Here is a 56687-nt window from a genome sequence, read left to right as displayed (position 1 = left end):
CAACGCGCTGCTGGCCAAGGGCGCGAAGGTGATCATCGCCGCGCACCTGGGCCGTCCCAAGGGCGAGCCGGAACCCAAGTACAGCCTGGCCCCGGTGGCCCAGCGGCTCGGCGAGCTGCTGGAGGTCCCGGTGACCTTCGCCGCCGACACCGTGGGCGAGTCGGCGCAGGCCGCCGTCGCCGCGATGCCCGAGCGGTCCGTGGTGCTGCTGGAGAACGTCCGCTTCAACGCCGGCGAGACCAGCAAGGACGCCACCGAGCGCGGCGCGTTCGCCGACCAGCTCGCGGCCCTGGCCGACGTGTACGTCTCCGACGGCTTCGGCGCCGTGCACCGCAAGCACGCCTCGGTCTACGACATCGCCACCCGGCTCCCGGCCGGCGCCGGCCTGCTGATCCAGGCCGAGGTCGAGGTGCTCAAGAAGCTCACCGAGGACGTGGAGCGCCCCTACGCGGTGGTGCTCGGCGGCTCGAAGGTCTCCGACAAGCTCGCAGTCATCGCGAACCTGCTGGAGAAGGCCGACAGCATCCTGGTCGGCGGCGGCATGCTGTTCACCTTCCTGAAGGCCCAGGGCCACGAGGTCGGCAAGTCGCTGCTGGAGGAGGACCAGATCGACACGGTCCGCGGCTACCTGCAGCGGGCTGCCGAGCGCGGCGTGGAGTTCGTGCTGCCGATCGACATCGTCGCGGCCACCGCGTTCTCGGCCGACGCCGACCACCAGGTGGTCCCGGCCTCGCAGATCCCGGCCGACCGGCTCGGCCTGGACATCGGCCCGGAGTCCGGCAAGCTGTTCGCGAACAAGCTCTCCTCGGCCCGGACCGTGTTCTGGAACGGCCCGATGGGCGTGTTCGAGATGGAGCCGTACGCCGGCGGCACCCGGGCCGTGGCCCAGGGCCTGATCGACTCCGGCGCGTTCACCGTGGTCGGCGGCGGCGACTCGGCCGCGGCGGTCCGCACGCTCGGCTTCGACGAGTCCGCGTTCGGCCACATCTCCACCGGCGGCGGAGCCTCGCTGGAGTACCTGGAGGGCAAGACCCTGCCGGGCCTGGCCGTGCTTGAGGAAGGGAACTGAGCGTCATGACTGAGCGCAAGCCGCTGATGGCCGGCAACTGGAAGATGAACCTCAACCACCTGGAGGCCATGAAGCACGTCCAGGAGCTGGCGTTCTCGCTGAACGACAAGGACTTCGACGCCGTCGACGTCGCGGTGCTGGTGCCGTTCACCGACCTCCGCTCGGTGCAGACCCTGGTGCAGGGCGACAAGCTGCGGCTCAAGTACGGCGCGCAGGACGTCTCCGAGCACCCCTCGGGCGCCTACACCGGCGACATCTCCGCGGCGATGCTGGCCAAGCTGGACTGCGGCTACGTGGTCGTCGGCCACTCCGAGCGCCGCCAGTACCACGGCGAGACCGACGCCCTGGTGGCCGCCAAGGCGCTGATCGCGCTGAAGCACGGCGTCACGCCGATCGTCTGCGTCGGGGAGCACCTGGACGTCCGCAAGGCCGGGGAGCACGTCCCGCACTGCGTAGAGCAGACCCGCAACTCGCTGGCCGGCCTGTCCGCCGACCAGGTCAAGGCCTCGGTCATCGCCTACGAGCCGGTCTGGGCGATCGGCACCGGCGAGGTCGCCACGCCGGAGGACGCGCAGGAGGTCTGCGCCGCGATCCGCGCCGAGCTGGCCGCCACCTACGACGAGAGTGTGGCCGCCGCCACGAAGATCCTCTACGGCGGTTCGGTGAAGGGCGCCAACGCCGCCGAGCTGATGGCGCAGGCCGATGTCGACGGCGCGCTGGTCGGCGGCGCCTCGCTGGACGCGGCGGACTTCACCCGCATCATCCGTTATCGGGATTCCGCGGTCGCGGCTAGCTGACCACGCGCTTGTTTGCGTAAGGTATGGGGCGGGGTGCTCTGGCACGCTGGAGCTTCCCGCCCCTGTCGTTTCCCGATCAAGCGAGTGGACCGCCGAAGTGACTCTTTACCAGTGGATCGTCGCGGGCATCCTGGTCGTGACCAGCCTGCTCCTCATCATGTCCGTGCTGCTGCACAAGGGCAAGGGCGGCGGTTTGTCCGACATGTTCGGCGGCGGCGTCTCCGGCGGCCTGTCCGGCTCGTCGGTGGTCGAGCGGAACCTGGACCGGATCAGCATCATCCTGTCGCTCATCTGGATCTCGTGCATCGTGGCGCTGAGCCTGATGTACAAGCACTCGATCTGAGCTGCTGCGCGCGACGAACGTCGAAAGCGCCCCGCCGGAGTCCTCCGGCGGGGCGCTTCCGTTGTTCTCCGGTGCCCCGGCCGCGTAGGGGATGGCTGGGACGCGATGGGGCCGCCGTCTCCCCATCCCGAGGGAGACGGCGGCCGGGGCCGGGCCGGGGGGAGTGGCCCGGAGCTGGTGACCACAGCTGGTACCCGGATCCCCGCGCCGCATTCACCATTTACCGCGAATCCTTGCGAAATCGCACGGCGCGTCCCGGGCGGTCCCGGCGCCGTCCCGGCGCTGTCTCAGCCGCCTGATGGGCAAGATCCCTTACGGGTCAAGGGCTTGCGGCGCTCGCCCGCTGACGCTGGTCGCGGTGGCACAAGGGTGGCGAGTTGCGGGCGCGGGGACTCGCTTCGATAACGAAACCCTGACGTCCGGTCCCTTTTGTCCGTTTATCACGGCGCCAGGACGGCGATTTCCGGCTGGTCCTGCTGAATCGTGCATCAGCACATGCCTACACTGTCTGCACCGCATCTCCACAGGCGCTCGGGCACCTGCGGGGGCGCGGGGCGTGTAGATCGGAATCCAAGGGAGACCAGACAGTGGCAAGTGGAAACGCGATCCGAGGCAGCCGCGTCGGGGCGGGACCGATGGGGGAGGCCGAGCGCGGCGAGAGCGCCCCTCGGGTTTTCGTCTCCTTCTGGTGCGTGAACAAGCACGAGACCAAGCCCTCGTTCGCCAGCGACGCCCAGATCCCCGACACCTGGGACTGCCCGCGCTGCGGCTTCCCGGCCGGCCCGGACAAGGACAACCCGCCGGCCCGCTCCCGGACCGAGCCCTACAAGACCCACTTGGCCTATGTCCGCGAGCGTCGCTCGGCCGAGGACGGCGACCAGATCCTCGCCGAGGCCCTGGCCAAGCTGCGGGGCCAGATCTAGCCCGAAACGCGACGCTGTCCGGCCGAGCCCCACTCGGCCCTCGGGCGGCGGCGGCCGTACGCCCCGACTCCCCCGGGAGGCGGGGCTTCACTCATGGGGCCGCGTCCCCGCCCTCCGGGTTCCGCTCCTCCGGCCGCCGGTTCCGGATCACCGCGATCCCCTCGGCGACCCGGCCCTCGCGGATGAGCAGCTCGGCCAGGTCGATCGCGACCCGGTACTGGTCGTCGCACGCCCTCAGCACCGCGATCGCCTCCTCGGCACGCCCGGCGTCGGCCAGCAGCCCCGCCGCGCGCGCCGTCTGCTGCCACCGCGGCCGCCCGGGGAACGCCAGCAGCTCCGCGACCGCCAGATCCACCTCCCCGCTCCAGGCCAGGACGTCCGCCCGCGCCGACACCAGGCTGAGCGTGGTGTTCCCGGCCCGCCGCTCGACGATGCCGGCGACGACCTCCAACGCCTCGTCCAGCCGATCGTGCGCCCTCAGCAGCCGGCACAGCGCCGGCAACGCCGAATACGCCTGGCCGCCCTCGGCCCGGGCCGCCGCGCGCAGGATCTCGACCGCCTCCTCCAGCCGCCCGGCCCGCTCCAGCAGCCCGGCGCATTCGGTGACGTTCTCCGCCGGATCCGCGGTCGCGAACGGCAGCAGCATCTCGATCGCCGCGTCCCGGTCGCCACGCTCCTCCAGGTGGGCGGCGAAGGCCGGTGCTACCCAATGGCCGTACGGCTCGGCGATCAGGGCTCGGGCTTCGTCCTCGCGGCCCTGGGCGAGCAGGAGCTTCAGCAGCCGCTGGATCCGATTGAGGTGCACGGCCTCCTCGCACGCCAGATGCGACCGCAGCACCGCCTCAGCCTCGTCCGCACGGCCGCCGCGCTCCAACGCGTCGACCAGCACGATCGTCGCCGGCGTCGCGTGCGGCGTCTCGGCGACCGGCGCCGTCAACGTCTCGACGACCTCCGGGTCCCGCCCGAGCCGCTCGGCCAGCGCCGCCCACGGCCGGCTCACCCGCCAGTCGACCGCGTACGGCCGCAGCAATTCGAACGCCTCGGCCGCGCCGGCCTCTCCCTGCGCGGCCTTCAACTCCGCCAGCAGCACCGCGGCGCTCACCTCGGGCAGCCCGCAGTCCGGAACAAGGTCGACCGCCTCCGCGAACCGCCCGGCCGTCGCCAACACCTGCACGTACTTCCGGACCGCCGTGAACCAGCCCGTGGCCCGGAACGGCGCCAGCATCGCCAACGCGGCACTGGTCCCGCCCTGCTCGGCCGACCACGACGCCCACGCCGAGGCGCAGTACCAGTCGCCGTCCGCCCCCAGGCGCCGCAGCTCGTCGAACAACCCGAGACGGATCAGCACCTTGACCGTGACCGGAGGGACCCAGCCGTCGAAGGACTCCAGACGGCGGGAAAGCTCGGCAGCGTCCATGGGCCAGAACCCTAATCCGGATACTGAATCGCCACGCCGCCGCCCCGGCCGCCGCTCCCTCGCGCCCGTCCGCTACCCTGCCGCTTCTGCCGCTTCTGCCGCTTCCAGCCGCACCACGATCGCCTTCGACGTCGGCGTGTTCGAGACGTCCGCGGTCGAGTCCAGCGGCACCAGCACGTTCGTCTCCGGGAAGTACGCCGCCGCGCAGCCCCGCGCGGTGTCGTAGGCGACCACGCGGAAACCCTCCGCACGCCGCTCGGTGCCGTCGGTCCACTCCGACACCAGGTCCACCATCGCCGCGTCCTCGAACCCCAGCGCCTTCAGGTCGTCCGGGTGCACGAACACCACGCGGCGCCCGGCGTGGATCCCGCGATAGCGGTCGTCGAGGCCGTAGATGGTGGTGTTGTACTGGTCGTGCGACCGCACCGTCTGCAACAGCAGCCGGCCCTCGGGGATCACCGGCGCCTCGAAGGCGTTGGCGGTGAAGTTCGCCTTGCCGGTCGCGGTCGGGAACGTGCGCGAGTCCCGCGGGGCGTGGGGGAGCGCGAACCCCGAACCGCGGCGGACCCGGGCGTTGAAGTCGTCGAAGCCCGGGATGACACGTTCGATGCGCTCCCGGATCCGGTCGTAGTCGGCGGACAGCTCCTCCCACGGCAGCGGATGCTCCGGGCCCAGGACGGCGCGCGCCAGCCGGGCCACGATCGCCACCTCCGACAGCAGCGCCTCACTGGCCGGGGCCAGCCGCCCGCGCGAGGCGTGCACCAGGCCCATGGAGTCCTCGACCGTCACGAACTGCTCGCCGCCGGGCTGGGTGTCGACCTCGGTGCGGCCCAGCGTCGGCAGGATCAGCGCGCGGCGGCCCGGCACCGCGTGCGAGCGGTTCAGCTTGGTGGAGACCTGCACTGTCAGCGCGGTCTTGCGCAGCGCGGCCTCGGTGACATCGGTGTCCGGGGTGGCCGCGACGAAGTTCCCGCCCATCGCGAAGAACACCTTGGCGCGGCCGTCGCGCATGGCGCGGATCGTGTCGACGGTGTCCAGGCCGTGCTCGCGCGGCATCGGCAGGCCGAACTCGGCCTCCATGGCGTCCAGGAACGCGGCCTTGGGCTTCTCGTAGATGCCCATGGTGCGGTCGCCCTGGACGTTGGAGTGCCCGCGCACCGGGCAGACGCCGGCGCCGGGCCGCCCGACATGCCCGCCGAGCAGCAGCACGTTCACGATCTCGCGGATCGTCGGCACCGCGTGCTTGTGCTGCGTCAGCCCCATGGCCCAGCAGACGATCAGCCGCTTCGCGTCGCGCACCTCCTGGAACGCGGCCTGGATCTCCTCCCGGGTCAGGCCGGTCGCGGCCACGATCTCCGGCCAGTCGGCGGCGCGGGCTTCCTTGGCGTAGTCCTCGAAGCCGTGCGTGTGGGTGTCGATGAACGCCTGGTCCAGCACGGTGCCCGGGGCCGCGTCCTCGGCCTCCAGCAGCAGCTTGCCGAAGGCCCGGAACAGCGCCAGGTCGCCGCCGACCTTGATCTGCAGGAACCGGTCGGCCAGCGGCGTGCCCCGGCCCACCAGCCCCGAGGGGTTCTGCGGGTTCTTGAACCGCAGCAGCCCGGCCTCCGGCAGCGGGTTCACCGCCGTGATCCGCGCGCCGCCGCGCTTGGCCTTCTCCAGCGCCGACAGCATCCGCGGGTGGTTGGTGCCCGGGTTCTGCCCGACCACCAGGATCAGGTCGGCCTTGCCCAGGTCGGCCAGCGACACCGAGCCCTTGCCGACGCCGAGGGTCTCGGTCAGCGCCGAACCGGACGACTCGTGGCACATGTTCGAGCAGTCCGGCAGGTTGTTGGTGCCGAAGGCGCGCACGAACGTCTGATACAGGAACGCCGCCTCGTTGGAGGTGCGGCCCGAGGTGTAGAACACGGCCTCGTCGGGGGAGTCCAGGCCGCGCAGCTCGGCCGCGACGATGCCGAACGCCTCGTCCCAGTCCACCGGCCGGTAGTGCGTCGCGCCCTCGTCCAGCAGCATCGGCGTCGTCAGCCGGCCCTGCTGGCCCAGCCAGTAGCCGCTGCGCCCGCCCAGCTCGGCCACCGAGTGCTCGGCGAAGAATTCCGGCGTGATCCGCCGCAGCGTCGCCTCCTCGGCCACCGCCTTCGCGCCGTTCTCACAGAACTCGGCGATGTGCCGCTTGTCCTCTTCCGGCCACGCGCAGCCCGGGCAGTCGAAGCCCTTCTTCTGATTCAGCCGCAGCAGCGTCCGCGCCGAGCGCGTGACGCCCATCTGGTCCACCGAGTCCCGCATCGCCACCACGACCGCCGGAACCCCCGCCGCCCAGTCCTTGGCGTGGCCGACGCGCAGATTCTCGTCGCCCGGATCAGTGGTCGGCGCCTTGCGGGCCATGATGCGGCTCCTTTGCCTCGGGTGTTCCACCCGCCATTGTCCCGCCACGGACGCCCGCCTGGGAACCGGCGGCCCGGCCACTATGGTGGGCGTCACGTACGGGGCCGTCGGGGGCCGTGTGGCGGGCCTTACCAGGGCGGGCCTTACTAGTGGGAGGGAAGTGCTCGTGACGGAGCCGGCGACCAGTCTTGAGACCGGTCTTCAGGAGCGGGCGGCGCGAAGTGTGCCCGCCGAGTCCATCGACCGCGTCGGCGGCTGGTGGCTGCGGCACGCGCCGGGCTGCTCGTGGTGGGTGGCGTCGGTGCTGCCGCACGGCGACGGCACCCGGGCCGAGCTGGCCGAGCGCGTCGACGCGGCGGAGGCGTACTGCGCCGCGCGCGGCGTGCCGACCCTGGTCCAGATGACGCCGGGCGCCATGCCGGACCAGCTCGACGCGCTGCTGGCCGAGCGCGGCTACGAGCGCAAGGCTTCTGTGTCGCTCCAGATCGCGTCCACCGCCGAAGTCCTGGCCCGGACGCCGCGCGGGGAGTTGCGGGTCCGGTTGCAGGAGCAGCCGACCCGGGAGTGGTTCGACGTCCTGCACCAGGTCGTCGGCGGCGACGCCGAAGCACAGTGGAAGCTGATGCGGCGCATCGCCGAGCCCGCCGCCTACGCCGGCGTGCAGCTCGGCGACCAGACGGTGGCGGTCGGCCGCGCGGTGGCCGAGACCGGATGGGCCGGAGTGTTCAGCATGGCGACGCTGCCCGCCGCGCGGGGGAAGGGCGCGGCCGCGGCCGTGATCGGCGCCCTGGCCGACTGGGCGTCGGTCAACGACGCGGACCGGATGTATCTCCAGGTCGAGCACGAGAACGTGGGGGCCGTGCGGATCTACGGACGGTTCGGATTCAGCGAGCTGCGACCGTTCTACTTCCGGATGAAGGACACCGGGGGAGTTGGAGGAGCTGGAGGAGCTGGAGGAACTGCCGCCGGCTAGGAACCGATGGGCGCGAACTCACCCGATCGGCGGCTTGACCGACCGGCGGTTCCCGCTGTCGGCGACCCACCCGAGCGGCGCCTCACGCGATCCGCAGCCCCACATGCCCGGCCAGCGCCGGCGCCAGCTCCACCAACTGCCCGCCGTCGATCGTCGCGCCGCGCAGCGCGTCGAACCCGGCCTTGAAATGCAGGCGCGCGCCGCGCAGATCGACGTCGGACAGTTTGGCGCGGCTGAAGTCGGCGTCCTCGAACGTGCAGCCCGGGAACCGCACCCGCGTCATCTTCGTGCCGCCGAAGTCGGCCTCCCGCAGCAGGCAGTCGGTGAACACCACATCCGTGAGCGCCGCGCCCCGGAAGTTCACCGCGTCCAGCTTCACCTGGTCGAAATGGACGCGGCGCACGTCGGCGTCGTGCCACTGCACGCCCGAGGCGATGCCGCGCACCAGTTCGGTGTCGCGCCAGTGCGAGGCCGACAGGTCGGGGCCGAGCAGGCGGGAGTCGGCGACGCGCACGTCGGCGAACGTGGTCTTGGACCACTCGCCGCCGGTCACCGTCACGTCGGACAGCAGACACTGGCTGAAGCGGGCGTGGCTGGCGAACACGTCCTCCCAGCTCGCGCCGTCGACTCGCTGGCATTCGTAGTGGCCTTCGTCGCGGACCGGCAGGTCCAGCACGGACAATTCGGTCTCGGGCGGCAGATCGGGACGGGGCGGGTGGTTCGGCGTGGCGCTGCGCATGCCGATTATTCTGTACCCTCGGCGGCCACGGGCCCGATGAATAACTTCTCGCCGCCGGTGCGAGAGAATCAGAGGCGTGACGAACATGGACCAGGAAGACGCGGACCAGGAAGACGCGGACCAGGAACGAGTCAGTGCCACCCTGACCATCGCCGCCTCCGCCGAACAGGTGTTCGCGGTGCTCGCCGATCCGGTGCGGCACGCCGCGATCGACGGCACGGGATGGGTGGAGGAACCCGTCGACCGCGAGCCGCTGACCGCGCCCGGGCAGGTGTTCCGGATGGCCATGTATTTGGCCAGCAGGGGTGTGAACTACCAGACGGCGAACGTCGTCCAGCACTTCGATCCGCCGCGGACCATCAGCTGGTGGACCGGGACGGAGCACGACGACGGTGCGCTGGAGCTCGGCGGCTGGGTCTGGCGCTACGACCTGGTGCCGGTCGGGCCGTCCGAGACCGAGGTCACGCTCAGCTACGACTGGTCGGAGGTGCCGCAGCTGGTCCGGGACCGGGGCATCCCGTTCCCGCCGTTCGGTCCCGACCACCTGCCGCGCTCGCTCGCCCACCTCGCCGAGCTCGCGACCAAGGACTGACCGGGAACCGGCCGGTCCTCGATCGCGAACCGGCCGGTCCCGGCCTGCTCCGGCGCGGGGCGGAACCGGCCGGCCTGGAACACGTGAGCCTGCCCGAGTCTGCCCCGGGTCTGCCCCGCGTCAGCTGCCGCTCACGAACCCCAAGTTCTCGTAGACGAAGTCCTGAACCCCCGGCGCCCCGTAGTTCGCCAGCTTCGAGTTCGTCGCCACGATCTGCGGACGCTGATACAGCGGCACGATCGTGTCCAGCTTCCAGATCGCCGCGTCGGCCTCGTTCGCGAACTTGATCGCCTGATCGCGGTCCAGCGTGCTCAGCGCCTGCGTGAACAGGTCGTCGATCTCCTTGCTCCCCAACCGGCCGTAGTTCTGCTGGATGTTCAGCTTGCCGTCCGTCCCGACCACCGGGTTCACGAACACCGGTTCGGCCGTGGTGATCGGGTAGGCGTTGCCGCCGAGGGTGACCGGCGCGATGTCGAAGTCGCCGGTGTCGACGTACTTGCTGTAGAGGTCGCCGCCGGGCACCGGGACGATGTCGATCTTCACACCGATGTCCCCGAGCTGGCTCTGGACGATCTCCGCCAGCTGCTTGGAGGTGTCGTTGCTGGAGGAGATGGTGATCCGCAGATCCAGCGTCTTTCCGGCCTTCTTGCGGGTCTTGCCGCCGTCGTCGCTGGTCCAGCCCGCCTGGTCCAGCAGGGACTTGGCCCGCGCCGGGTCGGCCTTGCCGAGGTCGCCGGAGTTGTCCTGGTAGCCCTTCTGGTTGGTGAGCAGCACGTGGTTGTTCAACGGCTCGGTGCTCACCCCGAGCGGCCCGACCAGCGCGGTGTCGATCTGCTTGCGGTTGATGCCGATCGTCAGGGCGTTGCGGACCAGGACGTCGGACAGCGGGCCGGTGCCGGCGGCGTTGAACGTCAGGTTCGCCCACACCGGGCCCGCCGCCTTGTGCACCGTCACGTCCGGCAGGGTCTTCACCCGCGCGTAGTACGACACGTGCGAGCCGATGCCGTACTGCAGATCGACCTCCTTGTTCGCCAGGGAGTCGGTCTGCGCGTCGACGTCGATGGCCCGAAAGATGATCTTGTCGAGCTTGGCCTTGTCGCCCCACCACTTCTCGTTGCGCACCAGGGTCAACGTCTTCGCCGTCTGGTCGATGGAGTCCAGCCGGAACGGGCCGTCACTGGTCGGGATGGCGTTCTTGAAGTCGTTCTCGAACTTCTTCGGATCACTGTCGGTCGCCGCCGGATACAGCGGCGAGAACAGCCCCTGCCACTCGCTGTAGGCGCTCTTGAAGGTGATCACCACCTCCTTGGCATCCTTGCCCGCCTTGACGTCCGTGATCTGGTCGTACCCGGCGGTGCCGGCGATCTGGAACGCCGGATCAGTACCGTTCAACGCCTTCCACTGCGCCTCGAAGTCCGGCTCGGCCACCGCCGTGCCGTCGCTCCACACCGCCTGCGGATTCAGCTCCAGCGTCACGACCTGCTGCGGCCCGGAACTCACCTGATAGGAGGCGACCAGATTCTTGTTGTTGTGCGGGATGCCCTGCACATCGGCATAGAACGGCTGCTCCAGCACCCCGGCCATGATGTCCGACACCGAACCGTCGGCACCGTCCACCTCGTTGTAGTTCATCTGCTCCGGAATCTGCGTCTCCGGCCACTTCAGCGTGCCGCCGTCCGCGACCTTCTCCCGGGGCTGCGGGTTGATGTCATTGCCGACCTGGGTGTTGATGTTCTTCGACGACGAGCCCGGAGCGCCGGGGGCGGCCGCACCGCCACTCTTCGACGCCCCGCAGGCGCTCAGACCGAGTGCCAGCGCGGCCACGGCGGCCAGGGCCGCGATCCGGGATCGGGGACTGTGTATCACAGTGCTGATCTCCTTCTGGTGGAGTGAGGGGCGAGGGGAGGTGTGGGAGTTCGGGGGCCGGGGCTTTGGGAGCCGGCGTCGCGGGGGTCGGGGCCGGGGCCGGAGTCACCAGGGCCGGAACCAGAACCAGAACCAGAACCAGAACCAGAACCAGAACCAGAACCAGAGCCGAAGCCGGAATCAGAGCCAGGGCCGGAGCTCGGGTCAGGGCCGGAACCAGAGCCGAAGCCGGAATCAGCGCCAGGGCCTGAATCAGAGCCGGAGCCAGAGCCGGAGCCCGGGTCAGGGCCAGAGCCGGAATCAGGGCCAGGGCCAGAACCAGAGCCGGGGCCATGGCCGCGGAAGCCGAGATCCCCGGACCCGGCCTCCGCGCCGCCCAAGTGATGGCACGCCGCCGTCCGCCCGCCCGCGCCGACCGGCACCAGCGCCGGATCGCGGTCCTCGCAGGCCAGCCGGTCCTCCGGCGCCGCCAGCGCCGCGTACAGCGGACATCGGCCGCGGAACCGGCAGCCGCGCAGCGCCTCGGCGTCACCGTCCAGCACCACCGGGCTCGGCGGGTCGCCCAGCAGCACGATCCGCTCCCGCCGCCGCTCCACCACCGGATCCGGCACCGGCACCGCCGACAGCAACGCCCGGGTGTACGGATGCCGGGGATCGGCGAACACCGGGTCGGCGTCCCCGTACTCCACCACCCGTCCCAGGTTCAGCACCGCCACCCGGTCGGCCACGTGCCGCACCACCGCCAGATCGTGCGACACGAACAAATACGCCAGCCCCAACTCCCGCTGGAGCTCGGCCAGCAGGTTCAGGATCCCGGCGCGCACCGACACGTCCAGCGCCGACACCGGCTCGTCCAGCACCACCAGCCGCGGCTCCAGCGCCAGCGCCCGGGCGATCGCCACCCGCTGCCGCTGCCCGCCGGAGAACTCGCGCGGGAACCGGTTCGCGTGCGACGCCTCCAGCCCGACCATCTCCAACAGCTCCCGCACCCGCCGGCCCCCGCGCCCCCGACCATGCGCGCGCAACGGCTCGGCCAACACCTCACCCACCGGCAGCCGCGGATCCAACGACGCCAACGGATCCTGGAACACCGCCGCGATCCCGGCCCGCACCGGCGCCGCCCGCCGCCGCACCCCCCGCCCCCGGTTCAGCTCCGCGAGATCCTGACCCAGCACCCTGATGCTCCCGCCCTGCGGGGCGCGCAGCCGCAGCACCTCCATCACAGTGGTGGTCTTACCGCACCCCGACTCGCCGACCAACGCCAACGTGGTGCCCGGCGCGATGTCCAGGCTGACACCGTCGACGGCCCGCACCGTGCCGATCGACCGCCGGAAGATCGAACCCTTGGTCAGCGCATGGTGCTTCACCAGATCACGGACGACGAGCACCGGCTCCGGAACATCCTCAGCACCCTCATTCCCCACCGCGCGCGACGCGGAGGCCCCAGGACGATCGGCGCTCGCCGAATCCACTCCCGAGCCCGAGCCCGAAGCCGAGCCCGAGCCCGAAGCCGAGCCCGAGCCCGAGTCCGCAGCAGAACCCGAACCCGAGCCCGAGTCCGCAGCGGAACCCGAAGTCGAACCCGAACCCGAAGCTGCCCCTGAACCAGAACCCGAAGCCCCCGTCGAACCCGCGTCCCACCCGGTCCCCAGCAGATCCAACCCCTCCAGCGTCCGATGGCACGCCGCCGCCCGCCCGCGCCCGATCTCCAGCAGCTCCGGCTCCGCCTCCCGGCACCGATCCACCGTGAAATCGCAGCGCGGCGCGAACGGGCAGCCCGGCCCCAGCTCCGTCGGCGACGGCGGCGCGCCCGGGATCGCGCGCAGCCGGGTCCCGCGTCCGGCGTCCAGCCGGGGCAGCGAGGCGAGTAGGCCGGCGGTGTAGGGCATCCTCGGCGCCGCGAACAGCTCCTCCACTGTTGCCGTCTCCACCGGCCGCCCCGCGTACATCACCGTCGCGCGGTCGGCGAACCCGGCGACCACGCCGAGGTCGTGGGTGATCAGCACGATCGCCGCGCCGGTGGCCTGCTTCGCGGTGGCCAGCACCTCCAGGATCTGCGCCTGCACGGTCACGTCCAGGGCGGTGGTGGGCTCGTCGGCGATGATCACGTCCGGGTCGTTGGCGATCGCCATCGCGATCATCACGCGCTGCCGCATGCCGCCGGAGAACTCGTGCGGGAACGCCTGGGCCCGCCGCGCCGGATCCGGGATTCCGACCAGCTCCAGCAGCTCCACCGCGCGCCGCGTCGCAGTCTGCTGCGACACGCCGCGGCGGTGCACCCGGACCGCGGCCGCGATCGCCTCGCCGACCCGGTACACCGGCGTCAGCGCCGACAGCGGGTCCTGGAACACCATCGCGATGCCGGCGCCGCGGATCCGGGACATCGCCTTGTCGTCCAGGCCCAGCAGCTCCCGGCCGCCGAACCGCACCGAGCCGGACACGCGCGCGTCGGTCGGCAGCAGTCCGATCACCGCCAGCGACGACACCGACTTGCCCGACCCGGACTCGCCCACGATCGCGAGGGTCTCCCCGCGCCGCACCTGGTAACTCAGGCCTCGAACGGCCGCCAGCCGCGTCCCCTTCTCCGCCGGGAACGACACGCGCAGATCCGAGACCTCCAGCACCACGTCGCTCATGCTGTCGCCTCCGACCCCGCCGCGCCGAACTCTGCTTCGACGTCTGCTTCGACGTCTGCTTCGTCTCCTGCTTCCACCCCTGCTTCGTCCCCCGCGCCGACCCTCCCATCAGCTCCCGCGCCCGACGCCGACGTCGTCCCGGCGGCGTCGTCCATCGCGTCCCGGAGCCCGTCGCCGACGAACGCCACCGCCATCACCGTCAGGATCAGCAGCAGCCCGGCCGGGTAGAACAGCCACGGGAACGTCAGCGCCGAGTCCGTGCCGTCGGCGATGACCGTGCCCAGCGACACGTCCGGCGGCTGCACCCCGAACCCGAAGTAGCTCAGCGACGTCTCGGCGATGATCGTCCCGCCGACGTTCAGCGTGGCGTCGATGATCAGCAGCGAGGCCATGTTCGGCAGCAGGTGCCGGGTGATGATCCGCAGCGGATGCACCCCCATCACCTCGGCCGCCGTCACGAACTCCCGCTCCCGCAGCGACCGCGCCAGCCCCCGCACCATCCGCGCCGTCACCATCCAGTTGAAGGCCGCCAGCAGCACCACGAACAACAGCCAGGTACGGCCGTGGAACAACGGCGAGGTGATCGCCAGGATCAGGAACGACGGCAGCACCAGCAGCAGGTCCACGAACCACATCAGCACCCTGTCGGTCCACCCGCCGAAGTACCCGGCGGCCGCGCCCACCACCGCGGCCACCCCGGTCGACAGCACCGCCGCCAGCAACCCGATGATCAGCGATTTCTGGAGCCCGCGCAACGTCTGCGCGTACACGTCCGACCCGATCTGCGTGGTGCCGAACCAGTGCGAGGCCGACGGACCGGTCAGGAAGTTCTCGTAGTCCTTGTCCTTGTAGTCCCACGAGTCCAGATACGGCCCCAGGAACGCCAGCAGGAACATCAGGACCAGCACCACCAGCCCGGCCACGGCCAACCGCCGCCGCAGGAACCGGCGCAGCACGATCCGGCCCCGGCTCAGCGCCACTGGCTCCTTCTCCCGCCCCTGTTCCCGCCCCCGCTCGCGTCTCCGCTCCCGCCCCGGTTTCCACTCCGGTTCCCGCCCCGCCCGCCCCGGCTCGGGTTCGACGACGGCGAACTCGGCCCCCGACGCCGCCATCACACCCGCACCCGCGGATCCAGCAGCGCGTGCGCCAGGTCCGAGACCAGCCCCGCGATCAGCACCAGCACCGCCGTGAACAGGACGATCGCCGCCACCGCGTTCACATCGGCCCGGTTGATCGCGTCCACGAGCCATTCGCCCATCCCGTGCCAGCCGAAGATCTTCTCGGTGAACGTCACCCCCGTCAGCAACAACCCCATCTGGTAGGCGAACAGCGTCGCCATCGGTATCAGGGCCGTGCGAAGGCCGTGCTTCACCAGCGCCGGCCCGCGCCGCATCCCGGTGGCGCGCGCGGTGCGGATGTAGTCGGCGCCGAGCACGTCGAGCATCGCCGAGCGCTGATAACGGCTGAACAGCGCGGCCTGCCCGAGCATCAGCGACAGGGTCGGCACGACCAGGTGCTGCGCACGGTCGGTGAGGTGGTGGAACCAGCCGCCGCCCAGGCCCGGCGTGGTCTCGTTGGTGTAGGGGAGCAGCGTGGTGCCCGCGGCCTGGTTGACCTTCACCGCGCCGATCTTCAACAGCACGGCCAGCAGGAACACCGGCGTGGACAGCACCAGGAACGACAGGAACGTGACCGCGTGGTCCGAGGGCCGGTACTGCCGGATCGCGGAGAAGAACCCGAGGGCGACGCCGGCCAGCGCCCCGGTGGTGGCGCCGACGGCCACCAGGCGCAGGGTCACCCCGACCCGCCGCCCCATCTCCGCCGACACCGACGTGTCGTCGATGGTCCGGCCCAGGTCCCCGCCCGCCACGCCCCGCGCCCAGTGCCCGAACCGCTCCGGCAGCGGCGTCTTGTCGTTGAGGTTCAGCTGGTCCAGCGTGGCGTCCACCACCGCGGCCGGCGGCTGCGGCCGCCGTTCGGCGAAGTGCTCGCGGGGGTTCAGGCTCGCCGCCGCGAGCAGATAGCCCAGACACGTGGCGATCGAGATCAGAACCAGGTAGTTGACGATCCTGCGCAGCAGGAAAGGGCCCATGGGTGGGGGAGCTCCTGTGTCGGGGCACGCTTGTGGCGTGTCGGAGGACAGCATCGCAAAGCGCTGAGGTACTCGGTCCGATCGGTACCCGCGAGTCCCCGCCTTTATGCAAGAGTCCTGTCTAAAGCCCGACATGCGCCCCGGCCCCGGCGGAGCGCGCCCCCGGCGCCGGAGCATGCCCCGACCCGCACGCCGACCGCCCGTTCCCCATGCGGCACAAGGGGAACGGGCGGTTTTCCGAGATATCGGGATACAGATCGTTTCGGTCTTCGAAAAACCCTGCTTCCCGGCGAAATCACCGCCAGGACCAGGGAACCAGTGATATCAGGCCACGCATACCACTTCACCGTGACAAACGGTAAAGATTCCGTCAGGATGCCGGGCCCAGGCCCGCCAGGCCTCGGCCATGGCCGCCAGTCCCGCCTCGGTCGCGATGCCCTTGGCCACATAGTGCCCGGCGGCCGCCGACTGCACGGTGCGGTCCGCCCACAGACCGCCCCACCAGGCGCGATCGGCCTCGTCGGCGAACACCCAGCACGAGGCGGTGGCGGTGACGTCCTCGGCCTGGAAGCCGGCGGCCAGCGCCCAGCTGCGCAGCCGCCGGCCCGCGTCCGGGTTGGCGTCGTTGGCCCGCGCCAGGTCCATGTACGCGGTCAGCCAGGTGTCCATCGCCGGGTCCTCCGGGAACCAGCGGAAGCCGCCGTAGTCGCTGTCCCGCACCGCGACGACGCCGCCGGGCTTGCAGACCCGCCGCATCTCCTTCAGCGCCAGCACCGGATCGGCGACGTGCTGCAGCACCTGGTGCGCGTGCACCACGTCGAAGGTGTCGTCCGGGAAGTCCAAGGCGTGGACGTCGGCGACCGCGAACCGGACGTTCGCCGTGCCGCGCGCCGCGGCCTCGTCCTGCGCCAGCCGCAGCGCGTCGGCCGTGATCTCCACCGCGGTCACCGTGCCCGGCGCCACCCGCTCGGCCAGGTCCATGGTGATGGTGCCGGGCCCGCAGCCCACGTCCAACACGTTCTGACCGGCGGCCAGACGCGGCAGGAGATACGCCGCCGAGTTCTCCGCCGTGCGCCAGCGGTGCGATCGGAGCACCGATTCGTGATGGCCGTGGGTGTACGTGTTCTGGGGAGTCTCCGGCTGCGTCATGCCGGAGACTCTAGTCAGGTGACCGCTATTCGAGAAGATCTGTATCGATATATGAGACACAAAAGGGAACGCCGCAGGCCGGTGTCAGAGCTCGAACAGCGCTTCCACGATCTGCGCCACCCCGTCCTCGTCATTGCTCGCCGTCACCCCTTTCGCCGCCGCCTTCACGTCGTCGGCGGCGTTCGCCACCGCCCACGAACGCCCGGCCCAGGCCAGCATCGGCACGTCGTTCGGCATGTCCCCGAACGCCACCACCTCCTCGGCCCCGATCCCGCGCGCCGCGCACCACACCGCCAGCGAGGACGCCTTCGTCACCGCCGGCGGCCCCAGCTCCAGCAGCCCCCGGTTGGTGGAATACGTCAGATGCCCCAGCGCCCCCACCGCCGGCAGCGCCTCGGCGAACATCTCCGCGCTGAGCCGCTCCCGGTCGGCCACCACGATCTTCAGCAGCGGCGCCGCGCCCAACGCCCCGGCCAACTCGTCATAGCCCACGACCCGCCGCCCCGGATCGTCCTCGTCCTGGTCGAAGATCGACAGCACGTAGTCCGGCTCCCGCAGCAACCCGCTCGGCGTCTCCAACGCGAACCGCGCCGTCGGCAGCGCCGCGCGTACATCCGCCAGCAGCTTCGGCAACGTCGCCGCGTCGAACGGCCGGAAGTCGTACGCCCGCCCGGCGGCCAAGTCGTAGCAGGCGGCGCCGTTGGAGGCGATGACATGCGGCAGCCGGCTGAAGCACGGCGTGAGCCGGTCCAGCCACCGGATCGGCCGCGCCGTGACGGCTATCACATGCGCACCGCGGTCCATGGCCAGGTCCAGCGCGGCGCGCGTGCGCTCGGACGTGGTGCTGTCGCTGCGCAGCAGGGTGCGGTCCAGATCGGTGGCGATCACTTTGGGAGAGGTCACGTGATCAAGCGTGACACGCGGCGCCGACGGTGAGAACCACGGCGACGACCGGCCGATCGCCGACGATCGGCCGGATGTTCCCCAAGCGGCCACCCCGTGTCGGGCCGACCCGATAACGTGCCCGCGTGATTCAGGATTTCAGACGAGACGCCCTGGCCACCTTCCACGGCCTGCCCGTCTTCGAGTTCGCCGTCGCCGAACCGGAGGACCTGGGGGAGCAGGGCGGCGTCCCGGACGACCTCGAGGCCTGGGCCTTCCGGGTCGGCTCCGGCGACTACGAAGGCCCGGAGGGCCAAGCGGTCTGGCAGCTGTTCCTCTCCTCCGTCGACACCACCCGTATCAAGGCCCTGACCCTCGGCGCCTGGTGCCCCGACGAGGCCGGCACCGGCTGGGACGAGTACCAGGCCGCGCTGATCGCCGCCGCAGACCGCTTCCCGGCCCTGGAAGCGCTGTTCGTCGGCGACATCCCGGTCGAGCTCAGCGAGGTGTCGTGGATCGAACAGGAGGACCCGGGCCCGCTGCTGGCGGCCTTCCCGAACCTCGTCGAGTTCGGCGTCCGCGGCACCGCCGGCGTCCAACCCCTCGTCCACGAACGGCTGCGCGAGCTGACCATCCAGACCGGCGGGCTGCCGCCGCAGAGCGTCCGCAACATCGGCAGCTCCACGCTGCCCGCGCTCACCGGCCTCGACCTGTACCTGGGCACCGTCCACTACGGCGGCGGCGCCACCGCCGAGGACCTGGACGGCGTCCTGTCCGGCGCGGCCTTCCCCCACCTGCGCCACCTCGGCCTGCGCAACGCCGAGGACACCGACAACCTGGCCGCCGCGGTCGCCCACGCCCCGGTCGTCGCGCAGCTGGAGACGCTCGACCTCTCCCTGGGCATGCTCGGCGACGCCGGCGCCGCCGCGCTGCTGGCCGGACAGCCCCTCACCCACCTGCGCCGCCTGGCGCTGCAACACCACTTCCTGTCCGACGAGATGATCTCGCGGCTGTGGGAAGCCCTGCCGACGACGGAGATCGACGTGGACGAACAGCTCACCGAGCGCGGCGGCGACCGCTACATCGCGGTGACCGAATGAGCACCCTGAGCTGGGCGGTCGTCACCGCCGAGACGGACCCGGCGCGCGCGGTGTGGACCGAGGCGGCCCGGGCCGCCGCCGTGGCCGGGCCGCGGTTCGTGGACTGGCGCTCGGTGGCGGCCGGCGAGGCCGGGTTCCACGCCGGCGAGACAGTGTTCTGCGAACGCCTCGCGGGCTGGGCGCCGACGAACCCGGTCGGGGGCCAGCGGGCCCGGCACCGGGAGTTCGCGGCCGCCCTGGACCAGCTGTCCGCCGCCGTCGACAAGGGCGGCGCGGTCCTGGCCGCCGGGGTGGCGCCGATGCTGACGACGCTGGACCGCCTGGAACGCGACCAGTTTCTGCGGCGCGGCGGCATCCCGGTCCTGGAGCGCTCGACCGCCGACAACGTCGGACACAGCATCCTGCGATCGCGTTTCGCCTCGTCCGACGACTGGCTGATCGACGGCTGGCACACCACGCTGTTCGTGCACCGCGCACGCACCGGGTTCGAGGTGTGGCGCAGCCCCGCCGAGACGGTCACGGGCACCGAGCATCTCAAGCAGATCGTCGCCGGTCTCGAAGCCGACACCGTCTACGTCACCGAGACCCTGCACCGGGCCCATCTCGCCGACGACTACCACGACATCCGGTTCGGCCTGGTGGACGGCAAGGTCACGCACGCCGCCGGCGTCCTGCGGGAGCGGATCGTGGGCCCGCGCCAGTGGTACGGCGGCCGCCGTCGCGAGCTCGACGACTTCCTCCGCCGCTTCGGCGCCTCGCGCTGGGAGCGGCTAGTGGCTCTGGCCGAGCGGACCGCCGCCCTGTTCCCCGACCTGCGCCTGCTCGGCGTCGACCTGATCGTCGACAACTCCGAGAAGGAGTTCGTCTTCGACGTCGACCCGTTCGGTGCGGACCTGCCGGGCCGGCGCGGCGAGGCGGGCACCCTCGGCGAGGGGCTCCCGGTCCACGGCGCCGTTCTGCGGGCCTTGTCAGCGTCTTCCTGACCGGTCGGGGGCGGTCGCACCAGGCTGCCGCCCCCGGTCGCCGCCCCCGACCGCCCCCTGTCGTGCCGGGCCGTCGCTGACACCGCTCCGCATCAGGAGGCATACTCTCTGCCATGAAGCAACGTCGCCTCGGCCTGATCGTGCTGGTGGCCGTCGCACTGCTGGCGACGGCCTGCCGCGCCGGTTCCACCGCCAAGAGCAGCAGTGACGGCGGCAGCGGCGGCGCCGGTGGAGGGAGCGGCGGTACGCAGTCCGCGGCCCCGGTGGCCTCCTCGGTCGTCACCCACCACCTCTCCGGCGCCGACGACAGCCCGCACACCAGGTTCCGCGCCGGCAAGGCCGGCACCACTCCCATCCCGTCCGGTTCGGCCGCCAACGGCAAACTCACCGCGCAGCCCTTCGACGGCGTCCCGTCCGCCGGGGCGCTGTTCCTCGGCGTCGGCGGGGTCGCCTCGGCGCACTACTGCACGGCCAGCGTCGTGCACAGCGCCTCCGGCAACCTGATAGCCACCGCCGGCCACTGCGTCCGCAACAAGATCTTCGGCGGCTGGCTGGACCACATCCTGTATGTCCCCGGCTACCACGACGACATAGCGCCGTACGGCGTCTGGGTCGCGACCACGGCGTATGTGGACTCGCGATGGAACGACTCCCAGAGCGAGGACGCCGACATAGCCTTCCTCACCGTCAAGAAGCTCGGCGGAAGCACCCAGACCCTGGAGAGCATCACCGGCGCCTCCACCTTCACCGCCTCGCCCGGCTACACCAACGCCGTCAGCGTCGTGTCCTACCCGCTGACCGCGTCGCGGCCGGTCGGCTGCGCGACCTCCACCACCAAGTTCAGCGCCACCCAGCTGCGGCTGGACTGCTCCGGGCTGCCCGAGGGCGCCAGCGGCAGCCCGTTCCTGGCCTCCGGCAACCGCCTGGTCGGCATCCTGGGCGGCTACCAGCAGGGCGGCAGCAGCGCGGACACCTCCTACAGCATCTACTTCGACGAGCGCATCGCCGCCGTGTTCAAGGCGGCGGCAGGGTCCTGACATGGAGTACCCGGATCATCGGGCCCCGGACTCCACGGTCACGCCCGACACAAAGCTGTCCGAAACCGCCTTCCCGCCACCGGAACCGGACCCGGAACCGCCACCGGAACCGGACCCGGGCCCGCGCCGCGCCCGGGCCGGCCGCGGCCACCTGGACCTGCACGACCTGGAGGTCCCCGAAGTCAGTGTCCTGCCGTTCGCGGTCGGCTCCTTCGACACCATCGGGGATCTGGCGCTGGCCGACTTCCCGCACCGGCACAGCTTCTACGAGATCGTGCTCGTCACCGCCGGCCAGGGCCACCATGTCGTGGACCTGCACCCGTGGCCGGTCACGCCGCCGCATCTGGGCGTCATCGTGCCCGGCCAGATCCACCACTGGGAGCAGGCCGACGGCGTCGAGGGCGTGGTGCTGCTGTTCAACGAGGACTTCCTGCGGCGGCATCCCGACGACGCCGCGGTGCTGCACGTCCTGGGCGCGCTGGCCTGGCTGCGCCCGGACGCCCGCCAGATGGCCGGGCTCACGGCGCTGGCCGCCGAGATGCAGCGCGAGCTGCGCGCCGCCGAGCCCGGCCACGAGAGCGTGCTGCGCGCGTACCTGCACATCCTGATCGTGCGCGCGGCCCGGATCGCCGACGCGCTGGGCCCGGACGCCTCCGCCGCCGACGGGCCGCTCTCGCAGGTGAACGGCATGGTGGACCGCTATCTGCGGCTGATCGCCGCGCCCCGCCAGGCCGGCCGGACCCTGACCTCCTACGCCCGGGAGATCGGGGTGTCCCCGGGCCACCTGCACGAACTGGTGCGGGAGCAGACCGGGCTGACCCCGGGCAAGCTGACCCGGCGGCACCGGGTGCTGGAGGCCAAGCGGCTGCTGGCCGGCACCGACCTGACGGTCCGGCAGGTCTCCGAGCAGAGCGGCTTCGCCGACCCCTCGTATTTCTGCCGCTTCTTCCGCCGCGAGACCGGGCTCACGCCGGGTGAGTTCCGCAGGCGCGCCACAGGAATGCACCACGATCCCATGGTCTAGTCCATTTCCGCGCCCCGGCGGCCCGCCTTAAATTCAGGTCAGGTCGCAGGGCGCGGACCTCCCGGCACACGTCCAGAAACGGCATCCACAAGATGTCAGACCCCTGCCGTCCCCATCCGCCACCGAAGGAGACGCATGTCCACGCACGAGGACCCGGCCCCGGACAGCCCGCAGGCCGAGCCTACCCAGTCCGGGATCACCCGTAAGACCCTGCTGCGGGCCGCCGTCGTGACCGGCTTCGCCGTGCCGCTGCTCGGCACCGGCGCCGCCATGGCCGAGGAGCGCTCGCCCCGCTTCACCACCGCGGCCGGCCCGGGCGGCAGCCCGCTGGCCGTCACCCCCGAGTGCCACGACGGCGACGCCCCGACGATCGCCGAGATCGAGGGCCCGTACTTCGAGCCCGGCTCGCCGCAGACCACCGTGCTCCAGGGCTCCAACAGCGGCACGCACCTGGTGCTGTCCGGTGTGGTCTACGGCCTGTCCTGCGCGCCGATCGCCAACGCGCTGCTGGACTTCTGGCAGGCCGACAGCGGCGGCAACTACGACAACACCGGCTACAAACTGCGCGGCCACCAGTACACCGACAGCCAGGGCCGCTACACCCTGACCACGATCGTGCCGGGCCTGTACCCGGGCCGCACCAAGCACATCCACGTCAAGGTGCAGGCGCCGAACCAGCCGATCCTGACCACCCAGCTGTACTTCCCCGGCGTGTCCCAGAACTCCGGGGACGCGTACTACGACTCGCGGCTGCTGGTGAACCTGTCAGGCTCCAACGCGACGTACGACTTCGTGCTGAACGTCCAGCAGAACCCCGGGCCGCCCAACCCGCCCCCGCCGCCCCCGCCCGGTGGTGGCGGCGGAACGTGGGTGGCCGGCCACACCTACAAGGCCGGTGACGTCGTCACCTACAACGGCTCGACTTATGTCTGCGTCCAAGGGCACACCTCCATGACCGGCTGGGAACCGCCGAACGTGCCCGCATTGTGGCGGCTGCAATAGCTGTCGCGGTCACGCCGCCGCCGGCCTCTTTGTGGGGAGAGGCCGGCGGCCTTACGCGTTCTCAGTCCAGGTGGAACACCTCCGTCAGCGGCACCATCGCCGCGTCGGGCGCCCCGTCCAGTTCCTCGAAATACCGGCCCATCTCGGCCTGCCACCGGGCGTTGACCTCGGTGTCCGCCATCGACGCGCGGGCCCGGTCGAAGTCCTCGGTCTCCACATAGCCGACCAACAGCCCGTCCGGCCGCAGGAACAACGAGTAGTTGCCCCACCCGGCGGCCCGCAACGCGTCGAGCATCCCCGGCCACACCTGCTCGTGCCGCTCCCGATACTCCTCAGCGAGCTCGGCCCGCACCTTCAGCAGGAAGCAGACCCTGGTCATGCGACCCCGATCCCGGCCAGCTGCATGTAGTAGGTGCCGAACTGGTCAGCGGTCAGCACGGTGCCGGTGACCTTCACATATCGTGCGGTCGTCGCGCCGAAGCCGAAGGCGATGCCGCCCGCCCCGGGCCGTGGATACGAGCTCTGCGACACCACGGTGGTCCAGTTCGTCCCATCGGCCGACACCTGGATGGTGAACGCCGACGGGAAGCCCAGACCGGTGTTCGGGGCATCATCGCGCGGATAGAGCGTGACCTGGCTGATCCGCGACGGCCCGCCGAGATCCACTCGCGCCCACTGCGTACTGCCCGCTGTCGAGGACCCGGCGCTGCTCCAGCCCGACGAGCTCCACAGATCGGTGTGGTGCGCCCCGTTGGTGAGGTTGGCCGTCAACCACCCCTCGTTGGGATACTCCACCGAACTCGACGTGGTCGCCGGCCGCCCCAGGGCCAGATCGCCGCCCAACGGCTCGATCTCCGCGAACTGCATGTGGTAGTGGCCGAGTGGATCAGTGCTCAGATTCGTCCCGACCACCTTCACATACCTGGCATTGACGGCCGCGAACGGGAACGTCTGCACACTCGTCGGCTTCGGATACCCGGTCTGTGTACTGACAGTGGTCCAACTCGCGCCATCGACCGACGTCTGAATAGTGAAGTCGATCGGGAAACCCTGCCCCGCATTGGCGCCGTCACTGCGCGGATAGAGGTCGACGCGATCCAGCGACCGGGCCGAACCCAGATCCAGCTGCACCCACTCGCTGTGATTGCTGGTGTAGTTGCCCAGGCTGCTCCACCCGACCGCACTACTCGTCGAGGCCCGCTGCCCGTCAACCGCCGCCCGGATTCCCCAGCCATCACCCTCGTACGAGGTCGACGCCGTAATGGTCGCGGTCTCAGCCGGATCCAACGACGTGGGCTCCACCCGGGCGTTCCAGAAGTTGGCACTGGCCCCACCGGTGACCACCCCGACATCGCCCGCGGTGAACGCCGAGTCGTTGAGGGTCAACACCGGAGCCTGCCCGGTCCCCGAATAGACAGTCAGAGTGCTGCCACGCGCTACCACCCGCAGATGTGTCCGCTGCCCGGAGACGTAGCCAGGCACCGTCGCGCTAGCCAACGTCTTCCCGGCGCGATAGACGAACAGCTGCCCATTGTCCCGCTGCGCCACCAGATAGCCGGAGTCCAGATCCGTGCCATTCATCGACCGCACCATCAACCCGGCCCAGTTGGTACTGCCGCCATTGGCGTTCACGCCGGTGATCTGCAGATCCACACTGGCCGAGACATCGCCGTAGCTATGTCCCCTGACATAGGAGACGTAACCCCAGTTCGCCGACGCGTCCGACTGCGTGTACTCGGCACCACTGGTCGTCCAGGTGCCCTTCGTGTGCGTCCAGAAATGGTCGCCACCACTGAAGTCGTCCGCGAAGGGCATCGCCAGATCCCCACTGGCCGCAGCCAACTCATCGAGCAGCTGCTTGTGACGCCCCTCAACGTCCCACCCCGACGTGTCATAGGTCGTCGGATTGGTGACCAGCGTATCCGCCAGCATCCTTGCCGCCGCCGGCTTGATCGCCGCAAGCTGGTGCAACAACTCGAAGTCCTGCAAACCCGCCGTCTGGGCCTCACTGCGCAGACTGTCGTAGATGTCGTAGGCACCCTTGTTCGGATAGACGATCCAGTGATCGCCGGTCTGCGCGGTGTTGAACGTATCAGCGGCCGGATACGGCGGGTCGAACCCGTCGTGCCAGTAGTTCCAGCCCCAGTGCAGGTACCCGTCCCCGCCGATCTTCCACGTCAACCACGGCAGCAGCCGCGTCTCGTCGAGATAGTTGCTCGTGAATCGGTTCATGTACTGCCCCTGCGGCACGATACACGTGTAAAGCCACAGGTCCTTCCCCCCGATCCGGAAGTTCTGATACAGCGCCACATTGCTGTCGTACACAGACGTAACAGGGGTCTGAGTCGTCAGATGCGCCGAGTCCCCAGTGAACGTCGTCTGCTGCGCCTCATTCGTCCGAGGGCTCGGGAAGTACTTCTCATAGATCGTGTAGAACCAGTTAGCGGCACTGACCTGCTGCGACGTAGTCGGCTCGTCCAAGGCGCTCATGTAAAAGTTGGACGTCCACCCCTTGGCATCCAGATGCGCCTTCAACGCCGGAAAGAACTGGTTCAGCCACCCACTCGTATCCGGACACACCCCCGCCGCCCCCGAATTGGGCTGACACAGCACATGCTTCACCGCACCACTGACCCCGTTGACAGGAACCAACGTGTCCACCTGCGGCGCCGAAGCAGGACCCTCCACCAGCGTCGGGGTGTAGATGTACTGCATCGCCCCCGCACTGACGAACAGATTCACGAACCGATCGAACGTGCTCCAGTCGAACGTATAGTGCCCCGAGGCATCCACCACCGTCCCCGGTATGGCCAACGCCTCCGCATCGGCATAGATCACATTGTTCCGATGCCGCGCCATATTCGCCGCGATGTTCGCCTCAACGGTCCACCAGTTGGCGTCATACATCTGCACGCCGTACTCATTCGGAATGGCGGCCTCAGTACCCTCATAGTCCCACCCCGCCGACGTGAACCAGTTGTTCATCTTGAACGTGGCCTGCGACGTAGGCGGAATAGTGGCCCCGTAAACAGTCACCGTAACCGGCACCACAACGTTGCCCAGACTACTGTTCACCGTCGCAATACCCGTATAAACACCAGGCGCCTGCCCCGCCGGCACATGCACCTCGTAGTAACTGGCGAACGTCGTGTTGGCAGCCACCACCTGCGGACTGTTGTCCATCAACGCGTCATAGTACGCATTCCCCCCATCAGGCGGATTCTGGACATTCCCCACCTTCTGAATATTCGGATGACTGTACTCATACCGCGTACTGATATCCCCCACCCCGATACTCGCCCCACCAGGCCCACTCAACACCCCCGCCGTCACCGAAACCCCCACCTGCCCCACCCCGGCCCGCACCAACACCTGCGCAGCCTCAAAATCATTGCGCGCCGCGAACAACCCAATCCCCACCGGCGCCCCACCCCCCACCACACTCCCCGCAAAGGGCCGATCAGCCGCATCCAATATCCACACAGTGGGACCACCAGCAGCACCAGCCGCAGGCACCCGCAAGGCGACCAGCGACAACGCCGCCACCGCCAGACTCACCAAGAGACGCAAAAACACACTGGAACGTAGGCGCATGGGCAGACTCCGGACCCTGAGAGAGGAAGATGCCGGGACTTTGAATCGTTTCACCAACGAATCGCGGGGGACACTAACCGCACGAGACGACCGCGTCAACGCTCCACCCCACCCCACCCAAAACCCAACCAACCAAAGGCTTTCCTGCCGCCCCAGAGTCCACCCCACGACAACCCACGACCGACCACCAGCATTGAATCGATAAACTCGCAGCCCATGACGACCGCAACCAGGACCAGGGATCATCGGCTAGCTACCAGCTACCGGCCAGCAGCCGATCGCCGCTGACCACGAACTGCGGACCGCTGAACACCCACCACCGGCCGCCGGCCACTGACCGCCCACCGACCACCGACTACCGACTACCGACCCACTGCCCGACTGCGGACTGCCGGCCCACCGCCAGCTGCGGACTGCCGATCCACTGCCCGACTGCGGACTGCCGACCACTGCGGACTGCTGACTGCCGGCCCACTGCCGACCATCGACCACCGCAGATTTCCAGCAGCCGCCGACTGCGGACTGCCAGCCACGGCCATCAGCTACTGGCCGCCAAGCACGGCCTATGGGCTACTGGCCAAGGGCTAATCGCTAATCGCTAATCGCTAATCGCTAATCGCTACGAACTGTCTGTCGACCGCCAGCCACAAACCATGGCCCACCCACCACCAACCGTCGAGACCCGAACCGCCAGCCGAAATCCCTACACGCCACCTCGGGCCACGAGACTGTCAGCCCTCTCCCGAGGTTTTGGTTCGTTCCCCTCGGTCACGTCGGCAGGGCTTTGCCTACAGTGCCGCCGACCGGGTGTCCAGTCCATGCAAGCGCAACCGCAGCCCAACAGCTCTCACCGCAACGGCATGGACTTGACACCCGGGCGGCGGCACTGTACCCGTAGGGCTGCCGACGTGACCGAGGGGAACGAACCCCCACCTCACCAACCGCCGCCGCAGGCACCCAACGGCACCCCCCTATGGAGCAGCGCCAGTTCCCCGAGGGATCCGAGGCCCTCGCCGGAGGCGCCTGCTTTACCCAGCTTTTGACTTTAACCAGCTCTCAACTGGCTCTTAACCGCCTCAACTACCTCAACTGCCTTATAGCCAACTCACAATTAACCGTCCCTCACCCCCCACTCCCATCCTCACCCCCCCACCCCCCTCACCCCGTCACAGCAAGCGCAAACGGCAAAACACCCCCCACCCCAGCCTGCCGCAACAACCGCGCAGCAACAGTCATAGTCCAACCAGTGTCAACAAAGTCATCAACCACCAAAACCGGCCCCTGATTCGCACCGATAGCAACAGCCAGATCATCCCCAATAACAAACGCCTCATACACCTGCCGCAGCCGCTGCGCACTATTCCCCCGCGGCGCCTGACGCTGCTCGCTGACCACCGGCTCGACAACGCCGAGATAGTCCAGCCGGCCAATAGCAGCAATGCGATGAGCAGTATCGGCGATCAGCCTCGGCCGAGTATGCGAGCCGATCGACACCACAGCAGTAGGTCTCTGCTCCCAGCCCCAGTTCGCCAGCACCTTCACGATCCCATCAAGCATCGGCGCAGGCAGCGGCTGATCAGGCGCCCCATCGGCCAGCAACTCGCGCAGCCGATTCCCCCACCCCAAATCGGTGAGCCGCCCCAGCGCCCGACCAGTCTCGGCGCTCTCTCCGGCCGGAATCTTGCCAGTCAGCGACACGCCCAGCGCCGACATCCCCGTAGGCCACAGTTTGCGCGGTGCAATCTCCACCCCAGGCTTCGCCAGCGCTGCCCGCGCCGCCTCCGCACCCTCACCAGACACCGCAGCGGTGAACTTCGCCCCCGCACAGTTGTCGCAACGTCCACAGGGCCCTTGAATAGCCGGGTCATCCAGTTGCCGGCGCAGGAAGACCATGCGGCACTCATCAGTAGTCTCGTACTCCAGCATCGCGCGCTGCTCAGTCTCACGAGCAGCAGCCACGCGCGCGTAACGGTCGCCGTCGTAGTCCCACGGCTGACCCGTCGACTCCCAACCGCCCTTCACACGACGCACCGCGCCGTCAACATCGAGGACCTTCAGCATCGTCTCCAACCGGGAGCGCCGCAGGTCCACCCTCGGCTCCAACGCGGCCGTCGACAACGGCCGACCAGCAGCGGCGAGCGCATCCAGGGTCTGACGAACCTGCTCCTCACCCGGGAAGGCCAGCGAGGCGAAGTACTTCCAGATCGCCCGATCCTCCTGACCGGGCAACAACAACACCTCAGCATGGTCCACACCACGCCCGGCGCGCCCAACCTGCTGGTAGTACGCGATCGGCGAGTTCGGCGCACCGAGATGCACCACGAACCCTAGATCCGGCTTGTCAAAGCCCATCCCCAGCGCCGAGGTAGCAACCAGCGCCTTAATCCGATTCCCAAGCAGATCCGCCTCAGCCTGCCGCCGCTCCGCGTCCTCAGTGCGACCCGAGTACGACGCCACCTCGAACCCCCACGACCGCAAGAACGTCGCGACCTCCTCAGTAGCCGCGACCGTCAAGGTATAGATAATCCCCGACCCCGGCAGCTTAGGCAGCTGCTCAGCCAAAAACGCGAACCGCTCCTCCGGGCTGCCCAACCGCACCACATGCAGCGAAAGACTCTCCCGATCCAACGTCCCCCGCAACACCAGCGTGTCCGCACCGCCATCGGTCCCCAACTGCTCAGCAACATCAGCAACAACCCGGGCATTCGCCGTCGCAGTAGTAGCCAACACCGGCACCCCCGGCGCCAAATCCGCCAAAAACGTCCGGATCCTCCGATAATCCGGCCGGAAATCGTGTCCCCAATCACTCACCGTATGAGCCTCATCCACCACCAACAACCCCACCTCAGCAGCCAACTTCGGCAACACTTCATCCCGGAAATCAGGATTGTTCAACCGCTCGGGCGAGATCAACAACACATCCACCTCCCCGCCCGCGACCTCTCCCTGAATCTCCTCCCACTCATGCAAATTCGCCGAATTGATCGTCCGAGCCCGAATTCCGGCCCGCTCCGCCGCCTCAATCTGGTTCCGCATCAACGCCAACAACGGCGACACGATCACCGTCGGCCCAGCGCCACGCCTCCGCAGCAACGCGGTCGCCACGAAATACACCGCCGACTTCCCCCACCCCGTCCGCTGCACGACCAGCGCCCGCCGCTTCTCGACCACCAGCGCACGGATCGCGGTCCACTGATCCTCACGCAGCCGTGCCGAGTCGCCTGCCAAGCGACGCAGCAGGGCTTCAGCCTCATCGCGAAGATCTCCGCCCACACCAGCCACTCCACCCACACCACTCACATCAACCACTCCACCCCTACCGCCGTCGCCGCCGTCGCCATCGCTACCGTCGCCGCCACCATCACCATCGCCACCACCATCCCGAGAATTACTCATGCCATCTTTTGTACAGGTTCCAACATCCCCAACAACGTCACACTCAACAAATCAGCAGCCTCCTCCACCCCCAACCGCCCCGCATCAGCCTCCACCACCGCCGCATGCGCCAGCGCATACACCGTCGCCATGACCCACCCCAACGGCAGATCCGTCCGAAACTCCCCACCCTCCCGCCCCCGCACCACCACAGCCTCGATCCGCGCGAACACCTGATCGTGCAACGCCCGCACCCGCTGCGGCCCCAAGTACCGCATCCCCGCCTCGAACAACCCCCGATACCGCCCCAGGATCCACGGCGCGTGCAGCAGCCGCTCCACCGCCGACGCCGCGGTCCCGGACTCGACGTCCAACTCGTCGAACATCACTTCCGCCTCGGCCAACGACCGCGTCAACAACGCCCCGACGATCGCCTCCATCGAGTCGAAGTGCCCGTACACCGTCACCCGCCCCACCCCGGCAGCCTTCGCGACCTGCGTGACCGTGGCCTCCGGCCCGTCAGCGAAGCACCGCAGCGCGGCATCCAGGATCGCGGTGATGGTGCGCTCGGCGTCGGCGCGTTTCACGATCTTCTCGGCCATGGCCTCAGCGTAATCTCCACCACCCCCACCGCCCTCTCACCGCTCTCGCCCTGCCTTCAGCGCCTGAACCCACCGCAACCACCGCCTGAACCACCGCCTGGCCCACCGTCTGACCTCACCGCCTGAACCACCGCCTGAACTCAGTGCATGAACACGGCCCCCGCCCCCGTCCCCACCTCCACCCGCCCCGCCGGCAACCCCCGCAAAACCCCGACCCCCGCCACCACCGCAACCCCCACCATCACCCCAAAAGCCGTATGAAACCCACCCACCCCACCACCCGCCGGCCCAATACTCGCCGCCGCCAAAATCGACGCCACCGCGACCCCCAACGCCGACCCCAGCTCATGCCCGGTGTTCACCACCCCCGACACCACCCCCGCCGTAGCCTCCTCGCCCCCGACCCGATGCATCGCCACCGTCGTCGCCGTCACCAGCACCATCCCGATCCCCGCACTCAGCACCACGAACCCGGGCAGCACCCCCACCACCGCGTTCCCCGACGCCGGAACCCGCGTCAACAGCCCTGCCCCCAGCGCCGCCAACGCGAATCCAACCGCCGCCGTCCCCCGGAACCCCAACCGCGCACCCACACCCGCACTTGCCCCCGCACCCGCACCCCCGATCATGCGCGACGCCCCATGCGCCCCCAGCCCCGTAGCCACCGCCACCGGCACATACACCAGCCCAGTCTTCAACGCCGAGTACCCCGCGCGATGCTGCAAATACCACGACACCAAAAAGAACCCCGTAATCAGCACCACCGTCGCAGCGAACATCACCACCGTCCCCGCCACCACCGACCGCTCCAACACCACCCCCGGCCGCAGCAACGGATCGACCGCCCGCCGCTCCACCGCAACCAGCACCCCCACCCCGATCACCGCGCCGCCCAACGGAACGAGCGTCCACATCGTCGCCCACCCATCACTCCCGGCATGAATCAGCCCGTACACCACCAACCCCACCGTCGTAGTCGCGGCCAGCGCCCCCGGCACGTCGACGTCCCGCAGCACCCGCGCCGGCAACGACGCCGGAACCAATCGCGGCAGCAACACCGCCACCGCCACCCCGACCGGCAGGTTCACGAAGAACACCCATCGCCACCCCGGCCCCGACGTCAACGCCCCGCCGACCAGCACACCGACCGCCGCGCCGCCGCCGGCGATCGCGCCCCAGACGCCAAGCGCCTTCGTGCGTTCCGGCCCATGGAACGACGTCGTAATGATCGACAGCGCAGCGGGGGACAGCAGCGCCGCAGCCACCCCCTGCACAGCCCGCCCGGCGATCAGCTGCCCTCCGGAATGCGCCACACCCGAAATCAGCGACGCGAGAGTGAACGCAGCCAGGCCGATCAAGAACGCGCGGCGCCGCCCCAAGCCATCCGCCAGCCGGCCGCCGAGCAGCAGCAGCCCGCCGAAGCAGAGCGTGTAGGCGGCCGCGACCCAGGTCAGGCCGGCGCGGCCGAGGTCCAGGTCGCGGGCGATCGACGGCAGCGCGAGGTTCATTCCGGTGACGTCGACGATCAACATGAACTGGGCCAGGCACAGCAGTGCCAAGGCTGCCCAGCGGTGGTGGAGCCGGTCCATGATGCTTCCCCTCCAACAATTAACTCAAACAACACTGTATGAGTTAACCGTCGCACCTCTCCACCCGCCAAGTCAAACATCGATGTTTGATTTACTGCACCGCTCCCGCACTGCCCCCAACTGCTCGGCCGACCGGCGAGCCCGTAATGACGCGGCCGGTGCCAGCACACGGACGATAGGCTTAGGAGATCCCCCGGTGACTGAGCGACCCGGGCCGAGTGACGAGGAAACCCATGGCCAAGGCACTGTCGGAGATCCTGGCGGATGACGTCCGCGCCGCGCTGATCGCGGTGCTGGGCGACGCGGCGCGCGGCGCCGACCCGCTGATCCGACCCTCCGACCACGCCGACTTCCAGGCCAACGCCGTGCTGCCGCTGGCGAAGGCGGTCAAGGGCAACCCGCGCGAGCTGGCAACCCGAGTTGCCGCCGCCCTGGTGCCCGCCGCCGACTCGGACGCCGCCGACGCGCACGCCGCGACCACCGCGGCCCCCACCCCCATCATCGCCGCCGTAGAAGTAGCCGGCCCCGGCTTCCTCAACCTCACCCTCCGCGACTCCGCCCTCGCCGCCCAGACCGCCGAGCGCCTCGGCGACCCGCGCCTGGGCGTCCCCCCGACCGCCCTCGGCCGGACCACCGTCATCGACTACTCCCAGCCCAACATCGCCAAGGAGATGCACGTCGGCCACCTGCGCTCGACCGTCATCGGCGACGCGCTGGTCCGCCTGCTGGAGTTCGACGGCCGTACCGTCGTCCGCCAGAACCACCTCGGCGACTGGGGCACCCAGTTCGGCATGCTGATCCAGTACCTGGTCGAGCACCCTGGCGCGCGCCCGGCCGAGGCCGAGCACTCCGGCGAGGTCGCCATCTCCTGGCTCACCACCCTCTACCGCGACGCCCGCGCCGAGTTCGAGGCCGACGCCGAGTTCGCCGACCGCGCCCGCAAGCGCGTCGTCACCCTCCAGGGCGGCGACGCGGAGTCGCTGGCGGCGTGGGAGGAGATGGTCGCCGAGTCCAAGCGCTACTTCGAGGACGTCTACGCCCGCCTCGACGTGCGCCTGGTCGACGCCGACGCGGTCGGCGAGAGCTTCTACAACCCCTACCTCGCCGAGGTCGCCGCCGATCTGGAGCAGCGCGGCGTGGCCGTGCGCAGCAACGGCGCGCTGTGCGTGTTCTTCGACGACGTCAAGGGCCCCGACGGCGAGCCGGTCCCGCTGATCGTCCAGAAAAGCGACGGCGGCTTCGGCTACGCCGCCACCGACCTGGCCGCGATCCGCTACCGCGTCGACACCCTGAAGGCCGACCAGATCCTCTACGTCGTCGACAGCCGCCAGGCGCTGCACTTCCGCATGGTCTTCGAGACCGCCCGCCGCGCCGGCTACCTGCCCGACGAGGTCGAGGCCGTGCACGTGCAGTTCGGCTCGGTGCTGGGCAAGGACGGCAAGCCGTTCAAGACCCGCGCCGGCCAGACCGTGCGGCTGATCGAGCTGCTGGACAGCGCCGTCGACCACGCCGTGGCCACCGTCGAGGAGAAGAACCCGGAGCTGGACGCCGAGCACGCGCGGGCCGAGGCCAAGGTGGTCGGCATCGGCGCGGTCAAGTACGCCGACCTGTCGACATCGCGGACCAAGGACTACATCTTCGACCTCGACCGCATGGTGTCGCTGCACGGCAACACCAGCGTCTACCTGCAGTACGCGCACGCGCGGATCCACTCGATCCTGCGCAAGCTGCCGGCCGGCACCGTCTCCCGCGTGCACGCCGAGCTGGCGCTGGAGCCCGCCGAGCGGCGGCTGGCCCTGCACCTGGACGAGTTCGGCGCGACGCTGGCGACGGTGTCCGCCGAGTTCGAGCCGCACCGCCTGGCCTCGTACCTCTACACGCTGGCGCAGGCCTTCTCGGACTTCTACGAGAACTGCCCGGTCGTGAAGGCGCCGAGCGACGAGGTGCGCGAGAACCGGGCCGCGCTGGTACGGCTCACCGCCGACACGCTGAAGCTGGGGCTGGAACTGCTCGGGATCAGCGCGCCGGAGCAGCTCTGACCTCCTAGCCCAAAGCTCTGATTCCTAGACTCTGAGCTGCACGAGAAGGGGACCGCAGGACACTGCGGTCCCCTTCTCGCTTGACATGGAGCCTCCGCCCGCCGCTCCCCGCCTCATCCGATCTCGTACTCGTACTCGAACCAGATCCGATGCGTCCCGTCCTCATCGATCTCGATACCGCCCTCACCGGTGATCCCGGCCAGCTCACCCGTACCGCTGCCCGGCACGATCGCGAAGAACCGGTTCGTGGCGTCACTACCGGTCGTCGTCGCCGAGTGGGCGAAGTTGAACGTCCCAGCACGCCCCCCGATCGTGCCTTCGAACGCTTCCATAGCGACGTAGGTACCGATACCGCGCTCCTGGTCATAAGCGGCAGTGAACAACGTCGCCGCACGCCCGACGACCTCGCCCTCAAAGGCCTTCTCCATCGCCGCCACCCCCGCCGGCGCAGCCGTGACCACGACGATCGGCACCTCGACCGTCGCGGGGACGAAAGACACCACCGTGAAGGTTCCCTCAGCTCTCATGCCGACGACCCTAGCGATCTTCGAACCGATACAGAACCTTGCGTTGCCGAGCGACACCACCTATCTTTCCGATATATCGACTCGATACATTGGAGGATCCGTGGCGAGGCTTGCCGACTACGACACCGACCAGTTCCAGAACTATGCGAAAGGGCGCGCGCTGACCGAACAGCAGCTACAGACCTGGATCGACGCCTTCCGGGCCCACCTGCCGGATCAGCGCCCGCTGTCCGGACTGGACGTCGGCTCCGGCACCGGCCGCTACACCCCGGCGCTGGCGGACGCCTTCGGTCCGGTCATCGGCGTGGAGCCATCCGTCCAGATGCGTGACGTGGCCGAGGCGCAGTCACAGCATCCTGAGGTGCGCTACCTCGCAGGCTCGGCCGAGGACCTCCCCGTGGAATCGGCAACCGCCGACTACGCGGTGCTGCTGCAAGCCTGGCACCACGTGCAGGACCAGCCGCGAGGGGCGCGCGAGCTGGCCCGGGTGCTCAAACCCGGCGGTCGGCTGCTGGTGCGCTCCGGCTACCGGGACCAGATGCCCCGGATCTGGTGGCTGGAGCAGTTCCCGCGCGGACCCGAGGTCGACGCCTCGATGTTCCAGCCCTTGCACGAGGTCATCGGGACGCTCAGCGCCGCCGGGTTCCGCGTCCGCACCTTCGGCATGGTGCAGGAGCCGTCCTCGGGCACCCGTGCCGAACTCCTGGCCCAGCTGCGCCTCCGCACGCACACGGTCTTCACGCTGTTCACCGAGGCGGAGCAGGAAGCCGGATTCCGCCGGCTGGAGGAACTGGTCGCCGCGGACCCGGACGCGCCGGTGCCCGCGATATCTCAGCCGCTGCTCACTCTCGAACGCGGCTGACCTCCGACCTGACCTCCGTCGCGATCTCCGACGCGACCCTCGCCGCGATCTCCGACGCGTCGCGGATCGCCGCCAGCACCGCACCGGTGTCGGCGAGATCGTCGAGCACGATCTCGGCGCCGGCGGCCCGCAGGTCGGCCGCCGGCGTCGTGCCGCTGGCGACGGCCACGACAGCCGCGCCGTGGGTGAGCGCGGCTTCGACGTCGCGGACCGTGTCCCCGAGGATGATGGTCTGCGCGGGGGAGTAGCTCTGCCCGTACTTGGCCTCGGTGCGGCGCCAGGCGTGGGGGATCAGTGCGTTGCGTTCGAACTCGTCGTCCCCGTACGCGCCGATGCTGAAGTCGACTCTGCTGTGCAGGCCGAACGCTTGCAGCTTCATCTCGGCGACGCTGCGCACGTTGCCGGTCAGCACCGACTGCCGTGTACCGTCGCTGGCCGCGCCGATCGCCTCCAGCGCGGCGTGCGCCCCCGCCAGGGCGCGGCCGCGCGAGCGCGTGGCCTCGGTGCGGTCCAGCAGCGCGCGCTCGACCGTGACCAGCAGCCGGGCCACGGTCTCCAGGTCGGGCTCGACGTCGTGCTGCCGCAGCACCCGCGCGGCCATCGCCCGCTCGGTGAGGCCGTTGTAGGCCATGTCGCCGCGCCAGTCCTGGCCCAGCGTGATCCGGACCGCCTCGGCGTAGGCCTCGGTGGCCACCCCCGAGGTCACGATCAACGTCTGGTCGATGTCCCACAGCACCAGCAGCCCGCCGCCCACGCCCGGCCCCTTCGCCTCAGTCCGTCCTCCGGCGCAGGGTCGCGGCGCCCAAAGCCAGTGCCAGCACCCCCGCACCGGCGATGATAGCCATGTCGGCGAGCAGCGCGCCGGTCACCGCGCTGTGCGCGCTGATCTTGTTCATGGCGTCGACGGCGTAGGACAGCGGCATGACGTCCGAGACCCAGTGCAGCACCGGCTGCATCTGGTCGCGCGGCGTGAACAGCCCGCACAGCAGGAGCTGCGGCAGCACGAAGGCCGGCAGGAACTGCACCGCCTGGAACTCGGTGCGGGCGAAGGCGCTGGTGAACAGGCCCAGCGCCATGCCCAGCCAGGCGTCGAGCAGCGCGACCAGGAACAGCGCCCAGACCGGCCCGGGCACGTCCAGGCCCAGCAGGCCGATGGTCAGCACCGAGACCAGCCCGGCCTGGACCAGGGCGACGGTGCCGAAGGCGAGGGCGTAGCCGCCGAGCAGGTCGGCCTTGGCCAGCGGCATCGTCAGCAGCCGCTCCAGCGTGCCGGAGGTGCGCTCGCGGAGCATGCCGACCGAGGTGACCAGGAACATCACGATGAACGGGAAGATGCCCAGCAGCGCGGCGCCGACCGACTGGAATACGTGCGGCCGGGCGTCGAACACCCACTTCAGCAGCGTGATCAGGACGCAGGGCACGATCAGCATCAGCGCGATGGTGCGCGGGTCGTGGCGGAGCTGCTCCAGCACACGGCGCGCGGTGGCGAGAGTTCGTCGCGGGCTCATGACGCGGCTCCGACCAGGCTGAGGAAGGCGCCTTCGATGTCGTCCGCACCGGTCTGCGCCAGCAGCGCCTCGGGCGTGTCGGAGGCGAGGATGCGGCCCTCGCGCATCAGCAGCAGCCGCGTGCACCGCGAGGCCTCGTCCATGACGTGGCTGGAGATGAGCAGCGTCACCGGATCATCGCCGCCGGCCAGCCGATGGAACAGCCCCCACAACTCGGCCCGCAGCACCGGGTCCAACCCCACGGTCGGCTCGTCCAGCACCAGCACCTTGGGCGTCCCCAGCAGCGCCGCCGCCAACGACACCCGGGCCCGCTGCCCACCGGACAGGCGCTCGACCTGAGCACCCTCCTTGCCCTCCAGCCCGACCGCGGCCACGACGCGCTCCGGATCCTCGCGAGGCGCCCCCAGCACCGCCGCGAAGTACCGAAGGTTCTCCATGACCGACAGATCTGTATAGACGGAGGGCGCCTGCGTCACATAGCCGATGCGATCGCGCAGCGCGGCACTCCCAGCGGGCATCCCGAGCACCTGCACCTCCCCGCCCGCGACACGCTGCACCCCCACGATCGACCGCAGCAACGTGGTCTTGCCACAGCCCGACGGCCCCAGCAGCCCGGTGACCGACCCAGTGGGAACCTGCGCATCGATGGCGTGCAGCACGGTCTGTCCGCCCCGGACGACGCGCAGCCCGCGGACGTCCACGGCTAAATTCATCATGTGATGAGTTTCTCGCCGGGACGGAGCGGTGTCAAGGAAGGGGGGTGGGTGTCGATCGACAGCGTGTGCGCCACCATGGTGATTCACTGCGCAGCTAGGCTATTTCACGCTCGTCGCGGTCCGCGGAAGCCCGGACCGTGGCCGAACGGCTGACTTCGCCCGCCGGCCTCTGCGGAGATCCACCGGAGGGCTCCGCTCATAACGCGAGCTCCTCATCCCCGTTGTAGAGAAGCTCATTAGGTACCACTACGCTGCGCTGACGTAGAAGCGGCACGGCCAGTTGGAAGATCCGTTCCACCGACGTCGCGTCGAAGTGCACTGCGGCATCGCTGAGCGGTCCGCCGGAGGCGACAAAAGTCCAGGGAGTCGCGCTCGATGCATGCATGCGCTCCCCGTCCGCCTTGATCAGCGCGGTGACGCCCTGTTGCGCCAGCCACTGAAGGACCCCGGCGATGTCCGTCATCAGCGATGCTCACTGTCAGACCGACTACCGGGGCCGGCCACGGCGCCCTGGCACGGAAACAGGCGGCCACCAGGGAACTTCCCGTCAGCGACGCGAATCGCGAGCAGCGACACTCGAGCAGCGACACTCGAGCCGCCGGCTTGAACTCGGCCGGCTGCGACCGATGACCGAAGTAGAAGATCACCATCGGTGTCGTGGCCCGTGCGTCAACAAGACCTCGGACGCGAGATGAACACCGACCTGCCACTTCGGAATCCGATCGATCAGCGAAAAGTACTCGACGTCCGAGAGCTCTCGACTGAGCCGCAACCAGCCGCGGCGGAACGCCTCCTCGTCATCCCCGTCGAGGTAGGCGAGCATCTCCAGATACACGCCCAGCGCGCGGTCCCCGTAGAACATGCCCGGCCGACGTACAGCGTGGTTGAAGGTCTCAATCACATGGTCACGGACCTCCGAGAAAGATGGTGACCGACGTCGCGGACGAAGACGCACGCGCATTTTGTCACGCGTCGCCGCAGCTTGGAGCAGCATTAACCACTCTGGATCTTGCTGCTAGCCGCAGCCCAGTGGGGTGGCGTGTCGCGGATCCGACGTCAAAGCGGCGCACCGTCGACGAGCTCGACCTTCCCGGCGAAGTCGACGATGTAGAGCGCGATTCCCAGCTTGCTCCGGACCTCGGACGGGACTCGCTGCGCGAAGCGGACGACCGTTCCGGCCACCACGAGTGCGTAGGCGGTGTCCGGCTCGCCCTTCATCCGTCGTAGGAGCTGGCCGTAGCCGGTGTCGAGGTCGGTGCCGGCGTCGCGGGTGAAGCCCTTCGCCTCGACCACGAGCCGGCGGCCGTCCGGGTGCCGGGCGTCGATGTCCGGGTAGTCTCCGTGCGAGGGCAGTTTCGCGCACTCAAAGCCCTGTTCCGCCAGCCAAGCCGAAAAGACCTCGACGACGGTGGCCTCGGAACCGGGACCGCTGGTGGGACTCCACAGACTCGAATTCGACACGTCCGAAGGATATGCCGCCGTGCTCACCCTGGACCTGCACCCGATCTTCCGGAACACCCGCGCTGTCGACCTGGCCCTGCGCGAGATCGTGTTCCGCGCCGCCGCGACCGGTGAGGACGTCGTCGAGATCATTCCCGGCAAGGGCTCCGGTCAGTTGAAGCGGCGGGTCCTCGCCTTCCTGAACCAGCCGCCGATCCGGAAGCTCTATGTCCGGGTCGAGTCCGACGCGAGCAACACCGGGCGGGTGCTGGTCCACTTCAAGTGAGGGCCGGTCGACCGAGCCCCATCCCGACGCGCCTCAAAACGCGCACTAAAACGAGCCCTAAAACCCGTCCTAAAACGCGTCCGCCAACCCGCGTTCCAGCTGCTCGAACACCCGGTCGGCCCGCTCGCTCGCCCGCGCCAGCACCTCGTCGCGCGCCATCCCCGCCGCCAGGTCCCGCTGGTAGTAGCGGACAGCCGTCTGCGTCGCCGCCGCGATCTGCGACGCCGCCGCCTCCAGGAGGAGCGGGTCCGCGTCCGGGAAACGTTCCATGAGCAGTTCAGCCAGCAGCATCTGCCGCTCGTGCAGGAAGCCGACCGAGCGGCTCCAGAGCGTCGGGTTGTCGTTCAGCATGCGGGAGAAGGTCCGCGAGCGCTCGACCGCCTCGGGCGTCTCGGTGAAGTACGCGTGCGTGCCGAGCAGCCACTCCTTCAGCGCCGGCAGGACGCCGATCTGGTCGGCGCGCTCGTCCATCGCCGTGCGCAGACGGTCGTTCACTTCGAGCCGCAGCGTGTAGACCAGGTCTTCCTTCGACGCGTAGTGCGTGAAGACCGTCGCCGGGGCGACGTCCGCGGCGCGAGCCACCTCGGCCATGGTCACGTGGTCGTAGCCGCGGTCGGCGAAGAGGGCCATCGCCGCCTCGAAGATCGCCTCGCGGGTCCGCTGCTTCTTGCGTTCGCGCAGGCCGGGCTCCCGGTCCGCAGGTTCAGTCGCCATGGAACAAATAATAGCTGGACTGTGTCTATCATTAGAGCGACTCTAATAATGAACACACTCCGGGGAGAGGGAGGGACCGTGTCGCAGACGAGCGATCGGGTGGCCGATCAGATGTCCGACGCGCCGTTGAACGGCGTGCTGCCCACCACCGCCACGCCGGTCGCCGACGCCGCGACCGCCGTCGCCAAGGCCGCCAGCCGTGTCGGCAACAAGACCGCGCTGCTGGTCATAGCCTGCGTCGCGCAGTTCATGGTGGTGCTCGACCGTAGTAAGTAGCTTTGAACTACCCTATCAGCCCAGGTCAGCCTGCCATTCGTCGCGTTTGCCGAAGCGTCCCGAATGGCGCGAGAAGCTGGAGGCGTCGTTCTCGCACCTATTCGCAGGGCGCCGTCGAAAGGGCCACCGACTATGAACGCTTGGACGGCGCGCTCCTCGATCGGCTGCTCGAAGGTGCTGATATGGACCAGAAACCACCGGCCGCTGCGGTACTCCAATACGTAGCGCTTTAGGGCGTCCGCCGCGACGACCGGTTCGCCGTCGGTGCGGTACTGGGTGGGTTAGGACTTGACCTGTCCGGGATCCCGTCCGTCCAGGTCGAATTCCACCTCGTTGACGGTCCGGTCCAGCGGGCTGCCCTCATACATCAGCACAGGATCTGTAGGCCGTAGTTCTCCACGGCCGTCACCGTACCGACCGCCATCCTCCGCACCCGGCCGACCGTGCTTAACCCAGCCCTGTCTCCTTTTTGATCTTCTCTGTCATCAGGGTGACGGCGATCTTCAGGGCTGTTTCCGTGAGGAAATGCGGGGCGGCGGTCTTGATCCGCTTCCAGTAGACGAGCTGCCTTTCCTCGGGCACGTCCTCGACTTGGCGGAGCCGGTCGAGATCCTCCATGACCAGCAGGCGAGTCGCCTCGTCGATCTCCTCCTCGTCTAGCAAGTTTTCCAGCTGGTTGATTCGGCCTGCCCGATCCACCCACGGATGCGGCTCCCCGCACCCGTCGCAGAACTTCGGCGGGACAAACTCGGTCCAGTCCGCATACCCCGGCGCGTGCTCCCGTCCGCGGATCCGGATGCGGCAGTTGCGGCACCGGGCGATCAACTTGGACCCGCATTCGTTGCAAAACCCGAGATCCTCGCCCGGGACGCGGGTCAGGGTGGCGAGGGCAACATGTCCGCGATGGCACACGATCGCGGCCTGATACCCGTGGGCCGCACCGTCACCCGGCTCGCCGGGACGCCAGAACGTCGGGTCAGGAGCCGGCGACGTGGGATAAGGATCGAATTTCACGAAGCGTGATCATACGCGGCGATTCAGACACCACTTGTGATCACGGTCCTGGATCTCCTCGGCCCGTCGCGGCGCGGCCAGCGAGGTCAAGACCGCCCGACGCGACAAGCTTCGCGAACATTTACACACTGCCGGCCTGGGCGCCCTGGCTGGCATCGGCTTCGTCGGCCAGGGCACCGGCTCCGACGACCCGGTGATCATCACCGGGGTCAAAACGGACCCGCACCAGGAAGCTCACCGCCGGCCAGAAGACCGCAAACGAGGTCATCGCCGTACCCCCGTCGAGCACGGCTTCGCCGCGCTCAAGAACTGGCGCATCCTCACCCGGCTCCGGCTGAACTCCGCACAGGCCACAGCCCTGCTACGCGCCAAGCTCGTGCTGACCAACCTCGAAACCACAAGTCTTCGTCCCGGGTCTAGCTCAAACCTTCCGAGCTACCTGCTCCTCCGGGGTCAGCTTAGGGTGATGAAATGATGGCCTAGTGTAGTATTCAGGGTTCTGATAGCGGACCTGGGGGGCACGCGTGTTCTACGACATTGCGGCAGTAGTGGTCATGGGAGTCCTGGCGATACTCGCCAGGAGGCTTCTGGCGGACGGCCGTCGGCTCCAACCCACTCCGGTGTATTTGTTTTTGTTCTTTGGTAAGAGCGTCCGGCGGGCTTGGTTAAAATATGAAGCTCGTAGAGTGGCTACACATCACTATCGTTCTGTAAAGAGCGATGTTGAACTTATGGGCACCCACCTCTCTGATGTCGATCGGGAGCTGCTTGCTCTGCGCATGTCGTCCACTATCACGAGGTGGAGCTACCGCAACTTCTTTGCCCGGCGCATATGGAACATATTCGCTGCATATCTGATCACCTTCACCTCTCTGATAGTGCTCGAGCGACCCAACAATGAGGTATCCAGTGAGTTGTGGAAAGAGTCTCAGTGGCTGTACTTCAGCATTGGGGCCTGCGTTCTTCTTGTTGCCGTCCTTGTGAGAATGACGGCCATGCGGATTGGTCTGTACAGTGACTTTTGGATAGAGACGGGTCCGCCGCCAGTCTTGATATTGGCTGGCATCTTCGGGGTGTTGTTTCGGGCGACTTACAGTCTGCTTTGGATCCATGATAGACGCTTGAACTCGGATCAGATGGCAGTCTATTGGGTCGCTATTATTGAGATGATATTTTTGACGCTAGGCGCGCTTGTGGCGTCAACCACGTTATCGGTGTTGCGGTATCGAGGAGCTATGGAGCCTTTGGATGCGATGGCTATGAGAGTATTCGGCATAGCGCATCGCCTATACAGGATCGAGCACAAGCGGCTGTGGACTCATGCCGGAACGGTCTCGAACGTAATTGGTGAGATAGAGCGAGCTGCAAGATCCGCAGAACGAGCTGTTCTATTGCGCGCTGTGCGGTGGGATCCGTCTTTTAACGCTGACGTACGTTCATACAGCGCAAAACTTGGTTCTGCAATTCGCGCGCACAAGGCTCAGCTGGCTAAAGCGAGTGGTCCGAAAGAAGTGGCCAAGGTGCGACAGGCGCTGATTGGCGGTCTGGTTGATTGGGCTCTTAGGGACAGGGGGGCCCTGATAGCTGCGGCGCCTGCGATTACCTTCCAAGGTAGGGTAGTCGGTGTAGCAAGGCGCATTGCCCCATCGGTTACGCTTATAGCCGCAGCTATTCTAGTGCCGATGATCCCAGCGTTGCAAAAACAGGCGACAGAATTGCATATTAGCCTTGGGGTATTGGCGGCGGTTTCTCTGCTATCTGGAGGAGTCTCTCCGGCTGCGACCGTTAGCAACCTTCTTGATAGATTTCTGCCTGGGGGCAAATGACGGCAATGGAACAAACGTCGCAGAAGTCGCACTGGTCGGCCGCGCCAGCGTGAAGATGTTCACGAGTGTCCTTACAGATGAGAGGTGAGTTCGGCGACGATATCCGCCGTCGGCTGTGACTTGTTCGCGAGTGCGACGCTCTGTCCGGCCCACATCGAGAGCGCCTCGATATCGCCGGTGGCTCCGGCCATCGGCGGTGCCGGTTCGTAGCGCACGATCGCCTCGCCGGAGGCGAAGTGCGCGATCACGTCGCCCGCTCCTGGCCGTTGCACCGGCGGCGGGCGGCCCGCGGCCTGGGCGGACCGGCGATCATCGGTGATCCTTGCTGGCCCTGGGGTTGAGGATCTGGTATCGAAGCCTGGCTCACCAGGTCAGGAGGAACAGCGGGGCCTGAGCGGACAGTGCGTCAGGGTCGCCGAGGGCCACGGCCGCCGCCACCACGAGGCTCAACGCGGTCGGGTCGGTGACGCCGCTGTTGACCGCCTCCAGCACTGCGAACCGGACGGCTCGGGACTGGGCGGCGGCCCCACGGACGTCGGCCCGGTCCACGCGTACCCGGCCGCGGCGCCGGACGAGACGGTCGTGTGCCGCGGCCGTCTTGATGTTCGCCTGCTGGGTACCGGGCTCCAGGTGGTCCAGCCGGACACAGATCGGCAGCTCGCACCGGTGCATGATGCGCTGACGCTGCTCGATCGGACCGTTCCAGGCGGTGTAGTGCCACCGGGTGGCGGTCAGTGTCGGCTTGTGGTTCAGCAGCTCCAGGTCGACGTCGCGGAAGCGCTCGTCGTAGAAAGTGCCGTAGCCGTCGGACAGGCCGGCCACCCAGATGACGTGGTCGCTGGTGACCACGGTCTTGGCACAGAACCGGGCCCACGTCTTCGCGTCGGTGTGTGGCGGCACCACCGCCGGATCGAGTATGCACCCCACGAGGGCCAGCATCTCGCAGACCACTGACACAAACCATTGTTCTGCTATGCCGTGTGGGGCTCCGCCGCAGTAGCGTCCCGAACCCTGGGGTTCGCTCGATCGTCCGGAACCCCGGGCTTCCGCAGGAAAACCGTTCGCGCTTCATGCTGCTCACCAGCGACTACGGTCCCGGCGGGGTGGAGAAGTTCGGTCGTTCTCGCGGGTCTCATAAATCCGAGGTCGCCGGTTCGAATCCGGCTCCCGCCACGGGCTTGTGGTGTCAACGGCGCGGGCATCGCCAGGCCGGCGCCGGCGGACTTCCCGGCGACGGCGATTCGCGCCGGATCGGCGGCGTCCAGCAGTGCGCGGTAGGCGGCCAGCGCGTCGTCGTGCGCGGTCGGGAACGGGCGCTCGGGGGCGAGCCCGTAGTCGACTGACACGACGCGCATCCCGGCGTGGCGGGCGACGTCGGACGCCAGCGCCACCGAAGTGCGTGGCGAGCCGAAGACGTAGAACCGCCGTGGAACCACATCAGCGTGCCGCGCGGCGCGGTCCCATCGATGGCGATCTGAAGCACCGGCACGCCACCGAGCCGACTCGGCCCCCTGCCCGACGACGTGGTCCTTACCCCACCTCGCGCTGGCGTTCATGGTGTTCACCGGCCTGCTCGCCTCCCGTCGTTGCAGCCTCGTCGTGGATGATCGGCGGCCGGTCAGAGCCAGTACCGCGGAATGGCAGGACCTCCGCTGAACGCAGGGTCATGTTGCGACCGAGTCGGTCGCCCGTGCCACCGAGGGTCTGCGGTCGTGGCGGATGCGAAACGCGATCCTGAGGGGATGTGGGTGGAGTGGCGACGCATGGAGCGCTCCGGGCTCAAGGTCGCCCAAGAACAGGTCAGGCCACTGTTCGAGCGCACCCGCGTCTTTCGGGCGTACTCCCCGTCGCTGATCCCAGGCATGATCCAAACACCTGAATATGTAACCGCTGTGCTTCGCTCAATTCAGCAGCGCCGCGGCCTGGTCGATGACGTTTCCGCCGCCGTCGCGGTCCGCACGGAGCGCCAAAGCTCCTGCACGACCCCACGAAGACCTTCGCGTTCGTCATCGAGGAAGGCGCCTTACGCTTCCTGATCGCTGACGTCGAGGCGATGGCTGCGCAGCTCGGGCACCTGCTTACCGTCCAGACTCTGCCCAACGTCCGGCTGGGCATCATCCCGGACACCGTTCCGCGCGCCCTCTGGCCGGTCGAGGCCTTTTGGATCTTTGACGTTGAGCAGGTCTCGGCGGAGATGGTCTCCGGATATCTGACCGTTACTCAGCCGCGCGAGATCGCCCTGTACGAGCAAGCCTTCAACGAGCTGGCAGCCATCGCCGTCTTCGGCGCCGATGCTCGCCGCCTCATCGCCGCAGCGCTTGACGTGCTCGGATAGCTCACATCACCCCCACGAGAGGGAGAGCCCGACCCCGGAGGCAGCGTCCGCCCAGTCACGGCGATTGAACTGGACGTCGTCGAGCACTACACGGGTGTCGGAGGCGTAGAGCTTGGCCAGGGTAGACAGCCTCGGGAACAAGTTCGGCTGGCGGATCGCGACCGCCGCCACCGATGGCCGGGGGTCAGGACTTGGGTAGGACACTGTCATATCCGGCGACGATGAGACGTTTGAGCGCGGCATGGACTTCCCCCGGGACGACCTGCTCGATCATGTAGCCGTGCTTGGGGTATTCGATGATCCGCTGGAGGTCGCCGACCATGTCGCACAGGACATGACGCGGGTCGGCGCAGGAGGCGAGGTAGTCGGCGAAGCTGATCGGCTGGGAGGAGCAGATCACGTCGACCTCTGGCCACTGGGCCCGGCAGGTAGCGAAGGCGCGCCGCTCCATGAACGGCATGGCGATGAGCATCACAGACTTCGGTCGGATGCCGGCCTGAAGCAGAAGCTGTCTGGACAGGGTGATGTTCGCGCCGCTGTTGGTGGCCTCATCCTCGATCATCGTCGCCGAGTCCGGGATACGAACCCGAGCCAGGCCGCTTGCAAGGCGGTCATGCAGCACTCGGGGGTGGCTGAATTCTCAGGGGCTTTAGAGAGCGGAGTCTGATCCCCACCGAGTACATGCAGTGATGCTGAGTAGCAAAACCCGGCCGCTGATGCCAAACCAGCCAGGGAGCCATAAAGGCGTCGCAGCAGCACGAGAGTCAGTGTGACTCATGTCACAGAACACTAAACCCGTCAGAGGGCGAGGCCGTCGCTCCCGGTGCGAACCGCATGTGCCCAATCAGTCCCAGTCCCGAGTATGTCAAATGATGCAGATCAGAGACCGTAATGAAACCTTGACTGTCACCTTGAGTGCTGGGAGGATCACGACTTGTGGGTTCGCAGAACCCTGATTCAGGGGAGGCGGCCGGGTGGTAGGACACCCGACCGCCAGAGTCCCCACCATCCAGCCACTACCAATGGGAGGGTCCGTGAGGACACGAAGCATCGTACTGCGACTACTTACCGTACTGTGCATGATCGTCGCAGGAAGTGTTGGCGCCCACGCAGCGTCAGCAGCGACGCCTTCGGGCGGGAAGCATCCCCCGAAGCACTTTAGCGTCACCGCGCAAATGGGCAACGCCTCTCCAAACGGGGCGGTAGTCTGTGACGTGCAGGCTGTTACGCCATTCAAGCTCACACCCTACTCGGCCATCTACGCCCAAGGAAAGATTAACTCGTGCAGCGCTGGCGCCGCCCAGTGTCACAGGATCGTGTATCTCCAGCAATTTGAGGACGGCGTCTGGCAAGATCGGGCATCCAAAGATGACGGTTGGAGGTCTTGCGATAACCACTTGGTTAGCGCACCGTATAACTGCCTCAGCGTATTGAACGATTACGACTTTCGCACTTTCATGAGTGTAGCTCTGGTAACCGTTCAGGGGACCACCGGCTCCGCCTTCGGTTGGAGTGACCCCGTCACATACTCCTGCGAATAGCAATGAATGTGCTTGGCCGGCTGAGCCGGCCAAGCACATTCGGTAGGGCATCAAAATGAGCGTAGAATTCAACGGCATCTTAGTGGGTAGCCTGACTCCTGCCTCCCTCGCCGCCTTCTGGGGACAACTGCTTGATCTAGAAGTCTTTGAAGCAGAGCAGCACTGGTACATAGAAATTCCCCCTTGCGCTACTAGAGTGAGCTTTCGCCTAGCGCCTGAGCGCGGGATTGGAAATTTCAGCCTTGAGTTGATAACGGCGCCCGGGAAAATGCTTCGCGAGCAGGTGAATGAACTGATCGCTAAGGGTGCCGTACTAGTTCAAGACAGGCGTGCGCCGCTCGCAGGGTGGGCGACATTGGCCGACCCGGAAGGCAATGAATTCCTCGTTCTCCCTAGCGCAGATGAGCTGAGAGAGGCATACGACATGGTTGAGGGGTAGGAAATGGAGCGGTGTCGAACGGATGCCGGCGCAATACTGCTAACTATCCTTCCCCGCTTCACAGAGGCCTGCCATAGCGGCATTGCCCGCCATAACTCACATGACAACCATTTTGTCTACGCTTGCAGCAGCGGTCAGTTTATCGGGGTCCAGCTCCAAGGCCGATCGCCGGATCGGCCCCGTAGGCAGGCAATACGCAGTTTCGCCTCACGACGGAACTCGCCGCCACGCCCGGCAGCTTGCACGGCGAAAGTGGTCATCCGGAGCTCGCGTATGTCGCGGAAGAGTGTGAAATGATTCCACTCCATTACGTCGCTGCCATACACCTCTACGAATGCTTCGTACTCGGCGCGGGTGAGTCGGCCGTCGGTAGTTACCTTTACCGCCGTGGACGTTAGATCCCACTGGGGCGGCCCTACCGAACAGCGTTCGAGATCCATGAGTATGACTCTTCCCCCGTCGAGGACAGAGACGACGTTCCCAGACCAGGCATCTCCGTGTACTACACACGTCGACAGACCCGGAATCAAAGCGTCCCATTGGACGCGGAGTGTATTGATCTGTTCCAAGAGCCAAATTCGGTCGTCCTCGGCGATATCCGCGCTGGCGATGCGCTCAGGGAGACGAACAAACGGATCCAAGTATCCCAGCGAAAGATTCTCCGGCACAGGCAGGGCGTGGAGCCTCGCCAACACCGCTGCGATTTCGGCCGGATATCCCGGCCGATGCCTAGGGATCTCGGTCCAGAACGTTACCGGCCTGTTGCGGCAGATGATCGGCTGTTGGATATCCCCGACCGCTGAAACAGCGGCTACCCCGGCGGCATTTAGCCACCGTGACACTGCGACTTCGCGTACCGCAGCAGCCTGCTGGCCGGGTCGAGAGATTCGAACGTATATGGAACTACGTAGCTGGTAGATAGTGTTCTCACCCTCGCGAACCAGGCGAGCGTCGACAGCGTCCAGACCAGCGAGAAGGCAGGCCTCGGCAAGCACCGCCAAGTCGGTCACGCGCTGCCAACCAGTGCTTCGACGCGGTCGCGAAGTTTTTGAATCGCTGGCATCGTTGCATGCGGCCCGGCCGCAACCTTCAGTTCGCGCAAATCAGCGGCCGCCCGGCGTGACTTGATCCTGCCCGCTTCCCTAATGGCGGTGGTACCGATGTTGGCCGCCTCAGCGGGGTCTCCGGTAACCATAGTAAGCGTCGCGAGCTTGGTTCGTGAGATCGCCCGGGAGCGTGCATAGCTGTCGGTGTGTCCCTGCACTGCGGTGTGCAGCCGTTCGGCGGCATGGAACGGGGCTCTATGCTTCACGGCCAGGTCGAACAGGGCATGCCCGGTATCACCGTGGTGCTGCGCGCTGTCGTAGTACGCCATCCATGGTGGGTCCTCCGTCGGCGATGCCTTGGAGAACGCGTTGTCGGCCGCGTCAACCGCTTCCAAGGTTTCCCGCACGAGCCCCTGCTTTGCATACCCGCGAGCGCGGGCGGTATAAAGCATCGCCTGCTCGGTCGCTGTTAACCATTCGGCGCGCCGCAACCCAAGATCGATGTAGCCGAGCCCGGCTGCCGGATCGCCACGCCAGATCGCTTGGCGGCCCAGCCAACTGGACATCTTGGCGTAGAGATGCCAGTCGCCAGCCTCCTCGGCGCACGACCGGCTGAACTTGAACATCTGCTCGCCCTCGTCGTGAACGAACGCGTCAAAGGCCATCGCGCCTCCGACGCCGCCAAGGTAGCCGACCGCACTCAACAAGTCGGGTTTCAACCGCGGCGGGCACTTGGCGTTTAGGAGCTGGACAGATGAGCGCAAGTGCGCTAGCAACGATTCTCGGACGAGCACGCCGCCATACGTGTGATCGAGGCCCGTGAACCATTCCGCAGCCTGACGCACCTCCTTGATGTTCTCGGTGCTCACAGACGCTGGTGGGGGTGCCGGTCGAATCGCCGCCAGCAGGTCGGTCTGTGCCGCAGCCAGACCGCCCGCCGCTGCCGCCAGAAGGGTTCTGCGTTTCACCCTTGAGAGCTTAACCTCGGCACGTAGCACTTGCTTGTCCACGCCAAAGACTCCGGCCAGCGCCGCTAGGAGCTTGTCGGACGCTGGTAAGCGGCGTTCGGACTCATACCGGGATACCAACGAGCGCGTCATCGTCGGCGTGTCCAACACGTGGTTGAGCGCGTCAGCGAGGTCGTCTTGAGACCACCCACGCGCCTCCCGGCAACCGCGTATCAGAGCCCCGATAGCCATGGCCGCAGCATACTGAAAAGCGGCTACTAATTGTGGCGACTGTGCACGATCTCCGTCACGGTTAGAACTGGGGCTGTGACGACGAGATGTTCCAGCAGCCTTGACGACGCACCGGTGGACGCTGTTGGCACAGCCCTAGCGGAAAGCGACGATCGTCGATCGTCGGCCCCGGCTGAGGTCTTTCTGCGCAGTTCCGGGGGTGTTGGCGTCGAACTGATGCCGCGCAGCAGAGCCGAAGCCCTGCTGGAGTGGACCACCGCCTCGCCGATGCTCGACGTGACGGGTGACCTGGCGCGTGGCTTTGCCTGGCAGACGCCCGGAGCAGTTCCGAGACGTTCGCACGTGGTGATCCCGTTGGCGGCCCCGGTCTGGCCCTCCGGCTGTCGCCAAACGATGGTGTTCATCGAGCTGTGGTGGGCGCGGGATGAGCAGGGATACCGGCGGGTCCGCTCCTTCCTGGGCTACGTGGCCGACCCTTGCGAGGCCTACCAGGTCGCCTGCTGCTTGTGGAGCACATGCACCACCGGCGCCGGGGCGACGGCGGCGTTCCTGTACGGGCCGGACCGGCAGGTCGTCTTCCGGATCCAGGAGGCGGCCAAGACCTGCTCGCAAACCCCTGCCGATGCCGTGCTGCGGTTCACAGCCACCGCCAACGACAGGGACACCACCGACCTGCCGCCCGACCATCATGTGAGGAGCAGCGCCGTGCATGACGAGCGCATCAACCGAGTCTTGACCTACGCCGGCAGCAGGACCGAGATCGTTGAACGTCTGCGGGAGCACGCTGAGCAGATGGAGAAGTCTCGGGACCCGCTCAGGGCGATGGCGATGCGCCGAGCTGCCGATCAGATCGAGGCCGGCACCAGCGACTCCTTCAAGGACCGTGCCCACTACCTGGTGGAGGAGCCGGACAGCGGGCCCTCCTAGACCCGGCATGCCCGCCTGAGGACCCGCCTCCCCGGGCGGGCACGCCGATCCACCGCTTGCCTCTCGCCAGCCCATTCCGGTCTGGACCGCAGTGTTCCGCCGTTGGTTGATGCCTGCTGCCCGCACACAGTGCGCACCTGACCTGTTCCCGCATGGAGGATCTGATGATCACGAACTGGTATTGCCGCCTGGTCGGCGGGCCGCTGGTGGGGATGCAGCCGTGATGACGCGCACCGGGACGCTGTTCGACGACTTCTTCCTCATGGTCCACGACGACCCTTCTGGTCGGCCGCGTCTGCCCGGCCGGATTCTGGGCCTGGGCCTGGCCTGCGCCCAGCTCGCAGAACTCGCGCGACGCGACGCTATCCGCGTCACGGACGGAACGATCATGCACGTTACCGCCGCCTCCGAGTCGGAGCCGATATCCGGTCTGCTCGGTGAGGTGCTCGGTGCGATCAAGGCGGAGCCGGGCCGGCCAGTACGGGACTGGCTGGACTTCCTCGGCGGCAGCGCAGCCCAGCGGATAGGCAACGGTCTGGGCGCCCGGAAGCAGATGTATTTCAAGCCGTCCCGGCTGAAACCGTTCAGCCGGGCGGGCCGGTGGATTCCGGCGGACAGTGTCACCGCGACGTGGCCAGCAATCGAGGTGGACACGAAGGTCTGCAACGGGCGCGCAGAAACACCCCACCTACTGCTGCTCGGCCTGGCCCGTGCCACCGGGCTGGATCATCCCGCGCTGTGGAATGTTCGCGGCCTGCTGGCCGACCCGGCGGCCATGGCCGAGGTGCTCACCCCGCTGACGGAGCATCCGCCGCTGCTGGAGTTGCTGAACCACACCACCGCGGCGGTGGCCAGTGCTGTCACCAGCCAACGCTCCCCTTGACCCCGGTTTGCTCCACCACTTCCCTGTCCTGCTTGCCTATTCACTCATCAAGGAGTTCTCATGCCCAGAAGATCACCTGCTGGCGGCGGTATTGATGCGGTGCTGGCGCGCGGCCGGCTAGGCATATCCGGGGTGCTGTTTTTTATCCTGGCCGGTGTCGCCCCGCTGACTGTGACCGCCGGGGTGGTGCCCGCCGCCTACGCCGCCACCGGCCTGACGGCCGTGCCGGCCGCGTTCCTGGTCGTCGCCGCGGTCCTGGCGGTGTTCGCGGTCGGATATACGGCGATGGCCCGGCGGATCCCGCACGCCGGGGCCTTCTATGCCTTCATCGCCCACGGTCTGGGACGGCCGGCCGGGGTGGGCGCCGCGCTGATCGCGGTGGTCGCCTACAACCTGCTGCAAGTCGGGTTGTACGGGATGATCGGCCCGTCGCTGTCCGCCTTCGCCGCCGACAACCTGCATCTCGCCGCGCCCTGGTGGGTGTGGGCGTTCGGCACCTGGGCGGTGGTGACGGTCCTGGGCCTGGTGCGGGTGGACCTGTCTGGCAGGCTGCTGGGTTTCCTGTCGATGATCGAGCTGGCGATCATCGCCGTGCTGACGGTGAACGGCCTGTCCCACCCGGCCGGCGGCCATATCAGCGCGGCCCCGCTGTCCCCGACCAGCATGCACCTGTCCGGGCTGGGCGCGCTGCTGGCGGTGGCGGTGCTGGGCTTCACAGGTTTCGAGCAAGGACCTGTTTTCAGCGAGGAGGCCCGCGACCCGCGACGCACCATCCCGGCAGCCACCTACATCTCGCTGGGGGTGGTGGCGGTGGTCTACGCCGCCGCAGCGTGGGCGCTGGATGTCCACTACGGCACCCAGGTGGTCGCCATCGCGCAGAGCCCGGCCAGCCCCACGATGCTGTTCGCCATGGCCCCGGGCGTGCTGGCCTCCGCTGCTCGCACGCTGTTCCTTACCAGCCTGTTGGCGGCGGCGATAGCGTTCCACACCGCGGTGGGCCGGTACATGTGGACGCTGGGGCGCGAGCGGGTGCTGCCGGCGGCGATGGGCAGGAGCGGCAAGACCGGTGTGCCGGCGACCGCCTCGCTCGTGCAGAGCCTGCTGGGCGTCACCGCCATCGCCGTGACCGTCGTGGCGCACTGGGACCCAGTCGGCCAGCTGTTCTTCTGGGGCGGCACCACCGGCGGCTTCGGAATCCTGCTGCTCCTGGTTTCCACCTCCGCCGCCGTGGTGCGCTACATGCTTATCCAGCCTGGCGGTGAGAGCCTTTGGCAGCGCCTCATCGCACCGGCGACAGCGATGACGCTGCTGACAGTGATGGTCGTGCTGTGCGTGATGCACTACGCGATGCTGCTGAACGTTCCGCCCGGGTCAGCCGCTGCCCGGATCTTGCCCGCCCTGTTCGGCATCGCTGCCGTGTTCGGCATCGCCTGGGCCCTGATCCTCAAGAGGATCCATCCTCAGGCCTATGCCGCGATCGGTTTGGGCGGTGCCGCCGCGGCAAAGCCCGCCGCCGGCTCCGGCATCCCCGCAGCATCGGCGGAAAGCGCGGCACGATGAGCCCCGACCACCACCAGATCGTCCTCGGCACGCCGCGCGACATCGAGCCCCTCGGCGCCCTGATCGCCCACGCATTCCACGATTTGGCGCCCTCGGTGTGGCTGATTCCCGATCCGGAGGCCCGCCGTACGGTGCTCCCCGCCTACTTCCGGCTGCTGGTCGAGGATGCCGACCGGCGCGGCTGCATCTACACCACCACCGAGCGCACCGGCGCCGCCCTGTGGCTGCCCGGCACCACCAACCAGCCCGACGCCGCTGGGTGGGATTCGGTCCTGGCCGTGGTGACCGGGCCCTGGGCCGCCCGGTTCCGCATCTTCGAGGAGCTGCTGGCCAAGCACCATCCGGTCGGCCTGCGCCATGAGCATCTCGCGATCCTGGCCGTCGATCCCGACCATCAGCGCCAAGGCATCGGGACCGCGCTGCTCGCCACCCACCACCGACGCCTGGACCAGGGCGCCGACCCTGCCGCGACCTACCTGGAGGCCAGCGACCCGGCCACACGGCAGCTGTATCTGACCTGCGGCTACACCGACCACGGCGAGCCGATCCACCTGCCGGATGGGCCGGTCATGTTCCCGATGCTGCGCCAGGCAGCGCCGGCGCCGACGCTGAATGCCAGCGGGCAGGGAGCCGGACTGTGACTGCATCGCGGACACCACCGGTAGTGCCGGGTCTGCGGGTGGAGCAGGCCGACGCCGAGATCTGGCGCACCGTTGAAACCTGGGCGGCCGCCGCCGGCCACAACCCCGGCGTCGGTGACTTCCAGCATGCGTGGGAGCTCGACCCGGCCGGCTGCCTCATCGGGCTGCTGCACGACCAGCCGGCCACGGCCGTCAGCATCATCAACTACGACGACGGCTACGCCCACCTCGGCAGCTACTTCACCGCCCACCCCGACCCCGACCCCGGGTTGCGCACCGCCACCATGAACGCGGCACTCGCACACGCCCAGGACCGCACCATCGGGGCGGACGCGGCACCTGACGACGTCGAGTACTACTGGCAGGCCGGGTTCATCACGACATGGCGCACCCTGCACTTCACCGGGCCGGTACCCGGCCGCATCCCCAACCCCCACATCGCCTGCACCCCACCGACCAACGCGGACCGGGCGCAGATGGCCGCCTTGGACGCCGAATGCTTCCAGGCCGACCGACACCCTTTCGCCCTGGCCTTCACATCCGGCCCCGAACGCTACACCCGGGTCGCCAGCGACCGTAGCGGCCGCGTGCGCGGCTACGGCCTGCTACGCCCAGCCCGCCACGGCTACCGCATTGGCCCACTGTACGCAGACGCCAGCGACATTGCCGCGACCCTGTTCGACGCGCTGTGCGAGATCGCCCGCGGCCTGGACGCCGATTCCGTCACCATCGACGTCCCCGACACCAACCGCTCCGCCCGGGACCTGGCCGAGTCCCGCGGCCTGTCCCACCTGGCCGAGACCATCCGCATGTACCGGCCCGGCCGCCTGCCCGTGCGACCGACCGCCGACAAGCTCATCTACGGCCTGACCAGCCTCAACGCGGGATAAGAATCGAGCAGAGCACCAGGCGCAGGCCACGCCTGCGCCTGGCTCCAGTCACGTTGGGAAACAACCCCTTGCAGAACACCACAAGGCCCGCCGGCATCGACTACGACCTGGCGCACGCTACCGCAGCCCGCCACCGCAACCCGGGCCTGGAGAACACCACCGATACCCGGCTCGCCCAGCTGGCCGTCGACCTGCCCAAAATGGCGGCGACGGCACGCGGCGCCGCCGCCGACTGGATAGGGATGCCGCTGCCTGCCGAGCAGGACTGCCGCATCGAGATCACCGACTACCTGGGCATCCTGCAAGCACAGATCGACACACTCAAATCCCTGATTCCTCGGCAGGCCAGGACCAGCCGGTGGCGATCCACGCTGTACGGGAAGGCCATGGCGGTCCCCGCCAACCGGATGACCGCGCTGTTCAATGACCTGAACCCGAACGAGATGCCGTACCTGCTGATCAACGCCCCGCGCCTGATGCGCCGCGCGGTCCAAGCCGAGGCCCATAAGCTGACTGTCGATCATCTGGCGATGGCGATCTGCCTGCACGAGGAGACGCACCGTCTCCAATACCTGCGCTGGCCGTGGATCGCCAGCCTACGCCAGCGCCTCGTCGTCGACCTGGACGAAGCCCGCAGCGCCCGCAACCGGCAGTGGATCAAGGCATTGAGGGGGCAGGACCTGGCCCTCCGTGCGCTGATCGAGGGCCACGCGACGGTCGCCGAATACGACGCCATGCCGGAGCTTCCGGTTGAGCAGTTGCGCGCCTTCGCCGACCATCCAGGGCCGCTTCGTGACCGGGTAGCGCAAGCTCCCCTTCGACGCATCCTCAGGCACTACCACGACGGCGAGGCCTTCGTGCGCAGCGCTGCGGCGACACTCGGATGGGCGACCTTCAACGAGCTGGCCTGGGCGGGGCCAGAAAACCTCCCTGCACTAGGGGAGATCCGCGACCCGCAGCGGTGGTGCCGGCGCATAGCCGCATAGACCCCCGACCACGGAATGCGCCCTGGCGCAGCCCTATCAGCAACCACACACCACCGGCGTGGACCACCATCGGCGTCCCCGAAACCAACCACGCTGCCCGGTGGGACAGGCCGCGGGGCTCGGACTGCCCCCACCGGGGGAAGCACCGGTATGCACTGGCCTGGCCGACACCCGCATATACGGACTCACCAGCTTCGAGACGAGATAAGAACTCACCGAAGTTCCCTCGAACGCCGACATTGCCAGACATCGCAATGAAAGACGCCCAGTCAATGACTCTTGAGCCGGCGCACATACCCATGACACGGCTGTATAAATGACCCTGCCGACCACAGACGGCGCGAAGCGTAAACTCCGGCGGTCTCTCGTCGAGGGGCTGCTGGATGGGATCGAGCCGCCCCGGCTCGCCAGGATCTACAGAATAGACCTGGAGACGGTCTATCAGCTTCTACGTGACCATGGATGCTTCTACGGCCCTCAGCCCGGCCGCTCGGCGCCGCTGCTGACCCCCAACGAAACCGCGGAGCTACGCGCGGCATACAAGGCAACGAGGAGCAGCGGCTTCAGCCACTTTGCCGACACAGCCCAGCCCGATCAGCTCTCGAAGATACTCATGAAGCTACACATCAAGTTCGGGCTGGCCACAGCCAGCAGCGAAATCGCATGGGCCCTACGACTAGACCGCAACGACGTTGCTTCCCGACTGGCCGAGCACTGCATCTCCCCCAATTTCATTCCGCCTGCCCTAACTCCACAGCAAGCTACTGACCTGCACGCCGCCTACAAGGCCACACACCCCGTCGGCGCCACCGCCAAAACGCACCCCGTACATGCACGCATCCTCACCGCGATGATTACAGTGCTGG

General features: G+C 68.2%; 54 protein-coding genes, 1 tRNA gene and 2 pseudogenes (1 of these 57 running past the window's edge). 26 read left to right on the top strand and 31 right to left on the bottom strand.

The window, feature by feature from the left end; genetic code table 11:
- From ABD481_RS15115 to ABD481_RS15100, 4 genes are all read left to right on the top strand, one after another.
- Positions 1-1069, top strand: partial view of a phosphoglycerate kinase gene (locus ABD481_RS15115; RefSeq protein ID WP_344666272.1) — the 3' portion only. The gene continues 125 nt to the left of window position 1, outside the view; 1069 of the gene's 1194 nt are visible here — the last part of the coding sequence; the start codon falls outside the window, past its left edge; it ends in the stop codon at positions 1067-1069.
- A 5-nt stretch (positions 1070-1074) separates the two neighbouring features.
- The gene (gene tpiA / locus ABD481_RS15110) at positions 1075-1866 is read left to right on the top strand and encodes a triose-phosphate isomerase (RefSeq protein ID WP_344666271.1); all 792 of its coding nucleotides are present in this window, start codon (positions 1075-1077) and stop codon (positions 1864-1866) included.
- A 97-nt stretch (positions 1867-1963) separates the two neighbouring features.
- Positions 1964-2209: a preprotein translocase subunit SecG gene (gene secG / locus ABD481_RS15105; RefSeq protein ID WP_344666270.1), complete on the top strand. Its 246-nt coding sequence runs from the start codon at positions 1964-1966 to the stop codon at positions 2207-2209.
- A gap of 587 nt (positions 2210-2796) precedes the next feature.
- A complete protein-coding gene (locus tag ABD481_RS15100) occupies positions 2797-3132 on the top strand; it encodes an RNA polymerase-binding protein RbpA (RefSeq protein ID WP_194895803.1) in 336 nt (111 codons plus the stop codon).
- A gap of 91 nt (positions 3133-3223) precedes the next feature.
- Here the strand turns inward: ABD481_RS15100 and ABD481_RS15095 are convergent, their stop codons facing one another.
- Positions 3224-4549, bottom strand: a complete 1326-nt coding sequence (locus tag ABD481_RS15095; protein WP_344666269.1) for a tetratricopeptide repeat protein — start codon at positions 4547-4549, stop codon at positions 3224-3226.
- A gap of 72 nt (positions 4550-4621) precedes the next feature.
- A complete protein-coding gene (locus ABD481_RS15090) occupies positions 4622-6931 on the bottom strand; it encodes an FdhF/YdeP family oxidoreductase (protein ID WP_344666268.1) in 2310 nt (769 codons plus the stop codon).
- A 166-nt stretch (positions 6932-7097) separates the two neighbouring features.
- Between ABD481_RS15090 and ABD481_RS15085 the strand changes: the two genes are divergently transcribed.
- On the top strand, positions 7098-7904 hold the full coding sequence (locus tag ABD481_RS15085) for a GNAT family N-acetyltransferase (protein ID WP_344666267.1): 807 nt from the start codon (positions 7098-7100) through the stop codon (positions 7902-7904).
- Positions 7905-7986: 82 nt separating this feature from the next.
- On the opposite strand, the gene ABD481_RS15080 is transcribed toward ABD481_RS15085, so the two are convergent.
- Entirely contained in the window at positions 7987-8643 is a 657-nt protein-coding gene (locus ABD481_RS15080; protein WP_344666266.1) for a pentapeptide repeat-containing protein, read from the bottom strand.
- Positions 8644-8728: 85 nt separating this feature from the next.
- On the opposite strand from ABD481_RS15080, the gene ABD481_RS15075 reads away from it, so the two are divergent.
- Entirely contained in the window at positions 8729-9235 is a 507-nt protein-coding gene (locus tag ABD481_RS15075) for an SRPBCC family protein (protein WP_344666358.1), read from the top strand.
- Between the two features lie 120 nt (positions 9236-9355).
- Here ABD481_RS15075 and ABD481_RS15070 read toward each other — a convergent pair whose 3' ends face one another.
- From ABD481_RS15070 to ABD481_RS15045, 6 genes are all read right to left on the bottom strand, one after another.
- The gene (locus ABD481_RS15070; protein WP_344666265.1) at positions 9356-11101 is read right to left on the bottom strand and encodes an ABC transporter family substrate-binding protein; all 1746 of its coding nucleotides are present in this window, start codon (positions 11099-11101) and stop codon (positions 9356-9358) included.
- Positions 11098-13737, bottom strand: coding sequence for a dipeptide ABC transporter ATP-binding protein (locus tag ABD481_RS15065; protein WP_344666264.1), 2640 nt, complete (start codon positions 13735-13737; stop codon positions 11098-11100). Before ABD481_RS15065 ends, ABD481_RS15070 begins: the two co-directional genes overlap by 4 nt.
- Complete coding sequence (locus ABD481_RS15060; RefSeq protein WP_344666263.1) at positions 13734-14849, bottom strand: ABC transporter permease; 1116 nt, start codon at positions 14847-14849, stop codon at positions 13734-13736. Before ABD481_RS15060 ends, ABD481_RS15065 begins: the two co-directional genes overlap by 4 nt.
- The gene (locus ABD481_RS15055; RefSeq protein ID WP_344666262.1) at positions 14849-15829 is read right to left on the bottom strand and encodes an ABC transporter permease; all 981 of its coding nucleotides are present in this window, start codon (positions 15827-15829) and stop codon (positions 14849-14851) included. The genes ABD481_RS15060 and ABD481_RS15055 overlap by 1 nt, the downstream gene beginning before the upstream one ends.
- Positions 15830-16153: 324 nt before the next feature.
- Complete coding sequence (locus ABD481_RS15050) at positions 16154-16978, bottom strand: methyltransferase domain-containing protein (protein ID WP_344666261.1); 825 nt, start codon at positions 16976-16978, stop codon at positions 16154-16156.
- An 84-nt stretch (positions 16979-17062) separates the two neighbouring features.
- Positions 17063-17881, bottom strand: a complete 819-nt coding sequence (locus tag ABD481_RS15045) for an HAD family hydrolase (RefSeq protein WP_344666260.1) — start codon at positions 17879-17881, stop codon at positions 17063-17065.
- Between the two features lie 125 nt (positions 17882-18006).
- On the opposite strand from ABD481_RS15045, the gene ABD481_RS15040 reads away from it, so the two are divergent.
- The 5 genes from ABD481_RS15040 (at position 18007) to ABD481_RS15020 (ending at position 23006) form a co-directional block, all read left to right on the top strand.
- Positions 18007-18960 carry an STM4015 family protein gene (locus tag ABD481_RS15040; RefSeq protein WP_344666259.1) on the top strand — a complete coding sequence of 318 codons (954 nt, stop codon included), beginning with the start codon at positions 18007-18009 and terminating at the stop codon, positions 18958-18960.
- Positions 18957-19943 (top strand): hypothetical protein, encoded by a 987-nt coding sequence (locus tag ABD481_RS15035; protein ID WP_344666258.1) that lies wholly within the window; start codon positions 18957-18959, stop codon positions 19941-19943. The genes ABD481_RS15040 and ABD481_RS15035 overlap by 4 nt, the downstream gene beginning before the upstream one ends.
- A gap of 113 nt (positions 19944-20056) precedes the next feature.
- Positions 20057-20980 (top strand): trypsin-like serine peptidase, encoded by a 924-nt coding sequence (locus ABD481_RS15030; protein ID WP_344666257.1) that lies wholly within the window; start codon positions 20057-20059, stop codon positions 20978-20980.
- A 1-nt stretch (position 20981) separates the two neighbouring features.
- Positions 20982-22004, top strand: coding sequence for a helix-turn-helix transcriptional regulator (locus ABD481_RS15025; protein WP_344666256.1), 1023 nt, complete (start codon positions 20982-20984; stop codon positions 22002-22004).
- Between the two features lie 135 nt (positions 22005-22139).
- Positions 22140-23006 (top strand): dioxygenase family protein, encoded by an 867-nt coding sequence (locus ABD481_RS15020; protein ID WP_344666255.1) that lies wholly within the window; start codon positions 22140-22142, stop codon positions 23004-23006.
- 61 nt (positions 23007-23067) lie between these two features.
- Here the strand turns inward: ABD481_RS15020 and ABD481_RS15015 are convergent, their stop codons facing one another.
- The 5 genes from ABD481_RS15015 to ABD481_RS14995 all read right to left on the bottom strand — a co-directional run bounded on the left by ABD481_RS15015 (position 23068) and on the right by ABD481_RS14995 (position 32166).
- Positions 23068-23385 (bottom strand): L-rhamnose mutarotase, encoded by a 318-nt coding sequence (locus ABD481_RS15015; protein WP_344666254.1) that lies wholly within the window; start codon positions 23383-23385, stop codon positions 23068-23070.
- Positions 23382-26564 carry a discoidin domain-containing protein gene (locus ABD481_RS15010; protein WP_344666253.1) on the bottom strand — a complete coding sequence of 1061 codons (3183 nt, stop codon included), beginning with the start codon at positions 26562-26564 and terminating at the stop codon, positions 23382-23384. Before ABD481_RS15010 ends, ABD481_RS15015 begins: the two co-directional genes overlap by 4 nt.
- Before the next feature lie 1194 nt (positions 26565-27758).
- Complete coding sequence (locus ABD481_RS15005) at positions 27759-29996, bottom strand: RecQ family ATP-dependent DNA helicase (protein WP_344666252.1); 2238 nt, start codon at positions 29994-29996, stop codon at positions 27759-27761.
- Complete coding sequence (locus tag ABD481_RS15000) at positions 29993-30577, bottom strand: TetR/AcrR family transcriptional regulator (RefSeq protein ID WP_344666251.1); 585 nt, start codon at positions 30575-30577, stop codon at positions 29993-29995. The genes ABD481_RS15005 and ABD481_RS15000 overlap by 4 nt, the downstream gene beginning before the upstream one ends.
- Positions 30578-30717: 140 nt before the next feature.
- Positions 30718-32166, bottom strand: coding sequence for an MFS transporter (locus ABD481_RS14995; RefSeq protein WP_344666250.1), 1449 nt, complete (start codon positions 32164-32166; stop codon positions 30718-30720).
- Between the two features lie 233 nt (positions 32167-32399).
- Between ABD481_RS14995 and argS the strand changes: the two genes are divergently transcribed.
- Complete coding sequence (gene argS, locus ABD481_RS14990) at positions 32400-34205, top strand: arginine--tRNA ligase (protein ID WP_344666249.1); 1806 nt, start codon at positions 32400-32402, stop codon at positions 34203-34205.
- A 113-nt stretch (positions 34206-34318) separates the two neighbouring features.
- Here the strand turns inward: argS and ABD481_RS14985 are convergent, their stop codons facing one another.
- Positions 34319-34732 (bottom strand): DUF3224 domain-containing protein, encoded by a 414-nt coding sequence (locus tag ABD481_RS14985; RefSeq protein WP_344666248.1) that lies wholly within the window; start codon positions 34730-34732, stop codon positions 34319-34321.
- 100 nt (positions 34733-34832) lie between these two features.
- On the opposite strand from ABD481_RS14985, the gene ABD481_RS14980 reads away from it, so the two are divergent.
- Positions 34833-35594 carry a class I SAM-dependent methyltransferase gene (locus ABD481_RS14980; protein ID WP_344666247.1) on the top strand — a complete coding sequence of 254 codons (762 nt, stop codon included), beginning with the start codon at positions 34833-34835 and terminating at the stop codon, positions 35592-35594.
- On the opposite strand, the gene ABD481_RS14975 is transcribed toward ABD481_RS14980, so the two are convergent.
- The 6 genes from ABD481_RS14975 to ABD481_RS14950 all read right to left on the bottom strand — a co-directional run bounded on the left by ABD481_RS14975 (position 35575) and on the right by ABD481_RS14950 (position 39279).
- Complete coding sequence (locus tag ABD481_RS14975; protein ID WP_344666246.1) at positions 35575-36348, bottom strand: HAD family hydrolase; 774 nt, start codon at positions 36346-36348, stop codon at positions 35575-35577. The two genes, ABD481_RS14980 and ABD481_RS14975, sit on opposite strands and share 20 nt — an antisense overlap.
- 16 nt (positions 36349-36364) lie before the next feature.
- A complete protein-coding gene (locus ABD481_RS14970) occupies positions 36365-37102 on the bottom strand; it encodes an ABC transporter permease (RefSeq protein WP_344666245.1) in 738 nt (245 codons plus the stop codon).
- On the bottom strand, positions 37099-37818 hold the full coding sequence (locus ABD481_RS14965; RefSeq protein ID WP_344666244.1) for an ABC transporter ATP-binding protein: 720 nt from the start codon (positions 37816-37818) through the stop codon (positions 37099-37101). The genes ABD481_RS14970 and ABD481_RS14965 overlap by 4 nt, the downstream gene beginning before the upstream one ends.
- A 196-nt stretch (positions 37819-38014) precedes the next feature.
- Positions 38015-38281 carry a hypothetical protein gene (locus tag ABD481_RS14960; protein WP_344666243.1) on the bottom strand — a complete coding sequence of 89 codons (267 nt, stop codon included), beginning with the start codon at positions 38279-38281 and terminating at the stop codon, positions 38015-38017.
- A 180-nt stretch (positions 38282-38461) separates the two neighbouring features.
- Complete coding sequence (locus tag ABD481_RS14955) at positions 38462-38719, bottom strand: hypothetical protein (RefSeq protein ID WP_344666242.1); 258 nt, start codon at positions 38717-38719, stop codon at positions 38462-38464.
- Between the two features lie 155 nt (positions 38720-38874).
- Positions 38875-39279: a hypothetical protein gene (locus ABD481_RS14950; protein ID WP_344666241.1), complete on the bottom strand. Its 405-nt coding sequence runs from the start codon at positions 39277-39279 to the stop codon at positions 38875-38877.
- Positions 39280-39298: 19 nt separating this feature from the next.
- On the opposite strand from ABD481_RS14950, the gene ABD481_RS14945 reads away from it, so the two are divergent.
- The gene (locus ABD481_RS14945; protein WP_344666240.1) at positions 39299-39544 is read left to right on the top strand and encodes a Smr/MutS family protein; all 246 of its coding nucleotides are present in this window, start codon (positions 39299-39301) and stop codon (positions 39542-39544) included.
- A 69-nt stretch (positions 39545-39613) separates the two neighbouring features.
- Here ABD481_RS14945 and ABD481_RS14940 read toward each other — a convergent pair whose 3' ends face one another.
- Positions 39614-40258, bottom strand: coding sequence for a TetR/AcrR family transcriptional regulator (locus tag ABD481_RS14940; protein ID WP_344666239.1), 645 nt, complete (start codon positions 40256-40258; stop codon positions 39614-39616).
- Positions 40259-40336: 78 nt separating this feature from the next.
- Here ABD481_RS14940 and ABD481_RS14935 point away from each other — a divergent pair, with 78 nt between their 5' ends.
- Positions 40337-40534 carry a hypothetical protein gene (locus tag ABD481_RS14935; protein ID WP_344666238.1) on the top strand — a complete coding sequence of 66 codons (198 nt, stop codon included), beginning with the start codon at positions 40337-40339 and terminating at the stop codon, positions 40532-40534.
- Between the two features lie 447 nt (positions 40535-40981).
- On the opposite strand, the gene ABD481_RS14930 is transcribed toward ABD481_RS14935, so the two are convergent.
- Together ABD481_RS14930 and ABD481_RS14925 are read right to left on the bottom strand one after the other, a co-directional pair.
- Positions 40982-41548 carry a DUF2321 domain-containing protein gene (locus ABD481_RS14930; protein ID WP_344666237.1) on the bottom strand — a complete coding sequence of 189 codons (567 nt, stop codon included), beginning with the start codon at positions 41546-41548 and terminating at the stop codon, positions 40982-40984.
- Positions 41549-41669: 121 nt separating this feature from the next.
- On the bottom strand, positions 41670-41816 hold the full coding sequence (locus ABD481_RS14925) for a hypothetical protein (RefSeq protein ID WP_344666236.1): 147 nt from the start codon (positions 41814-41816) through the stop codon (positions 41670-41672).
- Between the two features lie 256 nt (positions 41817-42072).
- Between ABD481_RS14925 and ABD481_RS14920 the strand changes: the two genes are divergently transcribed.
- The gene (locus ABD481_RS14920; RefSeq protein WP_344666235.1) at positions 42073-43374 is read left to right on the top strand and encodes a hypothetical protein; all 1302 of its coding nucleotides are present in this window, start codon (positions 42073-42075) and stop codon (positions 43372-43374) included.
- A gap of 71 nt (positions 43375-43445) precedes the next feature.
- Here ABD481_RS14920 and ABD481_RS14915 read toward each other — a convergent pair whose 3' ends face one another.
- Together ABD481_RS14915 and ABD481_RS14910 are read right to left on the bottom strand one after the other, a co-directional pair.
- Positions 43446-43622 carry a hypothetical protein gene (locus tag ABD481_RS14915; RefSeq protein ID WP_344666234.1) on the bottom strand — a complete coding sequence of 59 codons (177 nt, stop codon included), beginning with the start codon at positions 43620-43622 and terminating at the stop codon, positions 43446-43448.
- 115 nt (positions 43623-43737) lie between these two features.
- Complete coding sequence (locus tag ABD481_RS14910) at positions 43738-44301, bottom strand: hypothetical protein (protein ID WP_344666233.1); 564 nt, start codon at positions 44299-44301, stop codon at positions 43738-43740.
- A gap of 170 nt (positions 44302-44471) precedes the next feature.
- Here ABD481_RS14910 and ABD481_RS14905 point away from each other — a divergent pair.
- Positions 44472-44547, top strand: a tRNA-Met gene (locus ABD481_RS14905).
- Here ABD481_RS14905 and ABD481_RS14900 read toward each other — a convergent pair.
- Positions 44532-44930, bottom strand: a pseudogene (locus ABD481_RS14900) (alpha/beta hydrolase fold domain-containing protein); the annotation flags it as partial. The gene ABD481_RS14905 and the pseudogene ABD481_RS14900 overlap by 16 nt on opposite strands.
- 81 nt (positions 44931-45011) lie before the next feature.
- Here ABD481_RS14900 and ABD481_RS47365 point away from each other — a divergent pair.
- A pseudogene (locus ABD481_RS47365) lies at positions 45012-45709 on the top strand (DUF5753 domain-containing protein).
- Between the two features lie 6 nt (positions 45710-45715).
- Here the strand turns inward: ABD481_RS47365 and ABD481_RS14885 are convergent.
- Complete coding sequence (locus tag ABD481_RS14885) at positions 45716-45919, bottom strand: WbqC family protein (RefSeq protein ID WP_425559178.1); 204 nt, start codon at positions 45917-45919, stop codon at positions 45716-45718.
- Positions 45894-46331 (bottom strand): ElyC/SanA/YdcF family protein, encoded by a 438-nt coding sequence (locus ABD481_RS14880; RefSeq protein ID WP_344666231.1) that lies wholly within the window; start codon positions 46329-46331, stop codon positions 45894-45896. Before ABD481_RS14880 ends, ABD481_RS14885 begins: the two co-directional genes overlap by 26 nt.
- A 974-nt stretch (positions 46332-47305) precedes the next feature.
- On the opposite strand from ABD481_RS14880, the gene ABD481_RS14875 reads away from it, so the two are divergent.
- Complete coding sequence (locus ABD481_RS14875; RefSeq protein ID WP_344666230.1) at positions 47306-47689, top strand: VOC family protein; 384 nt, start codon at positions 47306-47308, stop codon at positions 47687-47689.
- Positions 47690-47823: 134 nt separating this feature from the next.
- On the opposite strand, the gene ABD481_RS14870 is transcribed toward ABD481_RS14875, so the two are convergent.
- Positions 47824-48699, bottom strand: a complete 876-nt coding sequence (locus ABD481_RS14870) for a phosphotransferase family protein (protein WP_344666229.1) — start codon at positions 48697-48699, stop codon at positions 47824-47826.
- Positions 48696-49934, bottom strand: coding sequence for a helix-turn-helix domain-containing protein (locus ABD481_RS14865; RefSeq protein ID WP_486323363.1), 1239 nt, complete (start codon positions 49932-49934; stop codon positions 48696-48698). Before ABD481_RS14865 ends, ABD481_RS14870 begins: the two co-directional genes overlap by 4 nt.
- 216 nt (positions 49935-50150) lie before the next feature.
- On the opposite strand from ABD481_RS14865, the gene ABD481_RS14860 reads away from it, so the two are divergent.
- The 7 genes from ABD481_RS14860 to ABD481_RS14830 all read left to right on the top strand — a co-directional run.
- Positions 50151-50861, top strand: coding sequence for a hypothetical protein (locus ABD481_RS14860; protein WP_344666227.1), 711 nt, complete (start codon positions 50151-50153; stop codon positions 50859-50861).
- Positions 50862-51084: 223 nt separating this feature from the next.
- On the top strand, positions 51085-51744 hold the full coding sequence (locus ABD481_RS14855; protein ID WP_344666356.1) for a GOLPH3/VPS74 family protein: 660 nt from the start codon (positions 51085-51087) through the stop codon (positions 51742-51744).
- Positions 51745-51804: 60 nt separating this feature from the next.
- Positions 51805-53304 (top strand): APC family permease, encoded by a 1500-nt coding sequence (locus tag ABD481_RS14850; protein ID WP_344666226.1) that lies wholly within the window; start codon positions 51805-51807, stop codon positions 53302-53304.
- Entirely contained in the window at positions 53301-53945 is a 645-nt protein-coding gene (locus tag ABD481_RS14845) for a GNAT family N-acetyltransferase (RefSeq protein ID WP_344666225.1), read from the top strand. Before ABD481_RS14850 ends, ABD481_RS14845 begins: the two co-directional genes overlap by 4 nt.
- The gene (locus tag ABD481_RS14840; RefSeq protein ID WP_344666224.1) at positions 53942-54835 is read left to right on the top strand and encodes a GNAT family N-acetyltransferase; all 894 of its coding nucleotides are present in this window, start codon (positions 53942-53944) and stop codon (positions 54833-54835) included. The genes ABD481_RS14845 and ABD481_RS14840 overlap by 4 nt, the downstream gene beginning before the upstream one ends.
- Before the next feature lie 68 nt (positions 54836-54903).
- Positions 54904-55821, top strand: coding sequence for a zinc-dependent metalloprotease (locus ABD481_RS14835; protein ID WP_344666223.1), 918 nt, complete (start codon positions 54904-54906; stop codon positions 55819-55821).
- Between the two features lie 316 nt (positions 55822-56137).
- A partial coding sequence (locus ABD481_RS14830; protein ID WP_344666222.1) for a hypothetical protein occupies positions 56138-56687 on the top strand: 550 nt, incomplete at its 3' end.

Origin of the sequence: Catenulispora yoronensis, from assembly GCF_039531695.1 — a bacterium.
Classification (GTDB): Bacteria; Actinomycetota; Actinomycetes; order Streptomycetales; family Catenulisporaceae; genus Catenulispora; species Catenulispora yoronensis.
Note: the sequence above shows the minus strand (reverse complement) of the source record. Positions and strands in the feature narration are given on the sequence as shown.

Excerpts from the sequence above, each read along its gene's own strand:
- ABD481_RS14940 (WP_344666239.1), bottom strand. The coding sequence starts at position 40,258 with ATGGCGACTGAACCTGCGGACCGGGAGCCCGGCCTGCGCGAACGCAAG.
- ABD481_RS14970 (WP_344666245.1), bottom strand. The coding sequence starts at position 37,102 with ATGAGCCCGCGACGAACTCTCGCCACCGCGCGCCGTGTGCTGGAGCAG.
- argS (WP_344666249.1), top strand. The coding sequence starts at position 32,400 with ATGGCCAAGGCACTGTCGGAGATCCTGGCGGATGACGTCCGCGCCGCG.
- ABD481_RS15015 (WP_344666254.1), bottom strand. The coding sequence starts at position 23,385 with ATGACCAGGGTCTGCTTCCTGCTGAAGGTGCGGGCCGAGCTCGCTGAG.
- ABD481_RS14960 (WP_344666243.1), bottom strand. The coding sequence starts at position 38,281 with ATGACGGACATCGCCGGGGTCCTTCAGTGGCTGGCGCAACAGGGCGTC.
- tpiA (WP_344666271.1), top strand. The coding sequence starts at position 1,075 with ATGACTGAGCGCAAGCCGCTGATGGCCGGCAACTGGAAGATGAACCTC.
- ABD481_RS14965 (WP_344666244.1), bottom strand. The coding sequence starts at position 37,818 with ATGATGAATTTAGCCGTGGACGTCCGCGGGCTGCGCGTCGTCCGGGGC.
- ABD481_RS15090 (WP_344666268.1), bottom strand. The coding sequence starts at position 6,931 with ATGGCCCGCAAGGCGCCGACCACTGATCCGGGCGACGAGAATCTGCGC.
- ABD481_RS14860 (WP_344666227.1), top strand. The coding sequence starts at position 50,151 with ATGCCGCGCAGCAGAGCCGAAGCCCTGCTGGAGTGGACCACCGCCTCG.
- ABD481_RS15060 (WP_344666263.1), bottom strand. The coding sequence starts at position 14,849 with ATGGCGGCGTCGGGGGCCGAGTTCGCCGTCGTCGAACCCGAGCCGGGG.
- ABD481_RS14925 (WP_344666236.1), bottom strand. The coding sequence starts at position 41,816 with ATGACCTCGTTTGCGGTCTTCTGGCCGGCGGTGAGCTTCCTGGTGCGG.
- ABD481_RS14995 (WP_344666250.1), bottom strand. The coding sequence starts at position 32,166 with ATGGACCGGCTCCACCACCGCTGGGCAGCCTTGGCACTGCTGTGCCTG.
- ABD481_RS15065 (WP_344666264.1), bottom strand. The coding sequence starts at position 13,737 with ATGAGCGACGTGGTGCTGGAGGTCTCGGATCTGCGCGTGTCGTTCCCG.
- ABD481_RS14875 (WP_344666230.1), top strand. The coding sequence starts at position 47,306 with ATGAGCGTAGAATTCAACGGCATCTTAGTGGGTAGCCTGACTCCTGCC.
- ABD481_RS15000 (WP_344666251.1), bottom strand. The coding sequence starts at position 30,577 with ATGGCCGAGAAGATCGTGAAACGCGCCGACGCCGAGCGCACCATCACC.
- ABD481_RS14850 (WP_344666226.1), top strand. The coding sequence starts at position 51,805 with ATGCCCAGAAGATCACCTGCTGGCGGCGGTATTGATGCGGTGCTGGCG.
- ABD481_RS14865 (WP_486323363.1), bottom strand. The coding sequence starts at position 49,934 with ATGGCTATCGGGGCTCTGATACGCGGTTGCCGGGAGGCGCGTGGGTGG.
- ABD481_RS14885 (WP_425559178.1), bottom strand. The coding sequence starts at position 45,919 with ATGACAGTGTCCTACCCAAGTCCTGACCCCCGGCCATCGGTGGCGGCG.
- ABD481_RS14855 (WP_344666356.1), top strand. The coding sequence starts at position 51,085 with ATGACGCGCACCGGGACGCTGTTCGACGACTTCTTCCTCATGGTCCAC.
- ABD481_RS15055 (WP_344666262.1), bottom strand. The coding sequence starts at position 15,829 with ATGGGCCCTTTCCTGCTGCGCAGGATCGTCAACTACCTGGTTCTGATC.
- ABD481_RS15025 (WP_344666256.1), top strand. The coding sequence starts at position 20,982 with ATGGAGTACCCGGATCATCGGGCCCCGGACTCCACGGTCACGCCCGAC.
- ABD481_RS15075 (WP_344666358.1), top strand. The coding sequence starts at position 8,729 with ATGGACCAGGAAGACGCGGACCAGGAAGACGCGGACCAGGAACGAGTC.
- ABD481_RS15030 (WP_344666257.1), top strand. The coding sequence starts at position 20,057 with ATGAAGCAACGTCGCCTCGGCCTGATCGTGCTGGTGGCCGTCGCACTG.
- ABD481_RS15050 (WP_344666261.1), bottom strand. The coding sequence starts at position 16,978 with ATGACGCAGCCGGAGACTCCCCAGAACACGTACACCCACGGCCATCAC.
- ABD481_RS14845 (WP_344666225.1), top strand. The coding sequence starts at position 53,301 with ATGAGCCCCGACCACCACCAGATCGTCCTCGGCACGCCGCGCGACATC.
- ABD481_RS15080 (WP_344666266.1), bottom strand. The coding sequence starts at position 8,643 with ATGCGCAGCGCCACGCCGAACCACCCGCCCCGTCCCGATCTGCCGCCC.
- ABD481_RS15095 (WP_344666269.1), bottom strand. The coding sequence starts at position 4,549 with ATGGACGCTGCCGAGCTTTCCCGCCGTCTGGAGTCCTTCGACGGCTGG.
- ABD481_RS14985 (WP_344666248.1), bottom strand. The coding sequence starts at position 34,732 with ATGAGAGCTGAGGGAACCTTCACGGTGGTGTCTTTCGTCCCCGCGACG.
- ABD481_RS15020 (WP_344666255.1), top strand. The coding sequence starts at position 22,140 with ATGTCCACGCACGAGGACCCGGCCCCGGACAGCCCGCAGGCCGAGCCT.
- ABD481_RS15035 (WP_344666258.1), top strand. The coding sequence starts at position 18,957 with ATGAGCACCCTGAGCTGGGCGGTCGTCACCGCCGAGACGGACCCGGCG.
- ABD481_RS15005 (WP_344666252.1), bottom strand. The coding sequence starts at position 29,996 with ATGAGTAATTCTCGGGATGGTGGTGGCGATGGTGATGGTGGCGGCGAC.